This window comes from Streptomyces sp. V3I8, assembly GCF_030817535.1.
Taxonomy (GTDB): domain Bacteria; phylum Actinomycetota; class Actinomycetes; order Streptomycetales; family Streptomycetaceae; genus Streptomyces.
The window spans coordinates 6,450,110-6,506,637 of the sequence record NZ_JAUSZL010000002.1 but is presented as its reverse complement, the minus strand read 5'-3'; the positions used below and the strand labels follow the sequence as shown (position 1 = coordinate 6,506,637).

Annotated in this window: 53 protein-coding genes (1 of these 53 cut by a window edge); 18 read left to right on the top strand and 35 right to left on the bottom strand. The window is 72.5% G+C overall.

The features are described 5' to 3' along the window. Together QFZ75_RS28685 and QFZ75_RS28680 are read right to left on the bottom strand one after the other, a co-directional pair. Positions 1–40: the beginning of a hypothetical protein gene (locus tag QFZ75_RS28685; RefSeq protein WP_307541445.1), read on the bottom strand. The gene continues 1,187 nt to the left of window position 1, outside the view; the window shows 40 of its 1,227 coding nt (coding positions 1–40); it begins with the start codon at positions 38–40; its stop codon lies off the left edge, out of view. A 5-nt stretch (positions 41–45) separates the two neighbouring features. Further along, the gene (locus QFZ75_RS28680; RefSeq protein ID WP_307541443.1) at positions 46–270 is read right to left on the bottom strand and encodes a hypothetical protein; all 225 of its coding nucleotides are present in this window, start codon (positions 268–270) and stop codon (positions 46–48) included. A 74-nt stretch (positions 271–344) separates the two neighbouring features. Here QFZ75_RS28680 and QFZ75_RS28675 point away from each other — a divergent pair, with 74 nt between their 5' ends. Beyond that, positions 345–1,172, top strand: a complete 828-nt coding sequence (locus tag QFZ75_RS28675) for a chitosanase (RefSeq protein WP_307541441.1) — start codon at positions 345–347, stop codon at positions 1,170–1,172. Between the two features lie 186 nt (positions 1,173–1,358). Here QFZ75_RS28675 and QFZ75_RS28670 read toward each other — a convergent pair whose 3' ends face one another. The 3 genes from QFZ75_RS28670 to QFZ75_RS28660 all read right to left on the bottom strand — a co-directional run bounded on the left by QFZ75_RS28670 (position 1,359) and on the right by QFZ75_RS28660 (position 8,535). Next, positions 1,359–2,819 carry a glutamate synthase subunit beta gene (locus QFZ75_RS28670; RefSeq protein ID WP_307541438.1) on the bottom strand — a complete coding sequence of 487 codons (1,461 nt, stop codon included), beginning with the start codon at positions 2,817–2,819 and terminating at the stop codon, positions 1,359–1,361. Beyond that, on the bottom strand, positions 2,812–7,407 hold the full coding sequence (gltB, locus tag QFZ75_RS28665; RefSeq protein WP_307541436.1) for a glutamate synthase large subunit: 4,596 nt from the start codon (positions 7,405–7,407) through the stop codon (positions 2,812–2,814). The genes QFZ75_RS28670 and gltB overlap by 8 nt, the downstream gene beginning before the upstream one ends. 396 nt (positions 7,408–7,803) lie before the next feature. Continuing rightward, positions 7,804–8,535 carry a VIT1/CCC1 transporter family protein gene (locus QFZ75_RS28660; protein ID WP_307541434.1) on the bottom strand — a complete coding sequence of 244 codons (732 nt, stop codon included), beginning with the start codon at positions 8,533–8,535 and terminating at the stop codon, positions 7,804–7,806. Between the two features lie 273 nt (positions 8,536–8,808). Between QFZ75_RS28660 and QFZ75_RS28655 the strand changes: the two genes are divergently transcribed. The 6 genes from QFZ75_RS28655 (at position 8,809) to QFZ75_RS28630 (ending at position 15,765) form a co-directional block, all read left to right on the top strand. Continuing rightward, complete coding sequence (locus QFZ75_RS28655; RefSeq protein WP_307541432.1) at positions 8,809–9,816, top strand: ADP-ribosylglycohydrolase family protein; 1,008 nt, start codon at positions 8,809–8,811, stop codon at positions 9,814–9,816. After that, on the top strand, positions 9,813–11,054 hold the full coding sequence (locus QFZ75_RS28650) for an ADP-ribosylglycohydrolase family protein (RefSeq protein WP_373465958.1): 1,242 nt from the start codon (positions 9,813–9,815) through the stop codon (positions 11,052–11,054). The genes QFZ75_RS28655 and QFZ75_RS28650 overlap by 4 nt, the downstream gene beginning before the upstream one ends. Before the next feature lie 7 nt (positions 11,055–11,061). Beyond that, a complete protein-coding gene (locus QFZ75_RS28645) occupies positions 11,062–12,213 on the top strand; it encodes an ADP-ribosylglycohydrolase family protein (RefSeq protein WP_307541430.1) in 1,152 nt (383 codons plus the stop codon). Then, positions 12,210–13,652 carry an ADP-ribosylglycohydrolase family protein gene (locus QFZ75_RS28640; RefSeq protein WP_307541429.1) on the top strand — a complete coding sequence of 481 codons (1,443 nt, stop codon included), beginning with the start codon at positions 12,210–12,212 and terminating at the stop codon, positions 13,650–13,652. The genes QFZ75_RS28645 and QFZ75_RS28640 overlap by 4 nt, the downstream gene beginning before the upstream one ends. Next, positions 13,649–14,884 carry a CaiB/BaiF CoA-transferase family protein gene (locus tag QFZ75_RS28635; RefSeq protein ID WP_307541428.1) on the top strand — a complete coding sequence of 412 codons (1,236 nt, stop codon included), beginning with the start codon at positions 13,649–13,651 and terminating at the stop codon, positions 14,882–14,884. The genes QFZ75_RS28640 and QFZ75_RS28635 overlap by 4 nt, the downstream gene beginning before the upstream one ends. A 62-nt stretch (positions 14,885–14,946) precedes the next feature. Then, entirely contained in the window at positions 14,947–15,765 is an 819-nt protein-coding gene (locus QFZ75_RS28630) for a CoA ester lyase (protein ID WP_307544854.1), read from the top strand. 68 nt (positions 15,766–15,833) lie between these two features. On the opposite strand, the gene lgt is transcribed toward QFZ75_RS28630, so the two are convergent. From lgt to hisI, 11 genes are all read right to left on the bottom strand, one after another. Further along, the gene (gene lgt / locus QFZ75_RS28625; RefSeq protein ID WP_307541426.1) at positions 15,834–16,862 is read right to left on the bottom strand and encodes a prolipoprotein diacylglyceryl transferase; all 1,029 of its coding nucleotides are present in this window, start codon (positions 16,860–16,862) and stop codon (positions 15,834–15,836) included. Positions 16,863–16,945: 83 nt separating this feature from the next. Continuing rightward, positions 16,946–17,719: a thioredoxin domain-containing protein gene (locus QFZ75_RS28620; RefSeq protein ID WP_307541424.1), complete on the bottom strand. Its 774-nt coding sequence runs from the start codon at positions 17,717–17,719 to the stop codon at positions 16,946–16,948. A 78-nt stretch (positions 17,720–17,797) separates the two neighbouring features. Further along, complete coding sequence (gene trpA, locus QFZ75_RS28615; RefSeq protein WP_307541423.1) at positions 17,798–18,616, bottom strand: tryptophan synthase subunit alpha; 819 nt, start codon at positions 18,614–18,616, stop codon at positions 17,798–17,800. Further along, positions 18,613–19,905, bottom strand: a complete 1,293-nt coding sequence (gene trpB / locus QFZ75_RS28610) for a tryptophan synthase subunit beta (RefSeq protein WP_307541421.1) — start codon at positions 19,903–19,905, stop codon at positions 18,613–18,615. The genes trpA and trpB overlap by 4 nt, the downstream gene beginning before the upstream one ends. Before the next feature lie 120 nt (positions 19,906–20,025). Next, positions 20,026–20,316: a tryptophan biosynthesis modulator TrpM gene (gene trpM, locus QFZ75_RS28605; RefSeq protein WP_307541419.1), complete on the bottom strand. Its 291-nt coding sequence runs from the start codon at positions 20,314–20,316 to the stop codon at positions 20,026–20,028. An 11-nt stretch (positions 20,317–20,327) separates the two neighbouring features. After that, on the bottom strand, positions 20,328–21,137 hold the full coding sequence (gene trpC / locus QFZ75_RS28600; RefSeq protein WP_307541417.1) for an indole-3-glycerol phosphate synthase TrpC: 810 nt from the start codon (positions 21,135–21,137) through the stop codon (positions 20,328–20,330). Between the two features lie 179 nt (positions 21,138–21,316). Then, positions 21,317–21,760, bottom strand: a complete 444-nt coding sequence (locus QFZ75_RS28595) for a DUF2752 domain-containing protein (RefSeq protein ID WP_307541415.1) — start codon at positions 21,758–21,760, stop codon at positions 21,317–21,319. An 87-nt stretch (positions 21,761–21,847) separates the two neighbouring features. After that, on the bottom strand, positions 21,848–22,084 hold the full coding sequence (locus QFZ75_RS28590; RefSeq protein ID WP_307541413.1) for an HGxxPAAW family protein: 237 nt from the start codon (positions 22,082–22,084) through the stop codon (positions 21,848–21,850). Between the two features lie 178 nt (positions 22,085–22,262). Then, positions 22,263–22,904 carry a TIGR02234 family membrane protein gene (locus tag QFZ75_RS28585; protein WP_307544852.1) on the bottom strand — a complete coding sequence of 214 codons (642 nt, stop codon included), beginning with the start codon at positions 22,902–22,904 and terminating at the stop codon, positions 22,263–22,265. 97 nt (positions 22,905–23,001) lie between these two features. Next, entirely contained in the window at positions 23,002–24,492 is a 1,491-nt protein-coding gene (locus tag QFZ75_RS28580) for an anthranilate synthase component I (RefSeq protein WP_307541412.1), read from the bottom strand. Between the two features lie 11 nt (positions 24,493–24,503). Beyond that, positions 24,504–24,932 carry a phosphoribosyl-AMP cyclohydrolase gene (gene hisI / locus QFZ75_RS28575; protein ID WP_307541410.1) on the bottom strand — a complete coding sequence of 143 codons (429 nt, stop codon included), beginning with the start codon at positions 24,930–24,932 and terminating at the stop codon, positions 24,504–24,506. Between the two features lie 148 nt (positions 24,933–25,080). On the opposite strand from hisI, the gene QFZ75_RS28570 reads away from it, so the two are divergent. Next, complete coding sequence (locus tag QFZ75_RS28570; RefSeq protein ID WP_307541408.1) at positions 25,081–25,716, top strand: TIGR03085 family metal-binding protein; 636 nt, start codon at positions 25,081–25,083, stop codon at positions 25,714–25,716. Between the two features lie 237 nt (positions 25,717–25,953). On the opposite strand, the gene QFZ75_RS28565 is transcribed toward QFZ75_RS28570, so the two are convergent. The 10 genes from QFZ75_RS28565 to hisD form a co-directional block, all read right to left on the bottom strand. Then, positions 25,954–27,216, bottom strand: a complete 1,263-nt coding sequence (locus tag QFZ75_RS28565) for an MFS transporter (protein ID WP_307544850.1) — start codon at positions 27,214–27,216, stop codon at positions 25,954–25,956. Positions 27,217–27,311: 95 nt separating this feature from the next. After that, positions 27,312–27,899, bottom strand: a complete 588-nt coding sequence (locus QFZ75_RS28560) for a transcriptional regulator (RefSeq protein ID WP_307541406.1) — start codon at positions 27,897–27,899, stop codon at positions 27,312–27,314. A gap of 110 nt (positions 27,900–28,009) precedes the next feature. Continuing rightward, on the bottom strand, positions 28,010–28,765 hold the full coding sequence (hisF, locus tag QFZ75_RS28555; protein ID WP_307541404.1) for an imidazole glycerol phosphate synthase subunit HisF: 756 nt from the start codon (positions 28,763–28,765) through the stop codon (positions 28,010–28,012). Next, positions 28,762–29,175 (bottom strand): Rid family hydrolase, encoded by a 414-nt coding sequence (locus QFZ75_RS28550; RefSeq protein ID WP_307541403.1) that lies wholly within the window; start codon positions 29,173–29,175, stop codon positions 28,762–28,764. The genes hisF and QFZ75_RS28550 overlap by 4 nt, the downstream gene beginning before the upstream one ends. Then, the gene (priA, locus tag QFZ75_RS28545; RefSeq protein WP_307541400.1) at positions 29,172–29,906 is read right to left on the bottom strand and encodes a bifunctional 1-(5-phosphoribosyl)-5-((5-phosphoribosylamino)methylideneamino)imidazole-4-carboxamide isomerase/phosphoribosylanthranilate isomerase PriA; all 735 of its coding nucleotides are present in this window, start codon (positions 29,904–29,906) and stop codon (positions 29,172–29,174) included. The genes QFZ75_RS28550 and priA overlap by 4 nt, the downstream gene beginning before the upstream one ends. 3 nt (positions 29,907–29,909) lie before the next feature. After that, entirely contained in the window at positions 29,910–30,560 is a 651-nt protein-coding gene (hisH, locus tag QFZ75_RS28540; protein WP_307541398.1) for an imidazole glycerol phosphate synthase subunit HisH, read from the bottom strand. Beyond that, positions 30,551–30,715, bottom strand: a complete 165-nt coding sequence (locus QFZ75_RS28535; RefSeq protein WP_307541397.1) for a hypothetical protein — start codon at positions 30,713–30,715, stop codon at positions 30,551–30,553. The genes hisH and QFZ75_RS28535 overlap by 10 nt, the downstream gene beginning before the upstream one ends. A gap of 3 nt (positions 30,716–30,718) precedes the next feature. Next, on the bottom strand, positions 30,719–31,312 hold the full coding sequence (gene hisB / locus QFZ75_RS28530) for an imidazoleglycerol-phosphate dehydratase HisB (RefSeq protein ID WP_307541395.1): 594 nt from the start codon (positions 31,310–31,312) through the stop codon (positions 30,719–30,721). Continuing rightward, positions 31,309–32,496 (bottom strand): histidinol-phosphate transaminase, encoded by a 1,188-nt coding sequence (locus QFZ75_RS28525; RefSeq protein WP_307541394.1) that lies wholly within the window; start codon positions 32,494–32,496, stop codon positions 31,309–31,311. The genes hisB and QFZ75_RS28525 overlap by 4 nt, the downstream gene beginning before the upstream one ends. Further along, positions 32,493–33,815, bottom strand: coding sequence for a histidinol dehydrogenase (gene hisD, locus QFZ75_RS28520; protein ID WP_307541392.1), 1,323 nt, complete (start codon positions 33,813–33,815; stop codon positions 32,493–32,495). Before hisD ends, QFZ75_RS28525 begins: the two co-directional genes overlap by 4 nt. A gap of 212 nt (positions 33,816–34,027) precedes the next feature. Between hisD and QFZ75_RS28515 the strand changes: the two genes are divergently transcribed. From QFZ75_RS28515 to ybaK, 4 genes are all read left to right on the top strand, one after another. Further along, positions 34,028–35,605, top strand: a complete 1,578-nt coding sequence (locus QFZ75_RS28515) for an oxidoreductase (RefSeq protein ID WP_307541390.1) — start codon at positions 34,028–34,030, stop codon at positions 35,603–35,605. A gap of 122 nt (positions 35,606–35,727) precedes the next feature. Further along, complete coding sequence (locus QFZ75_RS28510) at positions 35,728–36,795, top strand: hypothetical protein (RefSeq protein WP_373465957.1); 1,068 nt, start codon at positions 35,728–35,730, stop codon at positions 36,793–36,795. Positions 36,796–36,806: 11 nt separating this feature from the next. After that, positions 36,807–37,547, top strand: a complete 741-nt coding sequence (locus QFZ75_RS28505) for an LON peptidase substrate-binding domain-containing protein (RefSeq protein WP_307541386.1) — start codon at positions 36,807–36,809, stop codon at positions 37,545–37,547. A 40-nt stretch (positions 37,548–37,587) separates the two neighbouring features. Further along, positions 37,588–38,091 carry a Cys-tRNA(Pro) deacylase gene (ybaK, locus tag QFZ75_RS28500; protein ID WP_307544848.1) on the top strand — a complete coding sequence of 168 codons (504 nt, stop codon included), beginning with the start codon at positions 37,588–37,590 and terminating at the stop codon, positions 38,089–38,091. 169 nt (positions 38,092–38,260) lie between these two features. Here the strand turns inward: ybaK and QFZ75_RS28495 are convergent, their stop codons facing one another. From QFZ75_RS28495 to QFZ75_RS28480, 4 genes are all read right to left on the bottom strand, one after another. Further along, complete coding sequence (locus tag QFZ75_RS28495) at positions 38,261–38,884, bottom strand: AAA family ATPase (protein WP_307541385.1); 624 nt, start codon at positions 38,882–38,884, stop codon at positions 38,261–38,263. Positions 38,885–38,918: 34 nt separating this feature from the next. Next, positions 38,919–39,761, bottom strand: coding sequence for an ABC transporter permease (locus QFZ75_RS28490; protein WP_307544846.1), 843 nt, complete (start codon positions 39,759–39,761; stop codon positions 38,919–38,921). 71 nt (positions 39,762–39,832) lie between these two features. Beyond that, on the bottom strand, positions 39,833–40,813 hold the full coding sequence (locus QFZ75_RS28485; RefSeq protein ID WP_307544844.1) for an ABC transporter ATP-binding protein: 981 nt from the start codon (positions 40,811–40,813) through the stop codon (positions 39,833–39,835). Between the two features lie 272 nt (positions 40,814–41,085). Next, positions 41,086–42,117, bottom strand: a complete 1,032-nt coding sequence (locus tag QFZ75_RS28480; protein WP_373465956.1) for an NYN domain-containing protein — start codon at positions 42,115–42,117, stop codon at positions 41,086–41,088. 453 nt (positions 42,118–42,570) lie between these two features. Here QFZ75_RS28480 and QFZ75_RS28475 point away from each other — a divergent pair, with 453 nt between their 5' ends. Beyond that, a complete protein-coding gene (locus tag QFZ75_RS28475) occupies positions 42,571–42,741 on the top strand; it encodes a hypothetical protein (protein ID WP_307541383.1) in 171 nt (56 codons plus the stop codon). A gap of 96 nt (positions 42,742–42,837) precedes the next feature. On the opposite strand, the gene dnaE is transcribed toward QFZ75_RS28475, so the two are convergent. Next, entirely contained in the window at positions 42,838–46,380 is a 3,543-nt protein-coding gene (gene dnaE, locus QFZ75_RS28470; RefSeq protein ID WP_307541381.1) for a DNA polymerase III subunit alpha, read from the bottom strand. A 246-nt stretch (positions 46,381–46,626) separates the two neighbouring features. On the opposite strand from dnaE, the gene QFZ75_RS28465 reads away from it, so the two are divergent. The 4 genes from QFZ75_RS28465 (at position 46,627) to QFZ75_RS28450 (ending at position 51,352) form a co-directional block, all read left to right on the top strand. Then, positions 46,627–47,955: a DUF2252 domain-containing protein gene (locus QFZ75_RS28465; protein ID WP_307541379.1), complete on the top strand. Its 1,329-nt coding sequence runs from the start codon at positions 46,627–46,629 to the stop codon at positions 47,953–47,955. A gap of 95 nt (positions 47,956–48,050) precedes the next feature. Continuing rightward, positions 48,051–48,737, top strand: coding sequence for a hypothetical protein (locus QFZ75_RS28460; protein ID WP_307541377.1), 687 nt, complete (start codon positions 48,051–48,053; stop codon positions 48,735–48,737). A 45-nt stretch (positions 48,738–48,782) separates the two neighbouring features. Continuing rightward, the gene (locus QFZ75_RS28455; protein WP_307541375.1) at positions 48,783–49,583 is read left to right on the top strand and encodes a DsbA family protein; all 801 of its coding nucleotides are present in this window, start codon (positions 48,783–48,785) and stop codon (positions 49,581–49,583) included. Positions 49,584–49,693: 110 nt separating this feature from the next. Then, positions 49,694–51,352, top strand: a complete 1,659-nt coding sequence (locus QFZ75_RS28450; RefSeq protein ID WP_307541372.1) for an alkaline phosphatase — start codon at positions 49,694–49,696, stop codon at positions 51,350–51,352. Positions 51,353–51,391: 39 nt separating this feature from the next. Here the strand turns inward: QFZ75_RS28450 and QFZ75_RS28445 are convergent, their stop codons facing one another. Continuing rightward, the gene (locus QFZ75_RS28445) at positions 51,392–51,961 is read right to left on the bottom strand and encodes a dienelactone hydrolase family protein (protein ID WP_307541370.1); all 570 of its coding nucleotides are present in this window, start codon (positions 51,959–51,961) and stop codon (positions 51,392–51,394) included. A 120-nt stretch (positions 51,962–52,081) separates the two neighbouring features. Here QFZ75_RS28445 and QFZ75_RS28440 point away from each other — a divergent pair, with 120 nt between their 5' ends. Continuing rightward, positions 52,082–53,224 (top strand): mechanosensitive ion channel family protein, encoded by a 1,143-nt coding sequence (locus QFZ75_RS28440; RefSeq protein ID WP_307541368.1) that lies wholly within the window; start codon positions 52,082–52,084, stop codon positions 53,222–53,224. A gap of 71 nt (positions 53,225–53,295) precedes the next feature. Here QFZ75_RS28440 and QFZ75_RS28435 read toward each other — a convergent pair whose 3' ends face one another. From QFZ75_RS28435 to QFZ75_RS28425, 3 genes are all read right to left on the bottom strand, one after another. Next, entirely contained in the window at positions 53,296–54,882 is a 1,587-nt protein-coding gene (locus QFZ75_RS28435) for a Na+/H+ antiporter (protein ID WP_307541366.1), read from the bottom strand. A gap of 175 nt (positions 54,883–55,057) precedes the next feature. Continuing rightward, the gene (locus tag QFZ75_RS28430) at positions 55,058–55,540 is read right to left on the bottom strand and encodes a GNAT family N-acetyltransferase (protein WP_307541364.1); all 483 of its coding nucleotides are present in this window, start codon (positions 55,538–55,540) and stop codon (positions 55,058–55,060) included. Next, positions 55,537–56,481 (bottom strand): RluA family pseudouridine synthase, encoded by a 945-nt coding sequence (locus tag QFZ75_RS28425; RefSeq protein ID WP_307541362.1) that lies wholly within the window; start codon positions 56,479–56,481, stop codon positions 55,537–55,539. Before QFZ75_RS28425 ends, QFZ75_RS28430 begins: the two co-directional genes overlap by 4 nt. Between the last annotated feature and the right edge of the window lie 47 nt (positions 56,482–56,528).

Here is a 56,528-nt window from a genome sequence, read left to right as displayed (position 1 = left end):
TCGTGTCGTCACGCGAGGTCTCGCCGTGCGATGTGTCCATGCCTGCTATCCCTGGCGGAAGAGCATCCGGCGGACAGGTTCCCTGGTCAGGGCCGGTACGAGGGTGAGGGCGTCCTCGACGGCCTCGTTCAGGCCGGACACCCTGCGCTCACGTGCCCGGCGCAGGGACCGGGCCAGCAACAGGGCCTGCGGGCCGTCCAGCGCCGTGAAGCAGTCCGGTAGCGGAACACCCAACTCCGCCCGCAGCAGCGCCACTTCCTCCGCGCTCACAGGTCCTCCCCCGACGGTCACGGACAGCCCACCCGATGCGGCACGGCACCCTGCGCCGATCGTACTCTTTGCGCATGAAACGCGCTGGCCGTCTGCTGTTCACCCTCGTCCCCCTCGTCGCGGTGGCGGCATGTTCCACCGGGCCCGACCGGAGCGGTGACGGGGCGCGTCCGGACGCCCGGGCCGCCGCCTCCGCCTCCTCCGCGGGGCTGGACGCGCCGGACAAGAAGGACCTGGCCCAGCGGATCGTGTCCAGTGCGGAGAACTCCAGCCTCGACTGGCGTGCCCAGTACGACTACATCGAGGACATCGGCGACGGGCGCGGCTACACCGCGGGCATCATCGGCTTCACCACCGGTACGCACGACCTGCTCGTCCTGGTCGAGCGGTACACGAAGTCGCACCCGGACAACGCGCTGGCCCGCTACCTGCCCGCCCTGCGGGAGGTGGACGGCTCCGACTCGCACGAGGGTCTGGGGGCCGGTTTCGAGGCGGCCTGGAAGGCGGAGTCGCGAAAGGCGGCGTTCGAGCGCGCGCAGGACGCCGAGCGCGACCGGGTGTACTTCGACCCCGCGGTGCGGCTCGCGAAGCGCGACGGTCTGGGCGTGCTGGGCCAGTTCGTCTACTACGACGCCATGGTGATGCACGGGCCGGGCAGCGACCCCGGATTCCACGGCATCCGCAAGCGGGCCATGGCCGAGGCGGACACGCCCGCGGAGGGGGGCGAGGAGAAGGCGTACCTCGACATCTTCCTCGACATGCGGCGCAGGACGATGAAGTCGGAGGGCCGCGACACGTCCCGCGTGGACACGGCCCAGCGCCGCTTCCTGTACGACGGCAACCTGGACCTGGACACCCCCCTGAAGTGGCAGGTCTACGGCCAGCCGTACGAGATCCGCTGAAGGAGGGGCGCAGCCCCTCCAGGGGCGCGGGGAACCGCGCGACCGGCCCCGCCGGCCCGCAGGCGGCACCCGCCGGGGGCGGCAGCCCGGACGCACCACGGCGCCCACCAGGTCCGGTCGGGGACGAGGGCAGGCGCCGCGCTCAGTTCCGTACGCCGTTGTACGGGACGTCTTTGGGGGGGAGCGTCAGACCATGAGCGAACGGTCCGTGGGACGGACCGGAGCCGGCAGCTCGCTGACCCCGGTCAGGAAGCGGTCGACCCCGCGGGCGGCCGAGCGGCCCTCCGCGATGGCCCACACGATGAGGGACTGCCCGCGCCCGGCGTCACCGGCGACGAACACGCCGGGGACATTGGTCGCGTAGTCGCCGTCGCGCGCGATGTTGCCGCGCTCGTCGAGTTCGAGGGCGAACTGGGAGACCAGCCCGTTCTCCTGGTCGGTGCCGGTGAAGCCCATGGCGAGGGTGACCAGCTGGGCGGGGATCCTGCGCTCCGTACCCGGCTTCTGCGTCAGCTTGCCCTGCACGAACTCCACCTCGACGAGGTGCAGCCACTGGACGTTGCCGTCCTCGTCGCCCTCGAAGTGGGTGGTGGAGACGGAGTAGATCCGCTCGCCGCCCTCCTCGTGCGCGGAGGTCACCTTGTAGAGCATGGGGAACGTCGGCCAGGGCTGGTGCGGGGCGCGCTCCGCGTCCGGCTGGGGCATGATCTCCAGCTGGGTGACGGAGGCCGCGCCCTGGCGGTGGGCGGTGCCCACGCAGTCGGCGCCGGTGTCGCCGCCGCCGATGACGACGACGTGCTTGCCCTCGGCGGTGATGGGGGGCGCCACGAAGTCGCCCTCCTGCACCTTGTTGGCGAGCGGCAGGTACTCCATCGCGAAGTGGATGCCGTTCAGCTCGCGCCCGGGGACCGGCAGGTCGCGGGAGACGGTCGCGCCGGCCGCGATGACGACGGCGTCGTACCGCTTGCGCAGGTCGGTGGCCTTGAGGTCGCGGCCGATCTCGACGCCCGTACGGAAGCGGGTGCCCTCCGCGCGCATCTGCTCGATACGGCGGTTGATGTGCCGCTTCTCCATCTTGAACTCGGGGATGCCGTAGCGCAGGAGGCCGCCGACGCGGTCGGCACGCTCGTACACGGCGACCGTGTGGCCGGCCCGGGTCAGCTGCTGGGCGGCGGCCAGTCCCGCCGGGCCCGAGCCGATGACCGCGACGGTCTTGCCGGAGAGGCGCTCGGGGGCCTGGGGAGCGACGTTGCCGCTGTCCCACGCCTTGTCGATGATCGAGACCTCGACGTTCTTGATGGTCACGGCGGGCTGGTTGATGCCCAGCACGCACGCCGACTCGCAGGGGGCGGGGCACAGCCGGCCGGTGAACTCCGGGAAGTTGTTCGTGGCGTGCAGCCGGTCGGAGGCGGCGGACCAGTCCTCGCGGTACGCGAAGTCGTTCCACTCGGGGATGAGGTTGCCGAGCGGACAGCCGTTGTGGCAGAAGGGGATGCCGCAGTCCATGCAGCGCGAGGCCTGCGTGGGGATGATCGGCAGCAGCGAGCCCGGAACGTAGACCTCGTTCCAGTCCCGGACGCGCTCCTCGACGGGACGCGTCCTGGCGACCTCGCGTCCGTGGTTCAGAAAGCCCTTGGGATCAGCCATTGGTCGCCGCCTCCATCATCTTCTCGGTGATCGCGGACTCGTCGAGTCCGGCTCGCTCGGCGGCGTCCTTGGCGGCGAGCACTGCCTTGTACGTGCTGGGGATGATCTTGCTGAAGCGGTCCACCGCGGTGTCCCACTCGGCCAGCAGCTTCTCGGCGACGGTGGAGGCCGTCTCCTCCTGGTGGCGGCGCACGACGTCGTGCAGCCACTGCTTGTCGGTGTCGTCGAGGGCCTCGACCGCGCCGAGGTTGCCGGCGTTGACGTTGTCGCGGTCCAGGTCGATCACGTACGCGATGCCGCCCGACATGCCGGCCGCGAAGTTGCGGCCGGTCTCGCCGAGGACCACGGCGTGGCCGCCGGTCATGTACTCGCAGCCGTGGTCGCCCACGCCCTCCGCGACCACGGTCGCACCCGAGTTGCGGACGCAGAAGCGCTCGCCGGTGCGACCGCGCAGGAAGAGCTCGCCGCCCGTCGCCCCGTACGCGATGGTGTTGCCCGCGATGGTGGAGAACTCGGCGAGGTGGTCGGCGCCCCGGTCGGGGCGGACGATCACGCGGCCGCCGGACAGGCCCTTGCCGACGTAGTCGTTGGCGTCGCCCTCCAGGCGCAGCGTCACACCGCGCGGCAGGAACGCGCCGAACGACTGGCCCGCGGAGCCGGTGAAGGTGATGTCGACGGTGTCGTCGGGCAGGCCCGCGCCGCCGAACTTCTTCGTCACCTCGTGGCCGAGCATGGTGCCGACCGTGCGGTTGATGTTGCGGATCGCGACCTGGGCGCGGACCGGCTGCGCGTCGGTGGCGCCGTCCGCGTTGAGGGCGTCGGCGGCGAGCCTGATCAGCTCGTTGTCGAGCGCCTTCTCCAGACCGTGGTCCTGCTGGACGGTCTGGTGCAGGGCCGCGCCCTCGGGCAGCTCGGGCACGTAGAAGAGCGGGGACAGGTCCAGGCCCTGCGCCTTCCAGTGGTCGACGGCACGGGTGACGTCGAGCGCCTCGGCGTGGCCGACGGCCTCCTCGATGGTGCGGAAGCCCAGCTCGGCGAGGATCTCGCGGACCTCTTCGGCGATGAACCTGAAGAAGTTCACGATGTACTCGGCCTTGCCCGTGAACCGCTCCCGCAGGGCCGGGTTCTGGGTGGCGATGCCGACCGGGCAGGTGTCCAGGTGGCAGACGCGCATCATGACGCAGCCGGAGACGACGAGCGGCGCGGTCGCGAAACCGAACTCCTCGGCGCCGAGCAGCGCGGCGATGACGACGTCCCGGCCGGTCTTCAGCTGGCCGTCGGTCTGGACGACGATGCGGTCGCGCAGGCCGTTGAGGAGCAGCGTCTGCTGGGTCTCGGCGAGGCCGAGCTCCCAGGGGCCGCCCGCGTGCTTGAGCGAGGTGAGCGGGGAGGCGCCCGTGCCGCCGTCGTGGCCGGAGATCAGGACGACGTCCGCGTGCGCCTTGGAGACACCCGCGGCGACCGTGCCGACGCCGACCTCGGAGACCAGCTTCACGTGGATCCGCGCCTGCGGGTTCGCGTTCTTCAGGTCGTGGATCAGCTGGGCGAGGTCCTCGATGGAGTAGATGTCGTGGTGCGGCGGCGGGGAGATGAGGCCCACGCCGGGGGTGCTGTGCCGGGTCCTGGCGACCCAGGGGTACACCTTGTGGCCGGGCAGCTGGCCGCCCTCGCCGGGCTTGGCGCCCTGCGCCATCTTGATCTGGATGTCGTCCGCGTTGACCAGGTACTCGGAGGTGACGCCGAAGCGGCCGGAGGCGACCTGCTTGATCGACGAGCGGCGCGCCGGGTCGTAGAGGCGGTCCGGGTCCTCGCCGCCCTCACCGGTGTTGGACTTGGCGCCCAGCTGGTTCATGGCGATGGCGAGCGTCTCGTGGGCCTCCTTGGAGATGGAGCCGTACGACATGGCGCCGGTGGAGAAGCGCTTGACGATCTCGCTGACGGGCTCGACCTCGTCGATGGAGATCGGCTCGCGGCCCGAGTCGAAGCCGAACAGGCCGCGCAGCGTCATCAGGCGCTCGGACTGCTCGTTCACGCGGTCCGTGTACTTCTTGAAGATGTCGTAGCGGTTGCTGCGCGCCGAGTGCTGGAGGCGGAAGACCGTCTCGGGGTCGAACAGGTGCGGCTCGCCCTCGCGGCGCCACTGGTACTCGCCGCCGATGTCGAGGGCGCGGTGCGCGGAGGCGATGCCGCTGGCCGGGTACGCCTTCGCGTGGCGGGCGGCGACCTCCTTGGCGACGACGTCGATGCCGACGCCGCCGATCTTGGTGGCGGTGCCCTTGAAGTACTCCCGCACGAAGGCCGCGTCGAGACCGACGGCCTCGAAGACCTGGGCGCCCCGGTAGGAGGCGACGGTCGAGATGCCCATCTTGGACATGACCTTCAGGACGCCCTTGCCGAGGGCGTAGATCAGGTTGCGGATGGCCTGCTCGGGCTCGATGCCGGGCAGGAACGTGCCCGCCCTGACCAGGTCCTCGACGGACTCCATCGCCAGGTACGGGTTGACGGCCGCGGCGCCGAAGCCGATGAGGAGGGCCACGTGGTGGACCTCGCGGACGTCGCCGGCCTCGACCAGCAGGCCCACCTGGGTGCGCTGCTTGGTGCCGATGAGGTGGTGGTGGACGGCCGCGGTGAGCAGCAGCGAGGGGATCGGCGCGTGCTCGGCGTCGGAGTGCCGGTCCGACAGGACGATCAGGCGGGCGCCGTTCTCGATGGCGGCGTCGGCCTCGGCGTAGATCTCCTCGATGCGTGCGGCCAGGGAGGCGCCGCCGCCGGAGACCCGGTACAGGCCGGAGAGCGTCGCGGCCTTCATGCCCGGCATGTCGCCGTCGGCGTTGATGTGGATGAGCTTGGCGAGCTCGTCGTTGTCGATCACCGGGAAGGGCAGGGTGACGCTGCGACAGGACGCGGCGGTCGGCTCGAGCAGGTTGCCGGCGGGGCCCAGGGAGGAGCGCAGCGAGGTGACGAGCTCCTCGCGGATGGCGTCCAGCGGCGGGTTGGTGACCTGCGCGAACAGCTGGGTGAAGTAGTCGAAGAGCAGCCGCGGGCGCTCGGACAGGGCCGCGATCGGCGAGTCCGTGCCCATGGAGCCCAGCGGTTCGCCGCCGGTCTTGGCCATCGGGGCGAGGATGACGCGCAGCTCCTCCTCGGTGTAGCCGAAGGTCTGCTGGCGGCGGGTGACCGAGGCGTGGGTGTGCACGATGTGCTCGCGCTCGGGCAGGTCGGAGAGCTCGATCTCGCCGGCCTCCAGCCACTCCGCGTACGGGTTCTCGGCGGCGAGGCCGGCCTTGATCTCGTCGTCCTCGATGATCCGGTGCTCGGCGGTGTCCACGAGGAACATGCGGCCGGGCTGCAGGCGGCCCTTGCGGACGACCTTCGCGGGGTCGATGTCGAGGACGCCGACCTCGGAGCCGAGGACGACGAGGCCCTCGTCGGTGACCCAGTAGCGGCCGGGGCGCAGGCCGTTGCGGTCGAGGACCGCGCCGACCTGGGTGCCGTCGGTGAAGGTGACGCAGGCCGGGCCGTCCCAGGGCTCCATCTGCGTGGAGTGGAACTGGTAGAAGGCGCGGCGGGCCGGGTCCATGGACGCGTGGTTCTCCCACGCCTCCGGGATCATCATCAGCACGGAGTGCGGGAGAGACCGGCCGCCGAGGTGCAGCAGCTCCAGGACCTCGTCGAAGGAGGCGGAGTCGGACGCGTCGGGCGTACAGACCGGGAAGATCCGCTCCAGGTCCTTGTCGGCGCCGAAGAGGTCCGAGACGAGCTGGGACTCGCGGGCCGCCATCCAGTTGCGGTTGCCCTTGACCGTGTTGATCTCGCCGTTGTGCGCGACGAAGCGGTACGGGTGGGCGAGCGGCCAGCTCGGGAAGGTGTTCGTCGAGAACCGGGAGTGCACGAGCGCGATCGCGGAGGCGAAGCGGCGGTCGGACAGGTCCGGGAAGAAGGGCTCCAGCTGGCCGGTGGTCAGCATGCCCTTGTAGACGACGGTGCGGGCGGAGAGCGACGGGAAGTACACGCCGGCCTCGCGCTCGGCGCGCTTGCGCAGCACGAACGCCTTGCGGTCGAGGTCGATGCCCCGGCTGGAGTGGTCCGTCACGAAGACCTGGCGGAAGTGGGGCATCGTCGAGCGGGCGGTGGCGCCGAGGAGTCCGGGGGCGACCGGGACCTCGCGCCAGCCGAGGACGGTGAGGTCCTCCTCGGCGGCGATCGTCCCGATCCGTGAGACGGCCTCCTCGGCGGCCTCCTCCGGGAGGAAGGCGATGCCGACCGCGTACGAGCCGGCCTCGGGCAGCTCGAATCCGGCCACCTCACGGAAGAAGGCGTCGGGCACCTGGGACAGGATCCCCGCGCCGTCGCCGGAGTCGGGTTCCGAGCCGGTCGCGCCGCGGTGCTCCAGATTGCGGAGCACGGTCAGCGCCTGCTCGACCAGCGCGTGGCTCGCCTCACCGGTGAGGGTCGCCACGAAGCCGACGCCGCAGGCGTCGTGCTCGTTACGCGGATCGTACATGCCCTGCGCGGCAGGGCGAGCATCCATGAAGGACCAGTTCTGGCCATTCGCGGAGTGCTGGGACGGCTGGCGCGGCGTACGCATCGGCTCTCCCGTCGTCGTCGTGGCATATGCATGTGCCAAGGGACGACGTTGGCCCTAAGCGAAAGGTGCAAAATTTCGTGCAGGTTACATGATGGAACGGTTCTCGTGAACCGGATACCGCGTTCCACCATGCGGACGCCGTGGGTCGCGTCGGAAGCGCCGCTCGTGGCGGCTGGAAGGGGGGCCTTTTCGGACAGATCGATGACCGTGGGCCCGGGCGCCGCGGGCAACGTCACCCGCCGCGCGATGTGCGGCTTGCTGTGCGGCTCGAGATGCGGTGCGGGCGTCGTTGCCCGAAGCGCTTACGGGTCATGCCCGGTGGTTAAGCGTTCGAAACCGCCGGGTAACGGCTACTTATGCAGTCCCGTGCATAGGTGCTCGACCAGGCGGTGCCGGTCATCCTACGGCCGTTCCGAACAAACCGCCCAGGGCGTACGTCACACCGGCGGCGGCACCGCCCAGCACGAGCTGCCGGAGCCCGCTGAACCACCAGGACCTGGCGGTCACCTTGGCCACGATCGCGCCGCAGGCGAAGAGTCCGACGAACGCGAGCAGCAGGGCGGGCCACAGGGTGGTCGCCCCCAGCAGGTACGGCAGGACGGGGAGCAGGGCCCCCAGGGCGAACGCGCCGAAGCTCGACACGGCGGCGACGCCCGGGGAGGGCAGGTCGCCGGGGTCGATGCCCAGCTCTTCGCGCGCGTGGATCTCGAGCGCCTGCTCCGGGTCCCTGGACAGCTGCCGGGCGACCTCACCGGCGAGGGCGCTGTCGACGCCGCGAGCCTCGTACAGCAGGGCGAGCTCGCGCTCCTCGTCCTGCGGATGCTTCTTCAACTCCCGTCGCTCGACGTCGAGTTCGGCCTCGACGAGTTCGCGCTGCGAGGCGACGGAGGTGTACTCGCCGGCGGCCATGGAGAAGGCACCGGCGGCCAGGCCCGCGAGTCCGGTGATGACGACGGTCCGGTGGGAGACGTCGCCGCCCGCCACGCCGGTCATCAGCGCCAGGTTGGAGACGAGGCCGTCCATCGCGCCGAAGACGGCCGGACGCAGCCACCCGCCGTTGACGTCCCGGTGGGTGTGGTTGTCGCGGTGCGCCTCGTGCAGCGCCGCCTCGGTCTCGATGATGGCCATGCGGAGATCCCCCAGGATGCTCGACCGGAGCACTCATTCGAGTGCTTCCACTTTTGGACAACGTCCAAGTTACGCCTCTCATTCCGCGTCCGCCAGCAAGGAAGGCCGTACTTACCTGCACCGATGCCCCCCTTCGCTCATCCGTGGTGACCTGCGCACAGATGTCGACCGGGTGACACCGGGGCGTGTGAGGCTCCGGTGGACCTCCGGGTGGGGACACATGCGCAAAGGGGCTCCCGATCGCCAGGAGCCCCGCGACGGAGAGGCACCGCCATGGCTTCCATCGCCTGCGTCCCGCCGGTACCGGCGCCCGGGGACGCCGCCGTCCTGCGCGAACGGGCGCGCGGCGCCCTGCTGGGGCTCGCCGTGGGGGACGCGCTCGGGGCGCCGGCCGAGAACATGAAGCCGTCAGAGATCCGCGCACGCTGGGGCCGTATCACGGGATACGTGGCCGAGCACCCGGCCGGCACCGACGACACCGAGTACGCGATCTTCTCGGGCCTGCTGCTGGCCCGGCACGGTTCGGCGCTCACGGTCGCGCACGTGGAGGCGGCCTGGCACGAGTGGATCGCGGACCGCGACGAGGGGCCGTTCCGCGGCGCGGGCTTCAGCGAGCGGGGCACGCTGGAGAACCTGCGCCGGGGGCTCGCGGCCCCCATCTCCGCCCAGCACCGGCACGCCTGGAGCGACGGCCTCGCCATGCGGGCGGCCCCCTTCGGGGTCTTCGCGGCGGGCCGCCCCGCGGAGGCGGCCCGGCTGGTGGCGATCGACGGGTCGGTCAGCCACGACGGCGAGGGGATCTACGGCGGCCAGGCCGTCGCGGCGGGCGTCGCCGCGGCGATGGCCGGGGCGCCCCCGCCCGTGGTGGTCGCCTCCGCGCTGGCCGTCGTCCCCGACGACTCCTGGACGGCCCGCTCCCTGCGCCGGGCCGCGGCCTGCGCCCACCGCGGCGAACGCGCGGTCCGCTCGGCGGTCGTCATCGGCGGCTACCCCTGGACGGACCTGGCCCCCGAGGCCGTGGCGCTGGCCTTCGGCGCGTACACGGCCGCCGACGGCGACTTCGAGGAGGCGGTCCTCACGGCGGTCAACATGGGCCGCGACGCCGACACCACGGCGGCGGTGGCGGGCGCCCTGGCCGGCGCCACGCGCGGCGCCGCCGCGATCCCGTCCGCCTGGAGGGCGGCGATCGGCCCCGCCAAGGGGACCTGCCTCCCCTCCATGCGAGGCCACCACATCCAGGACGTGGCAGACCTCCTGACCCCGAACGAGGACCCCCGATGACCCCAGACCTACTGGAAGACCCCCCGTCAGGCGCCCCGTCAGGGGCGCGGGGAACTGCGCGCCGAGCCACGACGCACCCGCACCCGCACCCGACAAAACACCCGGCACCCCCACGCCGCATCGAGGGCCTCCTCCTCGGCCTGGCGGCCGGCGACGCCGCCGGCTGGCCCGCCGCCAGGCACAGAGCGACCCGCATGCCCGAATGGACCAGACGCCTCACCCGCGAACTGGACACCTTCGCCGAACAGAACGCCACCACCACCCTCCCGGTCCCCATCGCCCTGAACCAGCCGCCCGAGCCCCTCCGGCTCGGCCCCTCGGACGACGCCGAGTGGGCGGCCTTCGCAGCGGAGGCCGTCCTGCGGGCCGCGGACGCCGCCACCCTGGGCGACCTGAGCAGGGACCGCCGCATGCGCGCGGCGATCGACCTCTCCTGGAACGCGATCGCTAGCGAGGTCGCCGCCGCGGCGGACCGCGCCCCCGAGGTCGAGTCGGCGGTCCTGCCCCTGCGCGCCCGCATCTCCGTACGGGCCGGCCTCGGCAACCTCGCCACCGGCCTGCGCCCGCCCGCCTCGGGCCACGACAACCCCCACTACTTCGACGACGCGGCCTGTGTACGGGCCTGTGTCCTGGCGGTCGCCCACGCGGGAGAACCCGCCGCCGCCGCGGAACTCGCCGAGTTCGACGCCCGCTACACCCAGGACGGCGACGGCGTGCACGGCGCCCGCGCGATGGCGGCGGCCGTGGCGCTCGCACTGGGTGGCGCCGACGTGGACGACTGCGCGGCGGCGGCCCTCGCCGAACTCCCGGAGGCCACGGAGATCGGCCGCAACACCCGCCACGCCCTCGCGCTCGCCCGCGCCTTCACGGCGGCGGGGGAGGGCGCCTTCGGTCTCGTCCCCCTCCTGGAGCACCAGATCGTCGACCACGTCTACAGCTACGGCATCGCCGCCGCCGAGACCGTCCCGGTCGCCCTCGCCCTCGCCGTCGCGGCGCACGGCCGGATCGCGGAGGCGGTGCCCGCGGCGGCGTGTCTGTCCCGGGTCGCGGACTCGGCCCCGGCCCTGGCCGGCGCGCTGACCGGCGCGCTCGGCGGCGGCGCGGCGATCCCCGCCGCCTGGCGCGACGCCTGCCGCACCCTCTCCGGCTGCGCGCTGCCCCGGCTGACCGGCACGGACCTGATCGGACTCGCCGAGCTGCTGGAGGCGACGACGGAACGGGTCCCCGCGGGGGGATGATCCGGTCATGACGCCCAGAACAGCAGAAACGGGAACCCTCGACGAGCGGATCACCGGAGCACTCGTCGGCGCCGCGGTCGGCGACGCGCTCGGCGGCCCCGTGGAGGGCTACTCCCCCGACCAGATCCTCGAACGCCACGGCGGACGCGTCCACGGCGTCGTCGGCCCCTGGCACGGCGACGACTGGCGCACGGCCCGCCCCCTGGCCCCGTACCACAAGGGCGACGGGCACGTCACCGACGACACCTTGATGACGCACGCGCTGGTCCGGGTGTACGCGGCGGTCCGCGACCACCTGGACGCGTACGCCGTCGCCGGGCACCTGGTGCCGGACCTGATGACGACGCCCCGGTGGATCCCGGAACTCGAGGCGGACGCCCTGCCCCTGCAGCGGATCTTCCTCGCCGAGAAGTGGCTGGTGGCCCGCCTCCACTACGGCCACGTGGACCCGCGCGAAGCAGGCACCGGCAACATCGTCAACTGCGGGGCCGCGATGTACATGGCCCCGGTCGGCCTGGTCAACGCGGCGAACCCGGCGGGCGCGTACGCCGAGGCCCTCGACGTCGCGGGCGCCCACCAGTCGTCGTACGGGCGCGAGGCGGCCGGAGTCTTCGCGGCGGCCGTGGCGGCGGCCTGCGCCCCGGGCGCCACCCCGGACTCGGTGGTCGCGGCCTGCCTCGCCGTGGCCAAGGACGGCACCCGGGCCGCGATCGAGACGGTCTGCGACACGGCGACGCGGTACTCGGACTTCGAGTCGGCGCTGCGCCCGCTGCGCGAGGCGGTCACCCCGTACGACACGGTCGGCCCGGACTACCGCAGCCCGTCCCTGGGCGCCCGCCGCCCCTCCCGCGTCCACTCCGTCGAGGAACTGCCCGTCGCGCTCGCCATGCTGCTGGTCGCGCGCGGCGACTACCGGCACGCGGTGCTGGGCTCGGTGAACTACGGCCGCGACTGCGACTCCATCGCCACGATGTCCGGCGCCCTCGCGGGCGCCCTGGGCTCGGAGATCCCGTCCGGCTGGGCGAAGACGGTGGCGGAGGCCAGCCGTCTGGACCTGCGGGCCCCGGCGAGGACGCTCACGGAGGTGGCCCGCGAGATCTTCGCCCGGGACGTCGCCCGCCGCCGCGCCCACGAGACGGCGTACGCGGAGCTGTCATGACGTCCCTGCGCCTGACCTGGGTCCAGCCCGAGGACCTGCTGGGCCACGAACTGCACCAGGCGGGCCAGGACGGCCGCGAGCCGTCGGCGGTCGAGGCCCGCTGGCGCACGGCGGCCGGCCCGCAGGCCCCACTCCGGGCGGGCGCCTCCCCCACTCCGGCCTCCCCCTACCTGAGGTCCCTGGCCCGGGACCTCCTGGACGAACTGGCGGACCTGCCCAGTGGTCTGGAGGACAGCGAGCCGACGGACCTCGCCGGCATCCGGGCCCTGTGCCCGGCCTGGCCGACCGCGCCTGGGGCGGGGGCGGAGCCCTCGCCCACGGGAAGGGGCGGGACGGGGGAAGAATCCGCCCTGGAAGCCGCCTGGCTGGGCAGGGCCGCGGGCTGCCTCCTGGGCAAGCCGGTGGAGAAGCTCCCGCTGACCGGCATCCGCCGGCTGGCCCGGGCCACCGGCAACTGGCCCCTCAGCACCTGGTTCACCGAACGGGGCCTGCCCCGGGAGCTGAAGGCCGCGTACCCCTGGAACCGCCGTTCCGCCGCCACCTCCCTCGCCGAGAACATCGACGGCATGCCGGAGGACGACGACCTCAACTACCCCCTCCTCAACCTTCTGCTGCTGCAACGCCACGGCAGGGACTTCACCACCACGGACGTGGCCCGCCTCTGGCTCGACGAACTTCCCGCGGGCCGCACCTTCACCGCGGAACGCGTCGCCTACCGCAACCTCCTCGACGGTGTCGAACCCCCGCACACGGCCCGCCACCGCAACCCGTTCCGCGAGTGGATCGGCGCCCTGATCCGCGCGGACGTCCACGGCTGGACCAACCCCGGCGCCCCCGCGGCCGCCGCGGAACAGGCGTACCGGGACGCCGTCCTCACCCACACCGCCAACGGCGTCTACGCGGCGATGTTCACGGCGGCCGTCATCGCCGAGGCGGCCACCGGCACGAGCGACATCCACACCTGCCTGCGCACCGGTCTCACCGTCGTCCCCCCGGCCTCCCGGCTGGCCCGAGCGGTCCACCACGGCATCCGGCTCGCCGCGGAGCAGCGGGACTTCGACCGGGTCGTGGACGAACTGCACGCCACCCACCGCGCCTACCACTGGGTCCACGCCATCCCCAACACGGCCCTGCTCGCCGCCGCCCTCACCCACGCGGACGGCGACTTCACCGCCTCCGTCTGCCGTGCGGTGTCCGGCGGTTGGGACACCGACTCGAACGGCGCGACGGCCGGCTCGGTCGCGGGCCTGCTCGCGGGCGCCCCGGAAGCGCTCCCGCCCCGCTGGACGGCCCCCCTGAAGAACCGTCTGGCCACGTCCGTCGGCGACTTCGACGGCACCGGCTTCGACGCCCTCGCCCACCTGACGGCCCGTACGGCCGCCCGACCGCACCCCCGGCCGGCCGCCCGCCCCGGCCCCCTGGAGGCCCCGCACCCATGACCCCCGCCACCACCCCCTCTCCCGCCGCACCTCCCGCCGCTGCGGCCCCGGCCCCCCTCGACGGCCTCCGCGTCCTCGACCTCGCGACCCTCTTCGCCGGCCCCCTCGCCGCCACGATGCTCGGCGACTTCGGCGCCGAGGTCGTCAAGATCGAGCACCCCCGGCGGCCCGACCCGTCCCGCGGTCACGGCCCGTCGAAGGACGGCATCGGCCTGTGGTGGAAACTCCTCGGCCGCAACAAACGCACGATGACCCTGGACCTGTCCACGTACGGCGGCCGCGAGACCCTGCTGCGCCTCGCCGCCTCCGCCGACGTGGTCGTCGAGAACTTCCGGCCGGGCACGCTGGAGAAGTGGGACCTCGGCTGGGAGGAACTCTCCGCCGTGAACCCCCGGCTGGTGCTCGCCCGGGTCACCGGCTTCGGCCAGTTCGGCCCCTACGCGCGCCGCCCCGGCTTCGGCACCCTGGCCGAGGCGATGAGCGGGTTCGCCGCGATGACCGGCGAGCCGGACGCCCCGCCCACCCTGCCGCCCTTCGGCCTCGCCGACTCCATCGCGGGCCTCGCCACGGCGTACGCGGTCATGACGGCCCTGGCGGCCCGCGACCGCACGGGCCGCGGACAGGTCGTGGACATGGCCATCATCGAACCGATCCTCACCGTCCTCGGCCCGCAGCCGCTCTGGTACGACCAGCTGGGCCACGTCCAGCCCCGCACCGGCAACCGCTCGCAGAACAACGCGCCGCGCAACACCTACCGCACCGCCGACGGCACCTGGGTCGCCGTCTCGACGTCCGCCCAGTCCGTCGCGGAACGCGTGATGCGCCTGGTCGGCCGCCCCGACCTGATCACCGAACCGTGGTTCGCCACGGGCGCGGACCGGGCCCGCCACAACGACGTCCTGGACGAGGCGGTCGGCTCCTGGATCGCCCGGCACACCCGTGCCGACGTCATCGGCGCCTTCGAGAAGGCGGAGGCGGCGGTCGCCCCCGTCCAGAACGTCCGGGACGTCATGGACGACCCGCAGTACGCGGCCCTCGGCACGATCACCACCGTCGAGGACCCCGAACTGGGCCCGCTGCGCATGCAGAACGTCCTCTTCCGCCTCACCGACACCCCCGGCGGGATCCGCTGGGCCGGCCGGCCGCACGGCGCCGACACGGACGCGGTCCTCACCGAACTCGGCCTGACGGAGGCCGACATCGCCAAGCTCCGGACGGAGGGCGCCCTGTGACGACACAGGCCCCCGGCGTCACGGACCGCACCGATCACACGGACCGCGCCGACCGCGCCGACGTGCCGGCGGTCGTCCCGCTGACCTGGCTGTACGTTCCCGGCGACCGCCCCGAGGTGGTGGCGAAGGCCCTGGCCGCCGGCGCCGACGTGGTCGTCGTCGACCTGGAGGACGCGGTCGCCCCCGACCGCAAGGAGTACGCCCGCGCCGCCACCGCGGACCTCCTCGCCGAGCCGCCCCCGGTCCCGGTCCACGTCCGGGTCAACGCCCCGGACGACCCGCAGTACGCGGCCGACCTGCGCGTCCTCGCCGCGCTCCCGGCCCTTGGGGGCCTGCGCCTGCCGAAGGTCTCCTCCCCCGCCCAGGTCCGCCGCACGGCGGCCGCCGCCCCGCGCCCACCCCTGTACGCCCTGCTGGAATCGGCCCTGGCCGTCGAGCACGCCTACGCCGTCGCCGCGGCCCACCCCGCCCTGCGCGGTATCGCGCTCGGCGAGGCCGACCTCCGCGCCGACCTGGGCGTACGCGACGACGCGGGCCTCGACTGGGCGCGCTCACGCGTGGTCGTGGCCGCCCGCGCGGCCGGTCTCGCCCCGCCGCCGCAGTCCGTCCACCCCGACGTGCGCGACCTCGCCGGGCTGGCCGCGTCCTGCGCCCACGGGCGCGCCCTCGGATTCTTCGGCCGCGCGGCCGTCCATCCCCGCCAGCTCCCGGTGATCGAGGCCGCCTACCTGCCGACGGCGCAGGAGATCGAGCGGGCCGAGTCGGTCCTCGAGGCGGCGGCCGGCCGCGCCGGCGCCCAGGCGCTCCCCGACGGCCGCTTCGTCGACAGGGCCGTGGTGGCGGGGGCCCGCCGCACCCTGGCCCTGGCCCGCCGCGCCTAGGGAGCGCCGGGTACGCGGAAGGGGGCGCCCCCAAGAGCCGGGGCGCCCCCTTCCGCGTACGCGTGGGATCAGGACTTCTTGGCCGACTCGGCCTCGTCCTTCACCTCCACCTTGTCCTCCGCCTCGGCCTTGGTGTCCGTCTTGGTTTCGGCCTTGGTGTCCGTCTTCGTGTCCGTCTTGACCGCGGTCTTGGTGCCGGCCTCGGCTGCTGCCTCGGTGTCCGTCTTCTTCCCGTCGGAGTCGGCGGTCGCGGTGCCGTCCTCGTCGGTGTCGCCGTCCGGGGCGCCCGGCTCGACGACCTCCTCGCGGCCCGGCCTGCGCCGCGCCGACAGCACGATGTAGAGCACGGCGAGGAGGAAGACCACGATCGCGGTCCAGCCGTTCAGGCGCAGGCCCAGGAAGTGGTGGGCCTCGTCGACCCGCATGTACTCGATCCAGAAGCGGCCCACGCAGTACGCGGCGACGTACAGCGCGAAGGCCCGCCCGTGGCCGAGCCGGAAGCGGCGGTCGGCCCAGATGACCAGGACCGCGACACCGATGCACCACAGCGACTCGTACAGGAACGTCGGGTGGTAGTAGCCGGGCTCCCGGCCGTCCGTCACGGACGTGATGTGCAGCGCCCAGGGCAGGTCCGTCTCACGCCCGTACAGCTCCTGGTTGAACCAGTTGCCCCAGCGGCCGATGGCCTGCGCGAGGGCGATGCCGGGCGCGAGGGCGTCGGCCCACGCCGGCAGCGGGATGCCACGGCGGCGGCAGCCGATCCAGGCGCCCACCGCGCCGAGCGCGATGGCGCCCCAGATACCGAGGCCGCCCTCCCAGATCTTGAAGGCGTCGACCCAGTCCTGACCCTCGCTGAAGTACAGCTGGTAGTCGGTGATGACGTGGTAGAGCCGCCCGCCGACGAGACCGAACGGCACGGCCCACACGGCGATGTCCGCCACGGTGCCGGGCCGGCCACCGCGCGCGATCCACCGCTTGTTGCCGAGCCAGACGGCCACGAAGACGCCGATGATGATGCAGAACGCGTAGCCACGCAGCGGAATGGGGCCGAGGTGCAGCACACCGCGCGAGGGGCTGGGGATATAGGCAAGTTCCATGGCGTGGTCGACGCTACCCTGCCGGGCGCCGCGTACGGCAGCGCGCCCGGGCTACGGGTCCATAACGAGACCGGCCGGCCCGCTCACCCCTTGTCCGCCCGCTGCACCATCTGCTTCAGCTTCGCCGGGGTCATCGACCGGTCCTGGTAGATGTTCTTCCCGTTCAGCAGGACCGTCGGGGTGCCGCTGAAGCCGCCCTTCTGGAAGGCCTGGTGGGACTTGGCGACCCAGCTGTTGTGCGTGCCGTCCTCGACGCACTTCTCGAACGTGCCGGTGGTGAGTCCGTCGACCTTGCCGGCCAGCTCGATCAGCCTGCTGTTCTTCGCGTACGCGTCGTCCGTCTCGGCGGGCTGGTTCTCGAACAGGACGTCGTGGTACTCGGGGAACTTCCCGGCGTCCTGGGCGCAGGCCGCGGCGTTGGCCGCGTGCACGGAACCGCTGCCTCCCATGTTCCCGTCGATCAGGGTCGCCAGGTGGTACTCGACCTTGAGCTGTCCGGCGCCCGTCAGCTCGTTGATCGTCGAGCGGTACCCGTCCTCGAAGCCCTTGCAGGCCGGACAGCGGAAGTCCTCCCACACGGTGAGGGTCGACCTCGCGCCCTCCTTGCCGACGGGGATGGAGAGGCTGTCGTCCCCGTTGGCCCCCGAGGGCGCCGTCAGCGGGCCCGCGGTGTCCGCCCCGTCCTTGCCGGAGTTCGCCGCCACCACGCCGATCACCGCTGCCAGGGCCAGCACGCCGACGACCGCCCCGCCCACCACCAGGACCCGGCGGCGCCTGTCCGCCGTCTTCTGCTTGTCTCGCTCCTGCGCCAGCCGCTCACGGGCGGTGCGCTTTCCCTCACGGTTCTTCTCGCTCACATCCCGCAGAACGAACCGGGGAGGCGCATCGCGCCTCCCCGGCCCCAGGTCCACCCGTTCGAGTGACCGGATCGTTCCTCACGGATGTGCGCCGCGTACCCCCTCGGCGAGGTCGGCGGCGAGGGCGCGTACGGCGTCCAGGCCCGCGGCCTCGTCGGGGGCGTCCAGCATCAGTTTCACGAACGCCGAGCCGACGATGACGCCGTCGGCGAAGCCCGCGACCTCGCGCGCCTGTACGGCGTTCGAGACGCCGAGGCCGACGCAGACCGGCAGGTCGGTGGTGGCCTTGGTGCGCCGGACGAGGTCCTGCGCCTGGTTGCCCACGGACTCGCGGGTGCCGGTGACGCCCATCAGCGAGGCCGCGTACACGAAGCCGGAGCCCGCCGCGGTGATGTCGGCGAGCCGGGCGTCCTTGCTGCTGGGGGCGACGACGAAGACGGTCGCGAGACCGTGCTTGTCGGCGTGCTCGCGCCACAGCGCCGACTCCTGGACGGGGAGGTCCGGCAGGATGCAGCCGGCGCCGCCCGCCTCGGCCATTTCGGCGGTGAAGCGCTCCACGCCGTAGCGGTCGATCGGGTTCCAGTACGTCATCACGAGGACGGGTCTGCCGGTGGCCTCGTACGCCTCGCGGACCGTGCGCATCACGTCCGCGATCCGGACGCCGCCGCGCAGGGCGATGTCGTCGGCGGTCTGGATGACCGGGCCGTCGAGGACGGGGTCGCTGTGCGGCAGTCCGATCTCGACGACGTCCGCGCCGCCCTCGAAGACGGCCTTGGCCGCCGCGATCCCGCCGTCGACGGTCGGGAAGCCCGCGGGGAGGTACGCGATGAGGGCGGACCGCCCCTGCGCCTTGGCTCCGGCGAGCGTGTCGCTCAACAGCTGTACGTTGCCGCTCACTTGGCGTCCCCCTCGATCTCGGCGCGGTCGCTGTCGGCGTCCGCCTCGACGACGGCGTCCGCCTCGGTCTCGTACAGGCCGAAGTAGCGGGCGGCCGTGTCCATGTCCTTGTCCCCGCGGCCGGAGAGGTTGACGACGATCAGCCCGTCCGGGCCGAGCTCCCTGCCGACCTCCAGGGCCCCGGCGAGCGCGTGGGCGCTCTCGATGGCCGGGATGATGCCCTCGGTGCGGGAGAGCAGGCGCAGGGCCTGCATGGCCGCGTCGTCGGTGACGGCCCGGTACTCGCCGCGGCCGCTGTCCTTGAGGTAGGCGTGCTCGGGGCCGATGCCCGGGTAGTCGAGTCCGGCGGAGATCGAGTAGGGCTCGGTGATCTGGCCCTCGTCGTCCTGCAGGACGTACGACCGGGAGCCGTGCAGGATGCCGGGCTCGCCCGCGGTCAGGGTGGCCGCGTGCTCACCGGTCCCGATGCCGTGGCCGGCGGGCTCGCAGCCGATGAGGCGCACGTCCGCGTCCGGGATGAAGGCGTGGAAGAGGCCGATGGCGTTCGAACCGCCGCCGACGCAGGCCACGGCCGCGTCGGGGAGGCGGCCGGCGCGCTCCAGGATCTGGCGGCGGGCCTCGACGCCGATGACGCGGTGGAAGTCGCGGACCATCGCCGGGAAGGGGTGCGGGCCCGCGACCGTGCCGAACAGGTAGTGGGTGCGGTCGACGTTGGCGACCCAGTCGCGGAACGCCTCGTTGATGGCGTCCTTCAGGGTGCGGCTGCCGGACTTCACGGCGACGACCTCGGCGCCGAGCATGCGCATCCGGGCCACGTTGAGTGCCTGGCGCTGCGTGTCGATCTCACCCATGTAGATGGTGCATTCGAGACCGAACAGCGCGCAGGCGGTGGCGGTGGCGACGCCGTGCTGGCCGGCGCCGGTCTCGGCGATGACGCGGGTCTTGCCCATGCGCCGGGTGAGCAGGGCCTGCCCGAGCACGTTGTTGATCTTGTGGGACCCGGTGTGGTTGAGGTCCTCCCGCTTGAGGAACACCCGGGCGCCGCCGGCGTGCCCGGCGAAACGCGGGACCTCGGTGAGGGAGCTGGGCCGGCCGGTGTAGTGGGCGAGCAGGTCGTCCAGTTCGCGGGCGAACTCCGGGTCGGACTTCGCCTTGTCGTACTCGACGGCGACCTCGTCCACGGCGGCGACCAGCGCCTCCGGGATGAACTTTCCGCCGAACGCGCCGAAGTACCCCTCGGCGCTGGGGACGTGACCCTCGGGGTCGGGAATGAAGAACTCGCTGGACATGCGGTTACCTCGCAGGGGCGTGGCCCCGGTCGACAGGTCGGATGACGGTCTCGGACGCGCCGCGCGGCACTCCTCGCCGCGACAGCCGGAAACCGGCCCGCACCCCTGCCGGAGGACGGTTCAGGAGGCGGGGCGGAGGCCCGTGGTGGCGGTGGTGGCGGCGCGTGCGCGCCTGCGCCATCGCATGCCGTTCACCTGGCCGGGCTCGTCCCCGATGACGTACCGCACCCGGCGTCCGTGCACGCGCCGCGCGGGCGCCCGGCAGCCGCGCGGACGGCAGCCGCGGGCGAGCCGGGCGTAGGGGCCGGGGGACGTCGTGACGCCCGCGGCGGCGGGCCGCACGCACGCCGGACCGCCGTCGGGGCGGGTGCCCGGACGGGTGGTCGCGGCGGGGATGCGGTCGGCGCTCATCGCGAAGGGTGTCAGCCCCGTCCGTGCCGCAGCGCGGGGTGCGCGCCGGCGGCGACCAGGTCGGAGACGGCGGTCTTCGGGTCGCGGCCGGTCACCAGGGACTCCCCGACCAGCACGGCGTCGGCTCCGGCGTTGGCGTAGGCGATGAGGTCGTGCGGGCCGCGGACACCGGACTCGGCGATCTTCACGATGTGGGCGGGGATCTCGGGGGCGACGCGCTCGAAGGTGCCGCGGTCGACCTTGAGGTCCTTGAGGTTGCGCGCGTTGACGCCGATGACCTTCGCGCCGGCGTCCACCGCCCGGTCGACCTCGTCCTCGTCGTGGACCTCGACGAGCGCCGTGAGCCCGATGGACCCGGCGCGCTCGATGAGGGACTCCAGGGCGGGCTGGTCGAGGGCGGCCACGATCAGCAGCGCGAGGTCGGCGCCGTAGGCCCGGGCCTCCCACAGCTGGTACGACGTGACGATGAAGTCCTTGCGCAGCACCGGGATGTCGACCCGGGCCCGGACGGCCTCCAGGTCGGCCAGCGAGCCGCCGAAGCGGCGCTGCTCGGTGAGCACGGAGATGACGGCCGCGCCGCCCGCCTCGTAGTCCGCGGCGAGGGCGGCGGGGTCGGCGATCGCGGCGAGGGCGCCCTTGGAGGGGCTGGAGCGCTTGACCTCGCAGATGACCTTGACGCCGTCGCCGCGCAGGGCCGCGACACCGTCCTTGGCGGGCCGGGCCTTCGCGGCGCGTTCCTTGAGCTCGTCGAGGCTGACGCGCGCCTGCCGCTCCGCGAGGTCGGCACGGACTCCGTCGATGATCTCGTCGAGCACACTCACGCGAGCGGCCCCCTTCCCTGACGGTGAACGGTTGCAGCGGTTCTGCGGTGGAGCTGTTCCGGTCGACCCGGTCCTGCCGCCGTGGGCGTGACCGGTGGTCACTGCGATGGTATCCGCAGGAGGGCCCGGGCCTCACATCGGTCGACACCGGTCCCACTACCTGGACGTTCACCGATTGATCAAGGGTGGAGCAGGCCACCGAACGGCAGGTTCCGGACAAGGGTGAAGACCAGCAGCAGCACGCCCGCCGCCCACAGCGTCACAGGGCCGGGATCGAGGCGCGCCGGCCGTCCCCGGAGCGCGCGTACCACCCAGACGGTCCACACGGCGGCGAACACCAGACAGCCCAGTACCACGACCGCGTTGGCCCCGAGGGCCGCGCCGAGATCGCCGTGGACGACGGCGTACGCGCTGCGCAGTCCGCCGCAGCCGGGGCAGTACAGGCCCGTGTACCGGAACAGCGGGCAGACGGGGTAGTGGCCGGGTTCGTTCGGGTCGACGGTCCCCACGTACGCGAAGGCCGCCGCGACGGCCACGAGGATCCCGCCGGGCACGGCGAGGCGCCGTGGCACGGATCCGGGAAGGGGTGCCGCTCTCCGGGCTTCGGCGTTCACCCGTCGCATTCTGCCGCGCCGGGATGGATGCCGCACGCGGTGGGAGGCGGGTCCGGTGCTCTCCCGGAGCCGGCTCCGCCTCCCGTACGACCCGGGTCAGTTACCGGCGGCCGACGCCACGTCGTGGGTCGGGTGCGTGCCCTTCGGCTGGCCGAGGCCCGCCGCGCGCATGGCCACGCCGACCACGCCACCGAGGACGACGATGACCATGCCGGCCCAGAAGCCCAGCGGGCTGGCCATCACCATGAAGGCACCGGCGACGCAGAATCCGATGAAGGCGATGATGACACCGGTCCAGGCGGCCGGGGTGTGACCGTGGCTGCTGCCCGCCATGACATGCTCCTCGTTGCTGAAAGAAGATGAACCAAACGCTCAGTCCATTGTCCCGCACCGGCACGCATGCGATGAGCCGGGGGGTGGCGCCCGTCCGGGGGCGCCTTCGGGGGCGCGGGGAACGGCGCGACAAACCCCCACCGGCCCGCACCCGAGATTCCGCGGCCGAGTGGAACGCCTACGCGCTGGTGGGATCCTCGCCCCGGTCCAGCGCCTTCCAGATCTCCTCGGGCCGGTCCGGGTCGGCCGCCGCCCGGGCCCGGCGCGGACGGGGTGTCCCGTCCCGCTCGTACCGTCCGGACATGGCCGGCCACGACCGCCCGTACCGCAGTGCGAGCAGCCCCGCGAGGAGCAGTAGCAGGCCGCCCGCCGCGGCCACGTACGGCCAGGCGGTGTGCGTCATCGTGTCCACGGTCGCCGCCGTGTCCCCGGTCGCCGCCGCGGCCTTCTCGTCGAGCGCGGAGCTGTCGGAGACGCCGAGGAGCGCCGAGGCGATGGTCCCCGCGCCGGACAGCGCGAGCAGCCCGGCGACGAGCCGGCGGCCGGCCCGCTTGACGGCGAAGACGGCGACGAGCGAGGCGAGTCCCACTATCGCCAGGGAGGCGGGGACGCCCGTGACGTCACTGCCCACCGCGCTCAGCGGGAACTCGCCACCGGCCACGGTCGCGGTGCCGTCCGACCAGCCGCGCCGGGTGGCGAGCAGCACGACGGCCGCGCCCAGCGCGCCGAAGAGCAGGGCGAGGCCGAGGCTTCGGCGGCCGGACCGGGCGGGTCCGGGGGCATCGGATCGGGGGTGCGGTACAGCAGTCACGTACCCCACTATCGCCTGAACCCCGGGCGAACCGTCACCCGGGAACACGTGAGCCACGTCGCACTGGGTGCGTATGTCCGGGTCTCGCCCTCAAATTTTGCGCGTCTCACCGCGAGAACCGGTTGGCCGAGTGGACCGCGCGGAGCACCGCGGCCGCCTTGTTGCGGCACTCGGTGTCCTCGGCGACCGGGTCCGAGTCGGCGACGACCCCGGCGCCCGCCTGGACGTACGCCGTGCCGTCCCGCAGCAGGGCGGTACGGATGGCGATGGCGGTGTCGGAGTCGCCCGCGAAGTCGAGGTAGCCGACGCAGCCGCCGTACAGACCGCGCCGCGAGGGCTCCAGCTCGTCGATGATCTGCATCGCCCGGGGCTTCGGGGCGCCGGAGAGGGTGCCCGCGGGGAAGCAGGCGGTCAGTACGTCGAAGGCCGTACGCCCCTCGGCGACCCTGCCGGTGACCGTGGACACGATGTGCATGACGTGCGAGTAGCGCTCGATGGACATGAAGTCGACGACCTCCACGGAGCCGGGCTCGCAGACCCGTCCCAGGTCGTTGCGCCCCAGGTCGACGAGCATCAGGTGCTCGGCGCGCTCCTTGGGGTCGGAGATCAGCTCGTCGGCGAGGGCCTGGTCCTCCTGGACGGTGGCGCCGCGCGGCCGGGTGCCCGCGATGGGGTGGACCATCGCCTGCCCGTCCTCGACCTTGACCAGGGCCTCCGGGGAGGAGCCCACGACGTCGAAGCCGTCGAGGCGCAGGAGGTACATGTACGGGGACGGGTTGGTCGCCCGCAGGACCCGGTACACGTCCAGCGCGCTCGCCGTGCACGGTGTCTCGAAGCGCTGGGAGGGGACGACCTGGAAGGCCTCGCCGGCCCGGATGCGTTCCTTGATGTCGTCCACGGCGGCCTGGTAGTCGGGGCCGCCCCACAGCGCGGTGTACTCGGGGAGCTCGGACGGCGGGAGCGCGGCGGGCGGCTGCGAGACGGACCGCGAGAGGTCGGCCTCCATGGCGTCGAGGCGGGCCACGGCGTCGTGGTAGGCCTCGTCGACGCCGGTGTCGAGGTCGTTGTGGTTGATCGCGTTGGCGATCAGCAGCACCGAGCCGTCCCAGTGGTCCAGGACGGCGAGGTCGCTGGTGAGCAGCATGGTGAGCTCGGGCAGTTTCAGGTCGTCGCGCTCGCCGGGGCCGATCTTCTCCAGTCGGCGCACGATGTCGTAGCCGAGATAGCCGACCATGCCGCCGGTGAACGGGGGCAGTGCCTGGTCCTGAGTGAGGTCGCGCGGTGTGTGGAGGACCTCGATGGTGGCGCGCAGGGCCGCGAGGGGGTCGCCGTCGGTGGGGACCCCGACCGGCGGGGTGCCCTGCCAGTGCGCCCGGCCGTCGCGCTCGGTGAGGGTGGCGGCCGAGCGGACGCCCACGAAGGAGTAGCGGGACCACGTGCGCCCGTTCTCCGCCGACTCCAGGAGGAAGGTGCCGGGGCGTTCGGCGGCGAGCTTGCGGTAGAGCGCGACGGGCGTGTCGCCGTCCGCGAGGAGCTTGCGGCTGACGGGGACGACACGCCGGTCGGTGGCCAGCTTGCGGAAGGTCTCGAGGTCCATGGCCGCAGACCTTACTGATCCACGGCCGGTACGCCGGAACCGGCGTCCCCGGTGTCCGCCGGGCCCCCGGCGTCCTTCAGGAGCACGTCGGCGTCGAAGCAGGTGCGGTCGCCGGTGTGGCAGGCGGCGCCGACCTGGTCGACCCTGACCAGCACGGTGTCGGCGTCGCAGTCGAGGGCGACGGACCTGACCCACTGGAAGTGGCCGGAGGTGTCGCCCTTGACCCAGTACTCCTGGCGGCTGCGCGACCAGTAGGTGCACCGGCCGGTCGTCAGGGTGCGGTGCAGCGCCTCGTCATCCATCCAGCCGAGCATCAGCACCTCACCGGTGTCGTACTGCTGGGCGATGGCGGGTACGAGCCCGTCGGCGCTGCGCCTGAGGCGTGCGGCGATCTCGGGGTCCAGGCCGCTGGGCCTGCGGGGCGTGGGCGTGCTGGTCATGCCGACCATTGTGCCGCGCCGGCCGGCCCCGCCCGGACGGCGTCCACCGGCTGAGAGTGCGCGCCGGAGGTCCTGCCGGAGGGCTCGGCGAAAGACCGGTGGCCCGCAGAAGTGGGCGTACCGCGGGGGCGGTCGTAGGCTGGCAGGCATGTCGACCCATGCCAAGCGTGAACGACTTCTCCTCGCCGACCTGTTGGAGGCCGAGGGACCGGACGCCCCCACCCTGTGCGAGGGCTGGAACACCCGCGATCTCGCCGCCCACGTCGTGATCCGCGAGCGCCGCCCGGACGCGGCCGGCGGCATCCTCGTCAAGCAGCTCGCGTCGCGTCTCGAGCGGGTCATGGCGGAGTTCGCCGCGAAGCCGTACGAGGAGCTGATCCAGCTGATCCGTACGGGACCGCCGCGCTTCTCGCCGTTCTCCCTCAAGCAGGTGGACGAGGCGTCGAACGCGATCGAGTTCTACGTCCACACCGAGGACGTGCGCCGTGCCCGGCCGGACTGGGTGCCCCGGGTGCTCGACCCGGTGTTCCAGGACGCCCTGTGGTCCCGGCTGGAACGGATGGCCCGGCTGATGGGCCGCGGCGCGCCCACCGGCCTGGTCCTGCGCCGCCCGGACGGCCAGACCGTCGTCGCGCACCGGGGCGCCCCCGTGGTGACGGTCACCGGTGAGCCTTCCGAGCTGGTCCTCTTCGCCCACGGCCGGCAGGGCGTGGCCGATGTCGAGGTGGACGGCGACAAGGACGCAATCGCCAGGCTCCACGAGACGAAGAAACTGGGCCTGTAGGCCCGCCGTGGGAGCCCGCGCCCCCGCCGGGGCGCGGGTGACCTCGCGGACCGCTGGGGCGTTTCTTTCGGATCAGGCCGGATCGGGTCGGATCAGGCCGGATCGGGCCGCGGTGTCCGGTGCGGTGCGTCGCGAGGCGGAGCGTGATCCGCGTACCGGGCGTACCCGGGTCGTGCGACGACGCCGTGAGGCGCCGTGCCGGGCGCCGCGGACCCGGGCCGGTCCGAAAGAAACGCCCTAGCCGGGAAGCTCCGCGTGGCGCAGTGCCCGGGAGCTCAGACCGATCAGTCCGCCGAGCACGCACACGCCCGCGCTGGCGGCGAAGACGGGACCGGTTCCCCACCGGGCGATCGCCGCGCCGGTCACCGGGAACGTGAGCGGGGCGAGCCCGAGGCTGAAGAGGCCCGACACGGAGGTGACGCGCCCGACGTACGCGGGATCCGACTCGGTCTGCACGAGTGCTCCGCAGAGCGTGCCGCTGAGCCCGGCGAGGAGCCCGACGGCGAGCGCCGTGCCGACGGCGGCGGCGAGCGTCGGCACGTACGCGAGCGCCCCGATGGCGACGGCCCCGACGCCGATCGACACGGACAGCACCAGCCCCGCCCGCGGCACGCGGCCCCGCACGGTCAGCAGCAGGGACATCGCCCCCGCCCCGGCCCCGAAACCGGCCAGCACCCAGCCCATCCCCGCGGCGCCCCAGCCGCGCTCGTCCGCGAGCAGGATCAGGCCGACGTTCAGCGGTCCGACGAACCCGAGGTCGCTGAGCGCTATGACCGCCATGAGCCGGGCCAGGACGGGGTTGCGGCGGATGTGGCGCAGCCCGTCGCGCAGTTCCCGGGACGCCGGCGGCCTGCCGGGCGCCTCCTGTCCGGCGGACCACTCCTGAGGTCCTCGCCCCATCCGTACGGCCATGAGCAGCGGCAGCGCCGTCGCGAAGAGCAGCGCCGCCGCGAAGAGCAGCGCCGCCGCGCCGAAGGCCGCCGCCGCTCCGCCGAGGGCCACGCAGAGGCCGCCGAGCGGGGCGCCCACCACGTGGGCGAGGCGGCTCGCCATGCCGCGCATGCCCTGCACCCGGGCCAGCTGGCCGCGGGGGGCGATCCGGGTGGGCAGCGCCCCGAGTGCGGGCATGAGCATGGCGTCGACCGCGCCGAAGACCAGGGCGAGCAGTCCCAGCAGCCACAGTCCGGGGCTGCTCACCAGCAGCAGGACGGCGACGGCGACCACCGCGGCGCACCGCGCGCCGTTGCCGGCGATCAGCACGCGCCGCGGTCCGAAACGGTCGGCGACCACTCCGCCACCCAGCATGAGCAGGGCGCGCGGCACGGCGCTCACGGCCATCACCAGTCCGGCCTGCGAAGGCGTGCCGGCCTGCACGGCGGCCCAGGACAGCGCCACGTAGTAGATGTTGTCGCCGATCGCCGAGGAGGCGTACGCGCCGAGCCAGCGCAGGACGTCGGGGTCGCGGTGGGCGGGGCGTTCCCCGGTCACCGGTTCGGACATCGCGGGGGTGACGGTCACGTCGGTGGCCTCCTCGGACGCACGGACTGCCGGACACGGAAGCCGTCAGGCGCAGAAGGTGTCAGGCGCAGAAGCTGTCAGGCACGGAACGGGAACGCGAGCGCGTGCAGCGCGACGTTCTCGCGCCCCTCGGTCTCGCCGGCGGCCTCGGCGGCCCTCCCCCTCTCGTCGTACTTCTTCGCGAGGGCGAGCAACTCCTCGCTCAGCTCGGCCAGTTCGGCGGCGGTCAGCCGCAGCAGGGACTCGTTGTCCGGGGCGGCCGAGTTCCATTCGGGGCCCCAGGTGAGGCGTTCGTCGAGATAACGGCGGTACAGGTCGGACCGCTGCTGGTGGAAGAGCCGGGTGGCGGCGAGGTGCGCGGCGGCCCGCTCGGGTGCGTACCGGAAGTCCTTGTCCCTGATGCTCACGCCCTGGGTGGCGGGCCGCCACCAGCGTTCGCGGGCGTCGCCGCTCTGCGGGTCGGCCGCCTCGATCAGCCCGTGCTCGGCGAGTTTGCGCAGGTGGTAGCTGACCAGCGAGACCGCTTCGTCGACCTGCTCGGCGAGCTGGGAGGCGGTGGCGGTGCGGGCCACGCACAGGCCCCGGTAGAGCTGCATCCGCAGGGGGTGGGCCAGGGCCTTGAGGGTGCCCAGATCCGTGATCGGGTGGTTCTCCGTGCCGGTCATGACCTCACCGTAGACACGAAGGAAAAGTTGCGCAATAAAAATTGCGCAACTTTTCTTTCGTACCTATGCCGAAAAGAGCCCCGGCCGCAGCCGGGGCTCTCGGCGGGACGTCACCGCACGGGGTGTCCCGCCTCCCGCAGCGTCCGCTTCACCTGGCCGATCCGCAGGTCCCCGAAGTGGAAGACGGAGGCGGCCAGCACGGCGTCCGCGCCCGCGTCGACGGCCGGCGGGAAGTCGGCGAGGCCACCCGCGCCGCCGGAGGCGATGACCGGCACGGTGACGTGCTTGCGTACGGCCCGGATCATCTCCAGGTCGTAGCCGTCCTTGGTGCCGTCGGCGTCCATCGAGTTGAGCAGGATCTCGCCCGCACCCAGCTCGGCGGCCCGGTGCGCCCACTCGACGGCGTCGATGCCGGTGCCCTTGCGGCCGCCGTGGGTGGTCACCTCGAAGGTCCCGGCGGCCGTCCTGCGCGCGTCCACCGACAGGACCAGCACCTGCCGTCCGAACCGCTCCGCGATCTCGCGGATCAGGTCGGGGCGGGCGATGGCGGCGGTGTTCACGCCGACCTTGTCGGCGCCGGCCCGCAGCAGCTTGTCGACGTCCTCGCCGGTGCGCACGCCGCCGCCCACGGTGAGCGGGATGAAGACCTGCTCGGCGGTCCGGCGCACCACGTCGTAGGTGGTCTCCCGGTTCCCGGAGGACGCGGTGATGTCCAGGAACGTCAGCTCGTCGGCGCCCTCGGCGTCGTACACCTTGGCCATCTCGACGGGGTCGCCCGCGTCGCGCAGGTTCTGGAAGTTGACGCCCTTGACGACCCGGCCGTTGTCGACGTCCAGGCAGGGGATGACGCGTACGGCGAGGGTCATGAGGCGGGCCCCTCCCCCGGGGCCGCGTCCCGGTACGCCTCCACCTCGACCTCGACCACCAGGCCGGGGTCCACGAAACCGGAGACGATGACCAGCGACGAGGCCGGCCGGACCGCGTTGAAGAACTCCTTGTGGGCGCGGCCGACGTCCTCCACGTCCCGGGCGTGCGTGAGGTACATGCGGGTGCGGACGACGTGCTCGCGGCCGAGGCCGAGCTCCGCCAGGGCCGCCAGCGCGACCTTGAAGGAGTTGACGGCCTGCTCGTACGGGCCGCCGCCGGCGATCTGCCCGTCCACCACGGAGGTGCAGCCGGAGACCAGCACCAGGCCGTTCGGCAGCTCCACCGCGCGGGAGTAGCCGAAGGCGTCCTCCCAGGGGGCGCCGGTCATGACGCGTCGCACGGCGCTCATACGGCCACCGCCGCGAGGGCCTCTTCCAGCGTGAACGCCTCGGCGTACAGGGCCTTCCCGACGATCGCGCCCTCGACGCCGAGGGGCACGAGTTCGGCGATGGCCCGCAGGTCGTCCAGCGAGGAGACACCTCCGGAGGCCACCACGGGCCGGTCGGTGGCCGCGCAGACGTTCTTCAGGAGCTCCAGGTTCGGGCCCTGGAGGGTGCCGTCCTTGGCGATGTCGGTCACGACGTACCGCGCGCAGCCCTCCTTGTCGAGGCGCTCCAGCGTCTCGTAGAGGTCGCCGCCGTCACGGGTCCAGCCGCGGCCGCGCAGGGTGGTGCCGCGGACGTCGAGGCCGACCGCGATCCTGTCGCCGTGCCGGGCGATGACCTCGGCGACCCACTCGGGGGTCTCCAGAGCCGCGGTGCCGAGGTTGACGCGGGTGCAGCCGGTGGCGAGGGCCGCGGCGAGGGTGTCGTCGTCGCGGATGCCGCCGGACAGCTCCACCTTGATGCGCAGTTCCTTCATGCGTTCGGCGACCTCGGCGATCAGCGCGCGGTTGTCGCCGGTGCCGAACGCGGCGTCCAGGTCCACCAGGTGCAGCCACTCGGCGCCCGACCGCTGCCAGGCGAGGGCCGCCTCGAGCGGGGAACCGTACGAGGTCTCCGTGCCGGACTCGCCGTGCACGAGCCGGACGGCCTGGCCGTCGCGGACGTCGACGGCGGGGAGGAGTTCGAGCTTGGCCATGGTCTACAGGGTTCCGATCCAGTTGGTGAGCAGCTGGGCTCCGGCGTCGCCGGACTTCTCGGGGTGGAACTGGGTGGCCCACAGGGCGCCGTTCTCGACGGCCGCCACGAAGGGCTTGCCGTGCGTGGACCAGGTGACGAGGGGTGGGCGCATCGCCGGGTTCGCGGTTTCCAGGGACCACGCGTGGACGGCGTAGGAGTGCACGAAGTAGAAGCGCGCGTCCTCGTCGAGCCCGGCGAAGAGCCGGGTGCCGGCCGGTGCCTCGACGGTGTTCCAGCCCATGTGGGGCACGACGTCGGCCTGCAGCGGCTCGACCGAGCCGGGCCACTCGTCGAGGCCCTCGGTCTCGACGCCGTGCTCGATGCCGCGCTCGAAGAGGATCTGCATGCCGACGCAGATGCCCATGACGGGGCGTCCGCCGGCGAGGCGGCGGCCGACGATCCAGTCGCCGCGCGCCTCCCGCAGGCCCTTCATGCAGGCGGCGAAGGCGCCGACGCCCGGCACCAGCAGCCCGTCGGCGTTCATGGCCTTGTCGAAGTCACGGGTGATCTCGACCTCGGCGCCGGTGCGCGCGAGGGCGCGTTCGGCGGACCTGACGTTCCCGAAGCCGTAGTCGAAGACGACGACCCGCTTGGCGGGGGTGCTCAATTCCACACCTCCAGCCGGACGACACCCGCGACGAGACACATGGCCGCGCCGATGGACAGCAGGACGATGAGGCTCTTGGGCATCTGCTGCTTGACGAAGGAGTAGATGCCGCCGAGCAGGAAGAGCCCGACGACGATCAGTACGGTGGAGAGGCCGCTCATGGCTTACAGCGCACCCTTCGTGGAGGGCAGGATGCCCGCCGCGCGCGGGTCGCGCTCGGAGGCGTACCGCAGGGCGCGGGCGAGCGCCTTGAACTGGCACTCCACGATGTGGTGGGCGTTGCGCCCGTAGGGCACGTGCACGTGCAGGGCGATCTGCGCCTGGGCGACGAAGGACTCCAGGATGTGCCGGGTCATCGTCGTGTCGTACTCGCCGATCATCGGCGCCATCTTCTCGGGCTCGGTGTGCACGAGGTAGGGGCGCCCGGAGAGGTCGACGGTCACCTGGGCGAGCGACTCGTCCAGCGGGACGGTGCAGTTGCCGAAGCGGTAGATGCCGACCTTGTCGCCGAGCGCCTGCCGGAAGGCGCCGCCCAGGGCGAGGGCGGTGTCCTCGATGGTGTGGTGCGAGTCGATGTGCAGGTCGCCCTCGGTCTTCACGGTCAGGTCGAACAGACCGTGCCGGCCGAGCTGGTCGAGCATGTGGTCGTAGAAGCCGACGCCTGTCGACACATCGACCTTTCCGCTGCCGTCGAGGTCGATCTCGACGACGACGGAGGTCTCCTTGGTGTTCCGTTCGACACGGCCTGTGCGGCTCATGCGCTCTGCTCCTTCGGGGGTGCGGGGGTGGCCCCCACGGGTGTCGGCACCTCACGCGGCAGTCCACGGACCGCGTCGAGGAAGGCGTCGTTCTCGGCGGGGGTGCCCGCGGTGACCCGCAGCCAGCCCGGTACGCCGTTGTCCCGGACCAGGACGCCCCGGTCGAGGATCCGCCGCCAGGCCTCGTGCGAGCCCGCCTCGCCGTCGAACCGCCCGAACTGGACGAAGTTGGCGTCGGACTCGGTCACCTCGAAGCCGAGGGCGCGCAGTGCGCCGACCAGCCGGTCGCGCTCGGTCTTCAGCTGCTCGACGTAACCGAGCAGCGTGTCGGTGTGTTCCAGGGCGGCCAGCGCGGTCGCCTGGGTGACGGCCGACAGGTGGTACGGCAGCCGTACGAGCTGCACGGCGTCCACGACCGCGGGGTGCGCGGCGAGATAGCCGAGGCGCAGCCCGGCCGCGCCGAACGCCTTCGACATGGTGCGCGAGACGACGAGATTCGGCCGACCTTCGAGCAGCGGCAGCAGTGACTCACCGTGACTGAACTCGACGTAGGCCTCGTCGACGACGACCATCGCCCCGGCCGTCGCGGCCCGGGCGGCCTGCGCCGCCTCGTACAGCGCGAGGACGGTGTCGGCCGGGACGGCGTTGCCCGTGGGGTTGTTGGGGGTGGTGACGAACACGACGTCGGGGGCGTGCTCGGTGACCGCCTCGACGGCGGCGGCGCGGTCGATCGTGAAGTCCTCGGCGCGGGGCCCGGAGATCCAGCCCGTGCCGGTGCCGCGCGCGATCAGCGCGTGCATCGAGTACGAGGGCTCGAAGCCGATCGCGGTGCGGCCGGGCCCGCCGAAGGTCTGCAGCAGCTGCTGGATGACCTCGTTGGAGCCGTTGGCGGCCCAGACGTTCTCGACGCCGACCACGTGCCCGCCGGTCTTCGTCAGGTAGGCGGCCAGTTCGGAGCGCAGCTCCACCGCGTCCCGGTCGGGATAGCGGTTGAGCCGGCGGGCGGCCTCGCGCACCCGCTCGGCGATCCGCTCGACGAGCGGTTCGGGCAGCGGGTACGGATTCTCGTTGGTGTTGAGCCGTACGGGGACGTCGAGCTGGGGCGCGCCGTACGGGGACTTCCCGCGCAGCTCGTCGCGGACGGGGAGGTCGTCGATCCCGAAAGGGGTGTCGGAGGAGCTCACTGGCCGGGCACCTGCCAGCCGAAGCGGGCCTTGACCGCGGCGCCGTGGGCGGGCAGGTCCTCCGCCTCGGCGAGGGTCACCACGTGGTGGGCGACCTCGGCCAGCGCGTCGCGGGTGTAGTCGACGAGGTGGATGCCGCGCAGGAAGGACTGGACCGACAGGCCCGAGGAGTGGCAGGCGCAGCCGCCGGTCGGCAGCACGTGGTTGGAGCCGGCCGCGTAGTCGCCGAGCGAGACGGGCGCCCAGGGGCCGACGAAGACCGCGCCGGCGTTCCTGACCCGGTCGGCGACGGCGGACGCGTCGGCGGTCTGGATCTCCAGGTGCTCGGCGCCGTAGGCGTTGACCACCCGCAGGCCCTCCGCCACGCCGTCGACCAGCACGATCGCGGACTGCCTGCCGCCCAGCGCCGGGACGATCCGGTCCTCGACGTGCTTGGTGGCGGCGACCTGCGGCTCCAGTTCCTTGGCGACCGCGTCGGCCAGCGCGACCGAGTCGGTGACGAGGACGGCCGCCGCGAGCGGGTCGTGCTCGGCCTGGCTGATCAGGTCGGAGGCGACGTGCACCGGGTCGGCCGTGTCGTCGGCGAGGATCGCGATCTCGGTCGGGCCGGCCTCGGCGTCGATGCCGATGCGGCCCGCGAAGTAGCGCTTGGCGGCGGCGACCCAGATGTTGCCGGGTCCGGTGACCATGTCGGCGGGCGGGCAGGACTCGGTGCCGTACGCGAACATCGCCACGGCGGTCGCGCCGCCGGCCGCGTACACCTCGTCGATGCCGAGCAGCGCGCAGGCGGCCAGGATCGTCGGGTGCGGCAAACCGCCGAAGTCGGACTGGGCGGGGGAGGCGAGCGCGATCGACTCGACGCCGGCCTCCTGCGCCGGGACCACGTTCATGATCACGGACGAGGGGTAGACGGACCGGCCGCCGGGCGCGTACAGGCCGACGCGGTCGACGGGCACCCACTTCTCGGTGACCGTGCCGCCGGGGACCACCTGGGTGGTGTGCGTGCTGCGGCGCTGCTCGCGGTGGACGATGCGGGCGCGGCGGATCGACTCCTCCAGGGCCGCGCGGACGGCCCCGTCGAGCTGGTCGAGCGCGTCCGTGAGGGCCCGCGCCGGGACCCGTACGGACTCCAGGCGCACGCCGTCGAACCGCTCCGCGTAGTCGATCAGCGCCGCGTCGCCCCGATGGTGCACGGCCTCGCAGATCGGACGCACCTTCTCCAGGGCGGCCGAGACGTCGAAGTCGGCTCGGGGCAGCAGGTCGCGCAGGGCGGGACCCTCGGGGAGGGCGTCACCGCGCAGATCGATGAGGGAGATCACGTCGTCAATTCTCTCAGACGGCCGTCGGGCGCCGGACGGCCGTATCAATCGCTGATACGCGCCGCGCCCGCCCGTCGGCGCATGGCGCGTTTTCACTCCTGACGGTCACTGAGAGCAACAATCGTCACTCTGAGTTTTCAGCCGACCGCGCAGCGGGCATCACCTGAACGGCTGAGAACAACCCACGAGCAGCAGGGGAGAGGGAGGAAGCCGTGACCGATGGGGCCGGCCGCCGCGCCGGCGAGGTGCCCGGCGACCTGAGCGCCGCCGAGGTCGGCATGTGGCAGGCGTTCCGCAACGGCAGCGTGTACGACCTGCGGGCCGGGGACACCGTCGTCGACGATCCGCACGGCGGCCACCCGTGGGGTCCCGAGCGCACCGTACGGGCCCGGATCGTGTGCTGGCTGCTGCTGGACGGGCCGCCCGCGCTGGACGGCCGCGTGGCCTCCCTGAAGCTGGCCGGGGTGCAGATCGCCGACGTGCTCGATCTCGCGGGCGGCGCCGTCGAACCGTACCTGGAGATGAGGGGCTGCCGTTTCGAGAAGGAGGTCCTGCTGCCGGAAGCCCGGTTCAGCACGGTCCGCCTGGTGGACTGCGCGATACCCCGGCTGGAGGCGGCACGGCTGCACACGGAGGGCGATCTGCACCTGCCGCGCTGCCGCTTCCACCACGGCGTCCGCCTCACCGACGCGCACATCGGTACGGACCTGCTGCTCAACCAGTCGGTCGTCCACCGCGACCGGCGCGGCAACTCCCTCTCCGGCGACGGACTGACCGTGGGCCAGGACCTGCAGGCCGAGCTGCTGGAGTCGTACGGCGAACTGAGCCTGCGCGGCGCGAAGGTGGGGGTCTCGCTCAGTCTGCGCGGCAGCCGGCTGAGCAATCCCTACGGGCGCGCGCTGAACGCGCCGCAGCTGACCGTCGAGCGGACCATGTACCTGACCCCGGCCGCCCTCAGTAACCCCCTGCTGACCAGCGGCCGGACCCCCGCGCACGGTACCCGCGTGCAGCGGTTCGAGTGCGAGGGCGGGATCCGGCTCGACGACGGCCGGTTCGGGGACGCGGTGGACTTCGAGGAGGCCCGCTTCACCCTGCACGACGACCAGGAGGTCTCGCTGCGCCGCGTCCAGGTGTCCGAGCTGCGCTTCCTCGGCCGCCGGCCGCAGCGCGGGCGGATCGTGCTGAACGGCGCGCGGGTGGTCACCCTCATCGACCGGGCGGCCAGCTGGCCGGGCGCCGGCCAGCTGCAGATGGCCGGCTTCCAGTACGAGTACCTGGTGCCGCGCGGCCCGTTCCCACCGGCCAGGCGTCTGCAGTGGGTGGCCGCGGCCACCCCCGAGTACAGCCCCGAGCCGTACGAGCGGCTGGCCCTGGTGCTGCGCGACAGCGGCGAGGACGAGGAGGCGCGCGCGGTGCTGCTCGCCAAACAGCGCCACAGACGCGAGAACCTGCCGGTCGCGGTCAAGCTCTGGGGGTACGTGCAGGACTGGACGGTCGCCTACGGGTACCGGCCGGGCCGGGCCGCCCTGTGGATGGCCGTGCTGTGGGCGGCGGCCTCGGTCGCCTTCTCGCACGCGGACCATCCGCCGCTCAAGACGGGCGAACACCCGCCGTGGAACCCGTCCCTGTTCGCCCTGGACCTGCTGCTGCCGGTCATCGACCTCGGCCAGGCCGGCTTCTGGCAGCTGCGCGGCGGCTGGCAGTGGCTGTCCGCGGTGGTGATCCTGCTCGGCTGGATCCTCGTGACGGCCGTGACGGCGGGCGCGACCCGACTGCTGCGCAGGGGCTGAGCCGCCCGGCGCCTGAGGGGCAGTCACCTTTTACCCGCTCTTGACCGATTGCCACGCAACCTGGACACGGTTACGAAAGCGTCATCGCGCAGCCTCTGGCACCCGTCCCACCTGCGGATTTAATGGACGACACCATGGCACTGCTGCGAGCGCTCCTGCGCACGGTCCGGATGGCGCGGAACACCGCGAGTCTCGCCGCCGGCCTGCCCGACGACGACGAGGTGCTCCTCGACGCCCCGGACGAGCGACTCGGCCCGGCCCTCGTCGCGGCGGGCCGCGGCGAGTACGCCGCCGTCGGCACACTGCTCGCCGCCACCCGCGAGGCCGCCGAGTGGGAGAACCGGGACCGGTACACGACCCGCCTCGCCGCCTTCGCCCTCTCCCGCGCCGAGTGGTTCGACGCGTGGCGCTCCGACACCCCGCACGACCCGGACGCGGCGGTGGTCAGGGCCGAACTGGCGGTGTGCCGGAGCTGGCGGTCCCCGGCCCGCGCCGAACTGCTGCGCCAGGTCGCGCCGCTGATCTCGGCCGCCGCCGAGGGCGCCCCCCGCGACCCGGTGCCCTGGCGGATCGCCCTGGACCACGCCCGGGGCACGAACGCGCCGCACACCGAGTTCGAGCAGCTGTGGGCGCAGGCCGTCCGGCGCTCCCCGCACCACTACGGCTGTCATGTGGCCGCCCTGCAGTACCTGTCCGCCGCCTGGTACGGCTCGCACGGCCGGTGCTTCGACTTCGCCGAGCGGGCCGCGCGGGACGCCCTGCCCGGCTCCCTGGTCCAGGCGCTGCCCGTGCGGGCGGCCTTCGCCTTCCTGACCGAAGGCGGCGGGGCCGCCGTGCACCGCCGGCGCCTCGACGCGGCCGCCGACCTGGCCATCGGCCTCTCCGCCCGGTACCCGGACGCCGACCCGTGGCCCGCGGAGGTCCGCAACCTGCTGACCTACGTGCTGGTCCGGCTCGACCGGTGGGAGGACGCCCTGGAACAGCTGCGCCGCATCGGCCCGTACGCCACCTCGTTCCCCTGGGACCGCGTCTCGGACGATCCGCTCGGCCAGTTCCTCGAACTGCGCGACGGGATCAGGCTCCAGGTGGCCTCGGACAGACCCCTGAGAACCCGGGCGGCGACACGGAACGGGGAGGTCCCGCATCCACGGAGTGGGCACGGCGGCCGTCCCGGCTCCGGCGACCACTAGGATTTCGCGTCGTGACCACCGTCCGGCTCCCCCTCTTCCCGCTGAACTCGGTGCTGTTCCCCGGGCTCGTGCTGCCGCTGAACATCTTCGAGGAGCGCTATCGCGCGATGATGCGCGATCTGCTGAAGACCCCCGAGGACGAACCGCGCCGGTTCGCCGTCGTCGCCATCCGCGACGGCCACGAGGTGGCCGCCACCTCGCCCGGTATGCCGGACCGGACGGCCGTGCCGCGGCGCGGGCCCGCGGCGGGCTTCGGCGACGACCCGCTGAAGGCCTTCCACCCGGTGGGGTGCGTCGCCGACGCCGCGACCGTACGGGAGCGCGCCGACGGCAGCTTCGAGGTGCTGGCCACCGGGACGATCCGGGTGCGGCTGCTCTCCGTGGACGCCTCCGGGCCCTATCTGACGGCCGAACTCGAAGAGCTGCCCGAGGACCCCGGTGAAGAGGCCGGGGCGCTGGCCGAGGGGGTGCTGCGGGCCTTCCGGCAGTACCAGAAGCGGCTGGCGGGGGCGCGGGAGCGGTCCCTGTCGACCGGGGCCGACCTGCCGGACGAGCCGGCCGTCGTCTCGTACCTGGTCGCGGCCGCGGCGATGCTCGACGTCCCGGCGAAGCAGCGGCTGCTGCAGGCGCCGGACACGGCGTCGCGGCTGCGCGAGGAGCTGACCCTGCTGCGGGCGGAGACCGCGATCATCCGCAATCTGCCGTCGCTGCCCGCCTCGGAACTGACCCGCGGACCGACGAGCCCCAACTGAGGCGAGCCGTACCGCAGGTCCCCCGGTGAAGAAGGATCCCTTGGCGAAGAAGTCGAAGAAACAGCAGCAGCCGGGCGGGACACCGGCCACCGTGGCGCTCACCGCCGCGGGCGTCGCGTTCACGATGCACGCCTACGAGCACGATCCGGCGCACCCCTCGTACGGCGGGGAGGCGGCCGAGGCGATGGGGGTCTCCCCGGACCGGGTTTTCAAGACCCTGGTCGCGGACGTCGACGGGGACCTGACGGTCGCCGTCGTCCCCGTGGCGGGCTCCCTGGACCTGAAGGCGCTGGCGGCGGCGGTGGGCGGCAAGCGGGCCGCCATGGCCGACCCGGCCGCCGCGGAGCGCACCACCGGGTACGTCCGCGGGGGCATCTCGCCGCTCGGGCAGCGCAGGAGGCTGCGTACGGTGCTGGACGCGTCCGCGGAGGGGCACGCGACCATCTGTGTCTCCGCCGGGCGGCGGGGGCTGGAGGTCGAGCTGGCCCCGGGCGACCTCGCGCGGCTCACCGATGCGGTGGTGGCCCCCGTCGGGCGTGCGTGACCCCTCGACGGGGGCGGGGTTCTCGGTTAAGCACCGGGGACATGTCGAAGAAGACGCGTAAACGGAAGTGGCGCATCCGCAAGGGCCGGTCGAACCACGGGCGCCGCCCGGCGTAGCGCCCCGCCGGCGGCCGGTGGCCGTCCGCGGGTCCGTCGGGGCCGGGCGCCCGTCAGGTCTGGTACGGGGACTGGAAGGGGTCCGGGTCCCTGGGGGCGAAGAGGGCCGTCAGGCCCAGATGGACCAGCAGGGCCGAGACGGACCAGGCGAGCATGGCGCCCTTGGCGCCGAGCTCCAGCGGGGCGTCGAACGTGACGCCCTTGCCGGCCTCCTTGGCGTGCGCGACCACGTCCTGGGTGGGCCCGAGCCAGATGCCGAGCCGCCAGGCCACCAGGGAGCCGAGGATGCCGCCGGCGGTGAGCGCGACGATCAGCGCGATACCGCCCCGGCGCCGCCAGAGGAACACGAGCACCGCGGCGGCCAGGCCGAAGGCGAGCGCCAGCAGGGTGAACGTGCCGTCCACGCCGATGGCCTGCTCCCCCTCGGTGTCCTTGAGGTAGACCGTCGAGCTGTCCGAGACGAGCGGCACGTGCGGTGCCAGCCACCACCACAGGACACCGAGCAGCAGCCCGGCGACCGTCATGGCGAGCGTGACGACCGCCGCCTCGCGCAGCTCTGTCCTGATCCCGGGACCGTCCTCCTCAGGGCCGGAACCGTACCCGGCGGGCGGCGCCTGCCAGGCGTCGTGCGGCGGCTGGTGGTTCGGCTGCGGAGGCGGATTCAGCGGTGCGGTCACACCGCCATCGTGCCAGGCCCGCCCGCCGGGCGCGTCACCGGACGGCCGCCCGGCGGTAGGCCCAGGTCGCGACGGCCAGCGAGGCGACGCCGACGCCCGCGCACACGGCGAGGTCGAGCAGGACGACCCCCCAGTCCGGGTCCGGGCCGAAGGTCAGTCCGAGGGCCTCGACGCCGTACGTGGAGGGCAGCAGGTCGCGGGCCCACTGGACGACTGTCGGCAGCCGGTCCGGCGGCAGCACACCGAGCAGCAGCGCGGCCGACATGCCCAGCTGGCCGAGCAGCGTGGCAAGTTCCGGGCGGGGGGCGAGCAGCCCGAGGGCCGCCCCGAGTCCGGCGAGCGCGGCGCCCGCGAGCGGGATGACGGCGACGAGGATCCACAGGTGCGTCAGCGGCAGCTGGAAGAGCACGCTGCCCACGACGGCGGTCACCAGCGTCCCGGGCACGGTGAAGGAGGCGTACGCGGCGGCCGCGCCCAGCACGACGGCGGCGGGCGGCACGGGCAGCGTCGCGTAGTGGTCGAGGCCGCCGCTGGCGCGCAACTGGCCGAAGTACTGGGCGAGCAGGTTGAGCGCGACGAACGCCACCACGAGGACCGAGGAACCGGCGACCACGGCCCGCGCCTCGCCGCCGCCGTCCACGACCCCGCGCATCAGGACCATGATCCCGACGGACTGGAAGGTCGCCACGAACAGCAGCGGGATGCGCGCCACCCTGGCCCGGGAGAGCTGCGCCCGGTAGACGGCGGCCAGCGCCGGCCACAGCCGCGCGCGCGGCCCGAGCCCGGCCACGGCACGGACACCGTCCTCGCTGTCCACGGCCCGGTTCCCGTCCGCGCGGGCTGCGCCGGGCAGGACCTCGGCGGGTACGACACTCACGTCGAGCGGCTCCTGTTCGCTTCGGCTGTCGTCCTTGTACCTGTTGCGTACGGCTGCGGGGGCCCGCGTGCTCATGCCTTGACCAGCCCCCGTACGCTTCCGGCGCTGCCGCCCAGGGCCAGGTACACGTCCTCCAGGCTCGGCGTGGCGAGCGTGAAGTCGTCCAGGGCCGCGAAGGCGGCGCCGCCGGTGACCGCCGCGACGGCCGCGCGGGCCTCCTCCGGGGAGAGCCGCAGCGACCAGCGCCGGCCCGACTCTACGGCGCGGTCGCGCAGGGCCGCGACCTCGGGCACGTCGAGCGGGGCGCGCTCGCGCCACACCAGTTCGAGGCGCACCTCGCCGGCGACCTGCTCCTTCAGCCCGGTGGGGGTGTCGCAGGCGATGACGCGGCCCCGGTCCAGCACGGCGACCCGATCGAGCACGGTCTCGGCCTCGATGACGTTGTGGGTGACCAGCAGGACCGTGGTGGCGTGCTCGGCCCGGCGCCGGTCGACGGCGCCCCAGACGGCGCGGCGGGCGACGGGGTCCATGCCGGTGGTCGGCTCGTCGAGGACGAGGAAGGGCCGCTCGCCGACGAGGACGGTGGCGAAGCAGGCGAGCCGCCGCTGTCCGCCGGAGAGCTTCTTCAGGGGCCGCGAGGCGAGGGCGGTGAGCCCCAGCTCCTCCAGGACCGCGTCCCGCTCGGCCCGGGCCGCGCGCACGGGGAGGCCGCGCAGCCGCCCGGTGGTCTCGGCGGCGAGCGACACGGTCAGCTCGTCGAGGGCGGTGGACTCCTGCCCGAGGTACGCGAGGATGCGCGCCGCCCGCTCGGGATGGCGCACGATGTCGTGCCCGAGGATCTCGACACTGCCGCGGTCGGGGCGCATCAGCCCGGTCAGCTGGCGTACGAGGGTGGTCTTGCCGGCGCCGTTCGGTCCGAGCAGCCCGAAGATCTCGCCCCGCCGGATGTCGATCCGGACCCCGTCGGTGGCCCGCACCTCGGGCGTACCGGGTGCGTTGCGCCGTCCGCGCACGGCCGGATACGTCTTCGTGAGATCCCGCACGGCGCACACGACATCCCCGCCATGCCCGTCCCGGCCTACCTGTGCGGCGCGCGTACTCACGAGACCCGAGACTACGGGGTCCCACCCCCCGAACCACGCCCGGGGCGGCCACACACCAGATATCACCCACCCGGGACCATCCCCGGGGGCCTTTCAAGGGCCACGGGGAACGGCGCAGGCCTTCCGCCCTTCAGGGGCGCGGGGAACTGCGCGACAAGCCCCCGCCGGCCCGCACCCGGCAACGCCACCCGGAGCGCTCCGAACCCCAGACCCCTTACCGCTCACTCCCCGGCAGGGACCCGTTCGGTCGCGTTCCGCGCATCGACCTCTCGCCAGAACCCCGCCCGGATCGCGTACCGGTCGTGCTCATCGATCTGATCGTCCTTGTGCGCGAGCAGCCCGAACCGCGCCGCGTACCGCAGCAGCTCCCCGTCGATCCGGTGCGGCACCCGCGGATACATCGTGGACAGCTTGGGCAGCTGCGTCTGGTCGGACAACCGATCCATCCACCGCCGCGCGAACACCTGCCCGACCTCGAACGGATCACCCCCCACCGTGGTGATGTCCTCCTCCCGGTCGGCCCACCGCTGCTCCGCCGACGTGAGCTGCGCGAGCGTCGGCAGCAGCGCCGCCTCCGCGGTCTCGGCGGCGCTCGCGGGCCGGTCCCGGTCGATCCACCCCCTGTCGGACGACCAGCGCAGCGTCGCGTTCGCGGGATGCTGGGCCGCCGGCTGCCCGCCGGCCGCACCGGGCGCGCCGGGCGCCCGCAGCGCGGCCAGGTCCTTCGGCGTCGGAACGCCCTTGGCGGCGGCCGGCACCCGCGCCTCCGTGCCGTTCCGGCCCGGCTCGGCCTGCTCGTGCTGCTCGTGCTGTTCGTCCTGCGTCACGGCCTGCTCGCCGGTGGAGCTCGGCGCGGACTCCGGCAGCGGCGCGGAGAGGATCGCGGCGATCTCGGGCCGCGGCACGGGCGGCGGGGCGCAGACCCCGCCGAGCTCCTTGGCCCGGACGGCCTTGGTGATCCAGATCCGGTCGAGCACCCGCCGCTCGTCGGCCTCGGCGACCAGGTCCTCGGACTGGTTGTAGTCCCCGTCCGCGGCCTGCACGGCCCACAGGTGCACGGCGACCCCGTGCTCCTTGGCCGCCATCATGCCGGGCAGCAGATCCCCGTCCCCGGTGACGAGCACGACGTCGGAGCAGGCGCGGTTGCGCGCCAGCTCGGTGAGTTCGGCGTGCATCGCGGCGTCCACGCCCTTCTGCGCCCACCGGCCGTCGCTGCGGGTCAGCGCGCCGAGGCGGACCGTGACCCGGGGCATCACCCGCAGTCTGCGGTGCTCCGGCTGCGGTACGCGGTCGGGGGCCCCCGTCGAACCAGTAGATGCGCAGCAGGGGCCGTTCCGTCTCGGACTCGGCGCGCTCGCGCAGCCCCTGGATGAGGGCGGCGTGGTCAACGGTGATCCGGGATCGCGAGGGTTCCCCGGCGAGGAGACTGGCAGCGGCCCCGAGCAGGTAACCGGCGTCCACCAGGACGATGCAGCGGTCCACGCGATCCACCCTCTTTCCGGGAGGTTTGCTTCGGGCTTGCTTCGAGTCTGCCCGACCGCGCGGAGGTTAACGGCCGGAACTCGATCTTCGGCGTGGCGGATCGGGCGCACAGCTCGCCCACAGTCCTTATTACGCACGGTAATTCTCCGAAATGCGCGGAACCCCAGCCTATGTGAGTCTGATCCCGGATTTGGCCCCCCGAATCTCCCTGAGGAGGCAGCACCATGGCCAAGAACAGGAACCGTAAGCAGGGCGGCGAACAGGACCGCTCGTCGCAGCCGGAGCGCGCGCAGGAGCAGTCCCCGGCGCCGGCGCAGCAGTCGCCGGTGTCACAGATCCAGGGCGGCTCCGCCGATGCCGCCCGCAAGCACCAGAGGCGTTTCGGCCACAACTGAGCCGGGCGCACGGGCCTTTCCGGTCCAGGCACACGCCGAGGGGCGCACCCGTGCACGGGTGCGCCCCTCGCGCTCGTCCGGGAGGTCCGGCGGCGGTCAGCCGGTCGCCAGGCAGGCCGGGCCCAGCAGTACCTTCAGGTCCCCGAAGAGGGCGGGGTCGGGCTTCACCCGGTGCCGGTCGAGCCGCAGGACCGTGGTTTTGCTCGGGCCCTGGAGCCTGATCCGCACCTCGCTCTCGCCCCGGTGGTGGCTGAGGATCTCACCGAGCCTGCTGACCATGGGCGGAGTGATCTTCAGAGCGGGGATGGTGAGGATCACGGGCGCGTTGGTGCCCGCGTTCGACAGGTCGGGGACCTGCAGCTCCATCGCGACGAGGCGGGGGACGTCCTCGCGCTTGTCGAGGCGCCCCTTGACGAACACCACCGCGTCCTCGACCAGTTGGGTGGACACCAGCTGGTAGGTCGCCGGGAAGAACATGCACTCGATGGAGCCGGCCAGGTCCTCGACGGTGGCGATGGCCCAGGCGTTGCCCTGCTTGGTCATCTTGCGCTGCAGGCCCGAGATGATGCCGCCGATGGTGACGACCGCGCCGTCCCCGTGCTCGCCGCCGGTGAGCTGGGCGATGCCCGCGTCGGCCTTGTCGGACAGCACGTGCTCCAGACCGAAGAGCGGGTGGTCGGACACGTACAGGCCGAGCATCTCCCGCTCCTGTGCGAGCAGGTAGGCCTTGTCCCACTCGTCGGTGGTGAACTCCACGTCCAGGCCGAAGCCCGGCTCGGTGTTGTCGGCCTCGCCCATGCCGCCGAAGAGGTCGAACTGCCCCTCGGCCTCTTTCCTCTTCACCGCGACCACGTTGTCGATCATCGGCTCGAAGTGCGCGGTGAGGCCCTTGCGGGTGTGCCCCATCGTGTCGAAGGCACCGGCCTTGATGAGGGATTCCGTGGTGCGCTTGTTGCAGGCCACCGCCTCGACCTTGTCGAGGTAGTCCGGGAAGGAGGCGTACTTCCCCTTGGCCTTGCGGCTGCGGATGATCGACTCGACCACGTTCGTACCGACGTTGCGCACGGCCGACAGTCCGAAGAGGATCACGTCGTCGCCCTGGGCGGCGAAGTTCTGCTCCGACTCGTTGACGTTCGGCGGCAGGACCTTGATCTTCATGCGCCGGCACTCGTTGAGGTAGATCGCCGACTTGTCCTTGTCGTCCTTGACCGAGGTGAGCAGCGCGGCCATGTACTCGGCCGGGTAGTTCGCCTTCAGGTAGGCGGTCCAGTAGGAGACCAGTCCGTACGCGGCGGAGTGCGCCTTGTTGAACGCGTAGCCGGCGAAGGGGACCAGCACGTCCCACAGCGCCTTGATCGCCTCGGGGCTGTAGCCGTTCTTCTGGGCGCCGGCCTGGAAGATGGTGAAGTTCTTCGCCAGTTCGTCGGGCTTCTTCTTGCCCATCACGCGGCGCAGGATGTCGGCCTCGCCGAGCGAGTAGCCGGCGATGATCTGGGCGGCCTTCTGCACCTGCTCCTGGTACACGATCAGGCCGTAGGTGACCGCCAGGACCTCCTCGAGCGGCTCCTCCAGCTCGGGGTGGATCGGGGTGATCTCCTGGCGCTTGTTCTTGCGCTCCGCGTAGTTGATGTGCGAGTTCATGCCCATCGGGCCCGGCCGGTAGAGGGCCGAGACGGCGGAGATGTCCTCGAAGTTGTCGGGCTGCATCTGGCGCAGCAGCGAGCGCATCGGGCCGCCGTCGAACTGGAAGACGCCGAGGGTGTCGCCGCGGCAGAGCAGTTCGAAGGTCTTGGGGTCGTCCAGCGGCAGGGCGAGCATCTCCAGGTCGATGCCCTTGTTGGCCTTCACCATCTTGATGGCGTCGTCCATGATCGTGAGGTTGCGAAGCCCCAGGAAGTCCATCTTGAGCAGGCCGAGCGACTCGCACTGCGGGTAGTCCCACTGGGTGATGGTCACGCCGTCGGTGTGCCGCACCCAGACCGGGGCGTGGTCGACGATGGGCTCGCTGGACATGATCACGCCGGCCGCGTGCACACCCATCTGCCGGACCAGGCCCTCGACGCCCTTCGCGGTGTCGATGACCTTCTTCACGTCCGGCTCGTTCTCGTACATCCCCCGGATCTCGCCGGCCTCGCCGTAGCGCGGGTGCTTGGGGTCGGTGATGCCGTTCAGGTCGATGCCCTTGCCGAGGACGTCGGCGGGCATCGCCTTGGTGAGCCGGTCGCCCATCGCGTACGGGTAGCCCAGCACGCGCGCGGAGTCCTTGATGGCGTTCTTCGCCTTGATCTTGCCGTACGTGCCGATCATGGCGACCTTGTCGGCGCCGTACTTCTCGGTCACGTACCTGATCACCTCGACGCGCCTGCGCTCGTCGAAGTCGATGTCGACGTCGGGCATGGAGACGCGCTCGGGGTTGAGGAACCGCTCGAAGATCAGACCGTGCGGGATGGGATCGAGGTCGGTGATGCCCATGGCGTACGCGACGATCGAGCCGGCCGCGGAGCCACGGCCGGGGCCGACCGCGATGCCCTGCTTCTTGGCCCACATGATGAAGTCGGCGACGACGAGGAAGTACCCCGGGAACCCCATCTGGATGATGACGTCCATCTCGTACTCCGCCTGCTTCTGGCGGTCGTCGGGGACGCCGGCGGGGAAGCGGCGCTCCATGCCGCGGCGCACCTCCTCCTGGAACCAGGTGACCTCGGTGAAGCCGTCGGGGATGTCGAACTTCGGCATGAGGTTCTTGGCCTCGAACATGCCCGTCGTGTCGATCTGCTCGGCCACCAGGAGCGTGTTCGCGCACCCTTCCTGCCAGGCGTCCGAGGAGTCGACGGCGTACATCTCGTCCGTCGACTTCAGGTAGTAACCGGTGCCGTCGAAGCGGAAGCGGTCCGGGTCGGAGAGGTTCTTGCCGGTCTGGATGCACAGCAGCGCGTCGTGCGCGGTCGCCTCGTGCGCGTACGTGTAGTGCGAGTCGTTCGTCACCAGCGGCGGGATGCCCAGCTTCTTGCCGACCCGCAGCAGGTCCTCGCGGACCCTGCTCTCGATCTCGATGCCGTGGTCCATCAGCTCCAGGAAGTACCGGTCCTTGCCGAAGATGTCCTGGTACTCGGAGGCCGCCTTCACCGCCTCGTCGAACTGGCCCAGGCGCAGCCGGGTCTGCAGTTCGCCGGAGGGGCAGCCCGTGGAGGCGATCAGGCCCTCGGACCACTGGGAGATGGTCTCCTTGTCCATCCGGGGCCACTTCTGCAGCCAGCCCTCCGCGTACGCGTCCGAGGAGAGCTTGAACAGATTGTGCAGGCCCGTCCGGTTCGCCGCCCAGATCGTCTTGTGGGTGTAACCGCCGGAGCCGGAGACGTCGTCCCGCTTCTGGTGCGGCTGGCCCCATTTGACCTTGCGCTTGTTGCGCCGCGACTCGGGGGCGACGTACGCCTCGATGCCGATGATCGGCGTGACGCCGGCCTTCTTGGCCGTGTGGAAGAAGTCGTAGGCCCCGTGGAGGTTGCCGTGGTCCGACATCGCGATGTGCGACATGCCCATCTCGTTGCACGCGTCGAACATGTCCTTGAGCCGCGCGGCACCGTCCAGCAGCGAGTACTGGGTGTGGACGTGCAGGTGCGTGAACGGCGGCTTTGACACGGCTTCGGCCTCCAAGAAGAACTGGCGTCGACGACGTCCCCGCGGGCTGCGGACAGTCTGGGGGACAGCGACGAAGTCTATGCCTGAGCACTGACACGCGGAGCGCTCTCCCCCGTACCTTCATGAGGGGGAGGCGGGCACTCCCGTGGACCCCCGTCCGTTGGACGGTGACGGAGACATCCGTTCCGTCGGACGGCGTGTTCGTCCCATTCGTCATGCAGTACCTGCACCAGGAGGCACCCAGCGATGTCGGTTCCGCAGCTCAGCGCCGAGCAGCGCGGCGAACAGATCCTCGCCGTCTTCCACACCGCCTTCGGCGATCTGCTGGCCGCCGATCCGGCCGCGTTCCGCGTGAAGTTCCGGAAGATGGCGGCGTCGGCGTTCGCGTTCTACCGCGGGACGGCGAACCTCTTCTACCACGACCTGCAGCAGGAGAGGAGCGGCGGACCGTATCTGGACGAGCGCACCTCGCGGGTGTGGATCCACGGCGACCTGCACGCGGAGAACTTCGGCACGTACATGGACGCCCAGGGCCGGCTGATCTTCAACGTGAACGACTTCGACGAGGCGTACGTCGGCCCCTTCACCTGGGACCTCAAGCGCCTCGCGGCCTCGGTGGCCCTGATCGGCTACGCGAAGGCGCTGAGCGACGAGCAGATCACCGCCCTCGTCCGGACGTACGCGGCGGCCTACCGGGAGCGCATCCACGCCCTCGCGACGGGCGCCAAGAGCGACGAGGTGCCGCCCTTCACGCTGGACAGCGCACAGGGCCCGCTGCTGGACGCCCTGCGGGACGCGCGCTCGCTGACCCGCTTCGGGCTCCTCGACTCGATGACGGAGATCCGCGACTTCGAGCGGCGCTTCGCACCGGGCGGCGGCTCCATCGAGCTGGACGCGGCCACCCGCTACAAGGTCCTGGCCGCCTTCGACGGCTATCTGGAGACACTGCCGGAGTCGTCCCTGGACCGCCCGGACTCCTACCGGGTGAAGGACGTCGTGGGCCGCCGCGGCATCGGCATCGGCTCGGCCGGGCTGCCCTCGTACAACATCCTCCTGGAGGGCGCCACCGACGCCCTGGAGAACGATGTGGTGATCTACATCAAGCAGGCCCAGACCCCGGCCGTCTCCCGGCACGTCACGGACCCCTCGATCCGTGAGTACTTCCAGCACGAGGGCCACCGCACGGTGATCTCCCAGCGCGCCCTCCAGGCGCACGCCGACCCGTGGCTGGGCTGGACCGAGCTGGACGGCGCGGGCCAGCTGGTCGCCGAGGTCTCGCCGTACGCGGTCGACCTGGACTGGGGCGACATCGACGACCCGGAGGAGATCACGGCGGTCGTCGCGGACCTCGGCCGGGCCACCGCCGCGATGCACGCCGCCGCCGACGACGAGAGCGGCCACTCGGAGCTGGTGCCGTTCTCCACGGAGCGCGCCATCGACGCGGCCATCGCGGGCGACGAGGACGGCTTCGGCGACCTGCTCGTCGACTTCGCCCACACGTACGGCGCACGCGCGCGGGCCGACCACCAGATCTTCGTGGACCTGTTCCGCAACGGCCGGATCCCGGGTCTGTAGCCGCCCGCCCACCGACCTCGGCCGCCGGGCCGCGACCACCCACAGGATCCCTTTAGGGGTCCCTTACGGGAGTACGTGACAGACTCTTCGGAACCATGGACATATCCGGGACCCAGCTCAGAGCCGTGCGCGCGGCGCTGTTCACGGCACTGGTCGTGACGCTCAGCACCGCGTCGCACGTGCTGCTGTCCCGGGTCCCCCTGCCGCTGGCCACCGTGGCGGCGCTCGCCGCCGCCGTCTTCGTCGTCGCGTACGCGCTGGCGGGCCGCGAGCGCGGCTTCGCACGGATCGCCGCCCTGCTGATCCCGCTGGAACTGGCCGCCGACACGCTCCTCACCGCCGGCCAGCACGCCTGTTACGGCAAGGCCGGCGGCCCGGTCGCGGGCCCGTTGCGCTCGGTCGGTCTCGACGTGCTCTGCGGGGGCGGCGAGGTCGGCACCCCGCTGGCCCGGGTGACGGGCGGCGAGGTCACTCCCGCCGCGGCCGTGCTCGCGCAGGCCGACCCGGGCGCCGCCTGGCTGCTGCTCGGCGCGCACATCGGTGTCGGCCTCCTCGCCGCCGCCTGGCTCCGTCGCGGCGAGCGGGCCCTGGCCCAGCTCCTGGACGCGATGGCCGCCGCCACCTTCCGCCCGCTGCTGGTCGCGGTCGCCGCGGTGACCGTGTGTCTCGCTCCGGTGCGCCGGCTGCCGCGGCCCACGCGCCGGGTCGCCGCCACGCGTACGCGGCTCTTCGTGCACTCGATGGGACGGCGTGGACCGCCGTGCTCGGCCGTGTCCGCCTGAGCACACCAGTCCCCGTACATCTGTCACACCCACGGAGAACCCATCATGAGCAAGCGGAACAGCCAGGCCTCGAAGTCGGCGGCCCGTGAGCGGCTGCGCATCGAGCGCGAGCGGCAGGCCAAGCGCGACAAGGCCAAGCGGCAGATCATCGTCGCCGGTTCGATCGTCGCGGTCCTCGCGATAGCCGGCGGCATCGGCTACGCCGTCGTACAGAACAACGAGCCCTCGAAGTGGGACGCCGCGGCCGACGCGAAGGTCGTCGCCCCCGCCAACACCAGCGGCAGGAACGGCTCGACCGTCGTCATCGGCGAGTCCAAGACCGACAACACGGTCCACCTCTACGAGGACCCGCGCTGCCCGGCCTGTGCCTCCTTCGAGCAGACGGTCGGCGAGACCGTCAACAAGGGCATGACGGACGGCGACTACAAGCTCTCCTTCACCCTCGGCACGTTCCTCGACGGCAACCTCGGCGGCGAGGGCTCGAAGAACGGCGTGAGCGCGCTCGGCGCCGCGCTGAACGTCAGCCCCGAGGCCTTCCTGGAGTACAAGACCGCGCTCTACTCCACGAAGTACCACCCGGAGGAGACGAAGGACGACCTCGCCAAGGACAGCTACCTGATCAAGGTGGCGAACTCGGTGGACGCGCTGAAGGACAACAAGAAGTTCCAGGACGCCGTCAAGAAGGGCACGTACGACGCCTGGGCGATGAGGATGAGCAAGACGTTCGACGACGCCAAGGGTGTCGACTCGACGCCGACCATCAAGATCAACGACAAGGTGATCACGAACCCGAGCACAGTCGCCGACTGGCAGAAGGCGCTCAAGGACGCGGGCGTCACCAAGTAGCGCGTTCCGGCCGGCACCCTCCGTGAGAGCGGGCGGACTTCTCCCCGTTCGCCCGCCCTTCACGTCTTTCGCCTTACAGAAAGCCCTACCCATCAGTAATGTGACCGGCCGTGACCAGTCGCATCAGATCCCGCATCAGCTCCGACTCCCCCGCCCCGAGCCGCCGTACGGTGGTCAGGGCAGCCGCGGCCACCGCCGTGCTCGGGGCCCCGCTCGCCGCGGCGCCGCCGGCCCGCGCCGCCGAGGCGCTCGCGTTCCTGCACGGCGTCGCCTCGGGCGACCCTCTGCCGGACGGCATCCTCCTGTGGACCCGGGTGACGCCCACCCCCGAGGCGACCCCCGGCTCCGGGCTCGGCCCGGACGTCGAGGTCGGCTGGACGGTGGCCACGGACAAGGCGTTCACGACGATCGTCGCGAAGGGCTCCACCACCGCGACCGCCGCCTCCGACCACACCGTCAAGGCAGACGTCCGCGGCCTGCAGCCCGCCACCGACTACTGGTTCCGCTTCTCCAGCGGCTCCGCCGACTCACCGGCCGCCCGTACCCGCACGGCCCCCGCCCGCGACGCGGCCGTGGCCTCGATGCGCTTCGGGGTGGTGTCCTGCGCCAACTGGGAGGCCGGCTACTTCTCGGCGTACCGCCACCTCGCCGCGCGCGGCGACCTGGACGCCTGGCTGCACCTGGGCGACTACATCTACGAGTACGGGAGCGGCGAGTACGGCACACGGGACACCGTCGTACGCCCGCACGCCCCCGCGCACGAGATCGTCAGCCTCGCCGACTACCGCACCCGGCACGGCCGTTACAAGACGGACCCCGACCTCCAGGCCCTGCACGCCGCGGCCCCGGTCATCGCGATCTGGGACGACCACGAGTTCGCCAACGACACCTGGTCCGGCGGCGCGGAGAACCACACCGAGGGCGCCGAGGGCGCCTGGTCCGCCCGCCAGGCCGCCGCCAAGCAGGCCTACTTCGAGTGGATGCCGGTGCGGCCCGCCGTCGAGGGGACCACCTACCGGCGGCTGCGCTTCGGCAGACTCGCCGACCTCTCCCTGCTCGACCTGCGCTCGTACCGCTCGCAGCAGGTGAAGGTGGGCAACGGCACGGTGGACGACCCGGACCGTACGCTCACCGGCCGGGCCCAGCTCGACTGGCTGAAGGCGGGCCTGCGTTCCTCGGAGACCACCTGGCGGCTGGTCGGCAACTCCGTGATGATCGCCCCCTTCGCGATCGGCTCGCTCTCCGCCGAGCTCCTGAAGCCGCTCGCCGAACTGCTCGGCCTGCCCGAGGAGGGCCTTGCCCTCAACACCGACCAGTGGGACGGCTACACCCACGACCGCCGCGAGCTCCTCGCGCACCTGCGGGACAACGCGATCCGCAACACGGTCTTCCTCACCGGCGACATCCACATGGCCTGGGCCAACGACGTACCGTACAACGCCGCCACGTATCCGCTGTCGGCCTCCGCCGCCACCGAGTTCGTCGTCACGTCGGTGACCTCGGACAACCTCGACGATCTGGTCAAGGTGCCCGAGGGCACGGTGTCGGCCCTGGCGTCACCGGTGATCCGCGCCGCGAACCGGCACGTCCACTGGGTCGACACCGACCGCCACGGCTACGGCGTCCTGGACCTCACCGCCGAGCGGGCGCAGATGGACTACTACGTCCTCTCCGACCGTACGTCCGCCACCGCGACGGCGGCCTGGGCCCGCTCGTACCGCACGCGCAGCGGCACGCAGAAGGTCGAGCGGACGTACGACCCGGTCTGATCCCGCCGCGCGGTCCCGCGCCGCAGGGCCGCTGGGCCGCTACAGGGTCTCGAGGAAGCCGAGCGCCACCCGCCAGGTGGCCTCGGCGGCCTCCTCGTCGTAGTCCGGCAGACCGGGGTCGGTGTAGAGGTGCCCGGCGCCCGCGTACCGGTAGATCTCCACGTCCGCCCCCGCCCTGCCCATCTGCAGGTACCAGGCGGTCAGCCAGTCGTCCGGCTCGAAGGCGTCCGGTTCGGCCACGTGCAGCTGCACCGGCAGCTCGTCCACCGAGGCGGTCTCCGCGATGTCGGACGTGCCGTGCAGGAGCAGCAGCCCGCGGGCCTTGTCGTCGCCGAGCGCCAGGGTCTGCGCGGTCGCCGCGCCCAGCGAGAACCCCGCGTACACGAGCCCTCGCTCCGAGTAGGGCGCCGCGGCCAGGATGGCGCGCCTGAGCAGCTCGTCCTTGCCCAGCTCGTCCTTGAAGTCCCTGCCCTCCTCGACCGTCTCGAAGGTGCGCCCCGCGAAGAGGTCGGGGGTCCACACCTCGTGTCCCGCCGCTCGCAGACGGTCCGCCGCGTCCCGCACCGCCGGCCGCAGACCGTACGTCGAATGGAAGAGCATGATGTTCATGGGGTCATGGTGCCAGCAGCCGACGACGGCGCCGGTGCGGGGCGCCGGTGCGGGGCGCCGGTGCAGCGGATATGACCGGGGCCACAGATTAGCGACCCGCAGGACGGTTACGGTCGAAGGATGGAGAACGTGCTTCGCCCGCTGATCGTGATCGGCGGCTCCGTCGTACTGACGCTGCTGGTCGGCTGGACGGCCGACCTGCTGCTGCGACGTGCCGATCAACGCCACCACCAGGTCCCGCTGTGGGGGCTGCTGCGCCGCTGCCGTCTTCCGCTGCAGTTCGCGATGTGCGCGGTCCTGCTGAGAGGGTCCTACGACCAGGCGGAGATCGCCGCCGAACACTCCGCGGGCATCGGTCAGGCCCTGACCCTGGTCCTCATCGGTTCGGCGGCCTGGCTCCTGGTGCGGATCGCCACGGCGGTCGTCGACTCCTCGTACTCCCGCTACGCCAACACCCACCGCGACCCGGCCAGGGTCCGCCGGGTCCGTACGCAGGTGGCCCTGATCCAGCGGGTGGTCTCGGCGATCGTCGGTGTGGTGGCGGTCGCCGCCATGCTGCTGACCTTCCCCGCGATGCGCGCGGCCGGCGCCTCGCTGCTCGCCTCGGCCGGCATCCTCGGCATCGTCGCCGGTGTGGCCGCGCAGTCCACCCTCAGCAACATGTTCGCCGGGTTCCAGATCGCCTTCGGCGACATGGTGCGGCTCGGTGACACGGTGGTGGTGAACGGCGAGTGGGGCACGGTCGACGAGATCACCCTCACCTTCCTGACCGTCCGCACCTGGGACGAACGCCGGTTCACCATGCCGGTCTCGTACTTCACCTCGCAGCCGTTCGAGAACTGGTCCCGCGGCGGTGTGCAGATGACCGGAACGGTCTTCTTCCACCTGGACCACCACGCGCCCGTGGAGGAGATGCGCGACAAGCTGCGCGACATCCTGCGCGCGTGCCCCGCCTGGGACGGCCGCGACTACGGCCTCGCGGTCACCGACTCCACCCCCAGCACGATGGAGGTGCGCGCGCTGGTCACCGCGAAGGACGCGGACGACGTGTGGACGGTCCGGGTCACGGTCCGCGAGCAGATGCTCCGCTGGCTGGCCACCCACCACCCCTACGCCCTGCCCCGCGTCAACACGGCCGACGCGATCCTCCCCCCGGACTCCCTCCACCCGACCGTCAACGGCAACGGCAACGGCACAGCCCTCCACCGCCCCCGCACGACCCGCGGCCGCATGGTGGAACCCCCACGCACGGGCCGCGGCTGAATCCGGAGCCGCCCCGCAGGGGCGCGGGGAACCGCGCGACAAGCCCCCACCGGCCGGCACCCGGCAAGGACCTACCTCAACGACCGCACGTCGAGATGCCGCAGCACCCGGTCCACCACCTCGGGATCGGCCCCCACCTCACTGCGCGCGGCAAGCACCTCGTGCCGGGCGGCGGACAGCATCTCCCCCTGGATCCGCCGTACCCGCTTGATCCGCCGCGCCCGCTGATCGTGCGCCTCCCGGCGCTCGTCCTCCCCCAGGTCGGGGCTGATCCGGTAGCCGATGTCGAACGCCCGCCGCTGCAACTGCTCGGTGAGCTCGTCGGGCAGGTCCTCCTTCTCCCCGATCTCCCGCAGCCGCTGCTTCGCCGCCGTGGCCGCCCGCAGGGCGAGCGTCTTCTCGAACTCCTTCTCCCGGTCGGTGTCGGCCCGCACCCCCAGCTTCCGCACCAGCCACGGCAGGCTGAGCCCCTGCACCACGAGCGTCGCCATGATCACCCCGAACGCGATGAAGATCATCTCGTCCCGGTGCGGGAACGGCTCCCCGTTCTCCATCTTCAGCGGAATGGCCAGCGCCAGCGCCACGGAGGCCACCCCGCGCATCCCGGCCCACCACATGACGACGGTCTCCCGCCAGCTCGTCGGGATGTCCTCGTCGAGGTCCCGTCGCGCGTGCATCCGTTTGGTCAGCGCGGTGGCCGGCAGCAGCCAGGCCAGGCGTACGAACACGACGACGCCCACGACCGCACCGGCCCAGCCGAGCATCTCGCCCCACCGCCCCTCCGCGGTCCTGAGCGCGTTGTGCAGCTCCAGTCCGATAAGCCCGAACGCGACCCCGGTGACCAGCGTGTCGACGATGTTCCAGAACGTGTGACCGGCGAGCCGCGTCATGACGTCGTCCGCGTCGTTCGCGTACTCCGCCAGGAACATCGCCGTGGTGAGCACCGCCAGCACGCCGGACCCGTGCAGTTCCTCGGCCAGCACGTAGGAGGCGTACGGCACGAGCAGCGTCAGCCCGATCTGCAGCGTGGGGTCCCCGAGGTAGTCCATCAGCCGGTTCGCGCCCCACCCGAGCCCGACCCCCACGACGACCGCGACGACGGCGGACAGCAGGAAGTCGAGCAGGGCGCCCGGCACCGAGAAGGAGCCGCTGATGGCGGCCGCGATGGCCACGTGGTAGAGCACGATGGCCGTCACGTCGTTGAACAGCCCCTCGCCCTCCAGGATCGACACGAGGCGGCGCGGCAGTCCGAGCTGTCCCGCGACGGCGGTCGCCGCGACGGGGTCGGGCGGCGCCACCAGCGCGCCCAGTGCCACGGCGGCGGCGATCGGCAGCCCCGGCACGACGCTGTGGGCGACCGCGGCGACCACGGCGGTGGTGACGAACACCAGGGCCACGGCGAGCAGGAAGATCGGCCGTTTGTTGGCGGCGAACTGCCGCCAGGAGGTGCGCCGCACGGCGGCGTACAGCAGCGGCGGGAGCAGCCCGGGCAGGATCAGCTCGGGCGGGATGTCCACGTTCGGGACGAAGTGCAGCAGGGCGAGCACGATTCCGAGCAGGGTCATCAGCACCGGCGCCGGAAGCTTGAGCCGGTCCCCCAGCGGAACGCTGACGACGGCCCCGAGCAGCAGCACGAACAACAGGGCCAACTGGTCCACGGTCGGGGCTCCAGGGGTCTAGGCGATCAAAACGGGCCAGACCTCAAGCGTGCCACCACAGCCGGATTCCACACGTGAACCGCCCGAGGGGGCGCCTCGAAGGAGCGCGGGGAACCGTGCGACCGGGCCCCCGCCGGCCCGCGGTCAAGAACGCACCCTGAGCCCGCCCGAGCTCCTAAAAAGAGCGCCGCATCGCCCGGTGCGGAATCCCGGCGTCGGGAAACTCCTCCCCGTACGCCACGTACCCCAGCCGCTCGTAGAACCCCAGCGCATGCGTCTGCGCGTGCAGGTCCACCCCCGTCAGCCCGCGCGCGCGGGCCGCGTCCTCGATGCCCCGCACGAGCGCGGCCCCGACCCCGAGCCCCCGCGCGGCCCGCACGACGGCGAGCCGTCCCAGGGATCCGACACCGGCCTCGCCGCCGTTCTTCGCGGCCGCCGCCTCGCCGTGCAGCAGCCGTCCCGCGCCGAGCGGCCGCCCGTCCTCGCGGACGGCGAGCACATGCACGGCGTCCGCGTCGCAGGCGTCGTACTCGAGGTCCTCGGGGACCCGCTGCTCGACGACGAAGACCTCCTTGCGCACGGCGAAGCAGGCCTCACGGTCGCCGAGGTCCCCGGCGACCCGCACGGTGTAGGACGACGGGCTCGGCGACGGGCTCATGCGTTGCTTTCCTCCCGCACGCGGTCCAGCGCCCGCTGCAGGTCCTCGGGGTAGTCGCAGGAGAACTCGACCCACTGCCCGTCACCGGGGTGCTCGAACCCGAGCCGCACCGCCTGCAGCCACTGGCGGGTGAGGCCGAGCCGCTTGGCGAGCGTCGGGTCGGCGCCGTACGTCAGGTCGCCGACGCAGGGGTGCCGGTGGGCCGACATGTGGACGCGGATCTGGTGGGTGCGCCCGGTCTCCAGCTTGATGTCGAGCAGCGAGGCCGAGCGGAACGCCTCGATCAGGTCGTAGTGCGTCACGGAGGGCTTGCCCTCGGCGGTGACCGCCCACTTGTAGTCGTGGTTCGGGTGCCGGCCGATGGGTGCGTCGATGGTGCCGCTGGTCGGGTCGGGGTGGCCCTGGACGAGCGCGTGGTACCGCTTGTCGACCGTGCGCTCCTTGAACTGGCGCTTGAGCGACGTGTACGCGTACTCCGACTTGGCCACCACCATCAGGCCCGAGGTGCCCACGTCGAGGCGGTGCACGATGCCCTGGCGCTCGGCGGCGCCCGAGGTCGAGATCCGGTACCCGGCGGCGGCGAGGCCGCCGATCACGGTCGGTCCGGACCAGCCGGGGCTGGGGTGCGCGGCGACACCGACCGGCTTGACGATCACGACCACGTCGTCGTCGTCGTGCACGATCTCCATGCCCTCGACGGGTTCGGCGACGACCTGTACGGGCGCGGGTGCCTGCGGCATCTCCACTTCCAGCCAGGCGCCGCCGTGCACCCGCTCGGACTTCCCGACCACCGAGCCGTCGACCATGACCTTCCCCGCCGCGGCGAGCTCGGCGGCCTTCGTACGGGAGAAGCCGAACATGCGGGAGATGGCGGCGTCGACACGCTCGCCCTCCAGGCCGTCGGGCACGGGCAGGGTACGGATATCGGGAACGGTACTCACCCGTCGAGTATGCCGGACGGCTCGGACACCGCCGTACGGCAGCCCGC

Bases quoted from the DNA above. Each gene is read 5' to 3' on its own strand.
- QFZ75_RS28675 (WP_307541441.1), top strand. From the start codon at position 345: ATGAAACGCGCTGGCCGTCTGCTGTTCACCCTCGTCCCCCTCGTCGCG.
- QFZ75_RS28670 (WP_307541438.1), bottom strand. From the start codon at position 2,819: ATGGCTGATCCCAAGGGCTTTCTGAACCACGGACGCGAGGTCGCCAGG.
- gltB (WP_307541436.1), bottom strand. From the start codon at position 7,407: ATGCGTACGCCGCGCCAGCCGTCCCAGCACTCCGCGAATGGCCAGAAC.
- QFZ75_RS28660 (WP_307541434.1), bottom strand. From the start codon at position 8,535: ATGGCCATCATCGAGACCGAGGCGGCGCTGCACGAGGCGCACCGCGAC.
- QFZ75_RS28655 (WP_307541432.1), top strand. From the start codon at position 8,809: ATGGCTTCCATCGCCTGCGTCCCGCCGGTACCGGCGCCCGGGGACGCC.
- QFZ75_RS28650 (WP_373465958.1), top strand. From the start codon at position 9,813: ATGACCCCAGACCTACTGGAAGACCCCCCGTCAGGCGCCCCGTCAGGG.
- QFZ75_RS28645 (WP_307541430.1), top strand. From the start codon at position 11,062: ATGACGCCCAGAACAGCAGAAACGGGAACCCTCGACGAGCGGATCACC.
- QFZ75_RS28640 (WP_307541429.1), top strand. From the start codon at position 12,210: ATGACGTCCCTGCGCCTGACCTGGGTCCAGCCCGAGGACCTGCTGGGC.
- QFZ75_RS28635 (WP_307541428.1), top strand. From the start codon at position 13,649: ATGACCCCCGCCACCACCCCCTCTCCCGCCGCACCTCCCGCCGCTGCG.
- lgt (WP_307541426.1), bottom strand. From the start codon at position 16,862: ATGGAACTTGCCTATATCCCCAGCCCCTCGCGCGGTGTGCTGCACCTC.
- trpB (WP_307541421.1), bottom strand. From the start codon at position 19,905: ATGTCCAGCGAGTTCTTCATTCCCGACCCCGAGGGTCACGTCCCCAGC.
- trpM (WP_307541419.1), bottom strand. From the start codon at position 20,316: ATGAGCGCCGACCGCATCCCCGCCGCGACCACCCGTCCGGGCACCCGC.
- QFZ75_RS28595 (WP_307541415.1), bottom strand. From the start codon at position 21,760: ATGCGACGGGTGAACGCCGAAGCCCGGAGAGCGGCACCCCTTCCCGGA.
- QFZ75_RS28590 (WP_307541413.1), bottom strand. From the start codon at position 22,084: ATGGCGGGCAGCAGCCACGGTCACACCCCGGCCGCCTGGACCGGTGTC.
- QFZ75_RS28580 (WP_307541412.1), bottom strand. From the start codon at position 24,492: ATGGACCTCGAGACCTTCCGCAAGCTGGCCACCGACCGGCGTGTCGTC.
- hisI (WP_307541410.1), bottom strand. From the start codon at position 24,932: ATGACCAGCACGCCCACGCCCCGCAGGCCCAGCGGCCTGGACCCCGAG.
- QFZ75_RS28570 (WP_307541408.1), top strand. From the start codon at position 25,081: ATGTCGACCCATGCCAAGCGTGAACGACTTCTCCTCGCCGACCTGTTG.
- QFZ75_RS28565 (WP_307544850.1), bottom strand. From the start codon at position 27,216: ATGTCCGAACCGGTGACCGGGGAACGCCCCGCCCACCGCGACCCCGAC.
- QFZ75_RS28560 (WP_307541406.1), bottom strand. From the start codon at position 27,899: ATGACCGGCACGGAGAACCACCCGATCACGGATCTGGGCACCCTCAAG.
- hisF (WP_307541404.1), bottom strand. From the start codon at position 28,765: ATGACCCTCGCCGTACGCGTCATCCCCTGCCTGGACGTCGACAACGGC.
- QFZ75_RS28550 (WP_307541403.1), bottom strand. From the start codon at position 29,175: ATGAGCGCCGTGCGACGCGTCATGACCGGCGCCCCCTGGGAGGACGCC.
- priA (WP_307541400.1), bottom strand. From the start codon at position 29,906: ATGGCCAAGCTCGAACTCCTCCCCGCCGTCGACGTCCGCGACGGCCAG.
- QFZ75_RS28535 (WP_307541397.1), bottom strand. From the start codon at position 30,715: ATGAGCGGCCTCTCCACCGTACTGATCGTCGTCGGGCTCTTCCTGCTC.
- hisB (WP_307541395.1), bottom strand. From the start codon at position 31,312: ATGAGCCGCACAGGCCGTGTCGAACGGAACACCAAGGAGACCTCCGTC.
- QFZ75_RS28510 (WP_373465957.1), top strand. From the start codon at position 35,728: ATGGACGACACCATGGCACTGCTGCGAGCGCTCCTGCGCACGGTCCGG.
- QFZ75_RS28480 (WP_373465956.1), bottom strand. From the start codon at position 42,117: ATGCCCCGGGTCACGGTCCGCCTCGGCGCGCTGACCCGCAGCGACGGC.
- QFZ75_RS28475 (WP_307541383.1), top strand. From the start codon at position 42,571: ATGGCCAAGAACAGGAACCGTAAGCAGGGCGGCGAACAGGACCGCTCG.
- QFZ75_RS28465 (WP_307541379.1), top strand. From the start codon at position 46,627: ATGTCGGTTCCGCAGCTCAGCGCCGAGCAGCGCGGCGAACAGATCCTC.
- QFZ75_RS28460 (WP_307541377.1), top strand. From the start codon at position 48,051: ATGGACATATCCGGGACCCAGCTCAGAGCCGTGCGCGCGGCGCTGTTC.
- QFZ75_RS28455 (WP_307541375.1), top strand. From the start codon at position 48,783: ATGAGCAAGCGGAACAGCCAGGCCTCGAAGTCGGCGGCCCGTGAGCGG.
- QFZ75_RS28445 (WP_307541370.1), bottom strand. From the start codon at position 51,961: ATGAACATCATGCTCTTCCATTCGACGTACGGTCTGCGGCCGGCGGTG.
- QFZ75_RS28440 (WP_307541368.1), top strand. From the start codon at position 52,082: ATGGAGAACGTGCTTCGCCCGCTGATCGTGATCGGCGGCTCCGTCGTA.
- QFZ75_RS28430 (WP_307541364.1), bottom strand. From the start codon at position 55,540: ATGAGCCCGTCGCCGAGCCCGTCGTCCTACACCGTGCGGGTCGCCGGG.